Source organism: Methylobacterium sp. J-059, assembly GCF_022829485.1.
GTDB lineage: Bacteria > Pseudomonadota > Alphaproteobacteria > Rhizobiales > Beijerinckiaceae > Methylobacterium.
This window is the reverse complement of the sequence record NZ_JAKSYA010000130.1, coordinates 55,216-107,816: the sequence shown is the minus strand read 5'-3', so window position 1 is coordinate 107,816 and position 52,601 is coordinate 55,216. Positions and strand designations below refer to the sequence as shown.

Sequence of the window (52,601 nt, the reverse complement as noted above, 5' to 3'; positions counted from 1 at the left end):
GATCTCGTGCTGCGCTTCCTCGCCGAGGCGAAGCCCGACGTGCTGTGCCTGCAGGAGACCAAGTGCCCGGACGACGCCTTCCCGCTGAAGGCCCTGCGCGGCTCGGGCTACGAGAACGTCGTCTTCGCCGGGCAGAAGGGCTACAACGGCGTCGCGATCCTGTCGCGGTTTCCGCTCGTCACCCGCGCGGTGATGAGCTTCTGCGAGCGCCAGGACGCGCGCCACATCTCGGCGGAGCTCGGCCCCGAGGCCGGCGCCGCGGCGGGCATCGCGCTGCACGACTTCTACGTGCCGGCCGGCGGCGACGTGCCCGACACCGCGCTCAACCCGAAATTCGCGCACAAGCTCGACTTCCTGCGCGACCTGCGCGCCTGGGGCGGGCGGCGCGTGAAGGGCCCCGCGATCCTCGTCGGCGACCTCAACGTCGCGCCGCTGGAGCACGACGTCTGGTCGCACAAGCAGCTGCTCGACGTGGTGAGCCACACCCCCGTCGAGACCGAGGCGCTGGAACGCTTGCGCAACGAGGCCGGCTGGGTCGACACCGCGCGCCTGCTGACGCCGCCGCCGGAGAAGATCTTCACCTGGTGGAGCTACCGCTCGCCCGACTGGGCGGCGGCCGACAAGGGCCGCCGCCTCGACCATGCCTGGGTCTCGCCCGACCTCGCCGGCACCGTGCGCAAGGTCGAGGTCGCGCGCGAGGCCCGCGGCTGGGAGCGCCCGTCCGACCACGCGCCCGTGACGTTGACGCTGGAGCTTTGACCGGAACGCGAACGGGGCCGGCGCATTGCATCTTCACACGCTCGTGAAGAAGGTTCGCCGACCCCATGCGAAAGATCCTGCTCGCCTTCCTGCTGCCGAAGGTCGTCTCGTATCTCCGCCGCCGCTACGGCGGCGCCCAGACCCCGCACCGCCGCTCGTTCTGAGCGTCCGCACCCAGCCTCATGGGTCAGGCCCCATGAGGCTCGGTTCCAGCTCTAAGCCCGCGACGCGCCCGCCCTCACCCGGCGGGCGTTCCTGCGTCCGTAGCCCGCGTAGAGGGCGAGACCGAGCGTCAGCCAGACCGCGAGGCGGATCCAGGTCTGGCCCGGCAGGCCCGCCATCAGCAGCAGGCAGGACAGGATGCCGAGGCTCGCCACCAGCCCGACCGCCGGGACCCGGAACGGGCGCGGCCGCTCCGGCTCGGTCCGGCGCAGGATCAGCACGGCGGTGCAGACCAGCACGAAGGCGAAGAGCGTGCCGATGCTGACCAGCTCGCCGAGTTCCTCAATCGGCACGAGGCCGGCCACGAGCGCGGTCATCAGGCCGATCGTCGCCTGGCTCAGCATGGGCGTGCGCGTCGTTGGGCTCACCCGCGCGAACAGCCGCGGCAGCAGGCCGTCGCGGGCCATCGCGTAGAAGACCCGCGCTTGGCCGTAGAGCGCGGTCAGCGTCGAGGTCGTCAGCCCGATCAGCGCGCCGAGCTTGATCGCGACGGCGAAGCCGCCGAGCCCGATCGCGTCGATCGCCTTGGCGATCGGGTCGGCGACGTTCAGCGCCCGGTAGGGCACGAGCCCGGTGATCACCGCGGCGACCGCGACGTAGAGCACCGTGCTCACCGCCAGGGACCCGAGCAGGCCGATCGGCGCGTCGCGCTGCGGGTCGCGGGTCTCGCCGGCGGCGGTCGAGACCGTCTCGAAGCCGATGAAGGCGAAGAACACCACGCCGGCGCCGCGCAGGATGCCGCTCCAGCCGAATTCCCCGAAGGTGCCGGTGTTCTCCGGGATGAACGGGTGCCACAGCTCCGGCTTCAGGTGCGCCGCCCCGACGCCGACGAAGCCAAGGATGATCGCGACCTTCAGCGCCACCATCGCGGTGTTGACGAGCGAGGCCTCGCGGCTGCCGCGCATCAGGAGCGCCGTCAGCGCGAGCACGATCCCTGCGGCGGGCAGGTTGACGAGGGCGCCTCCGCCGGGCGCCGCGGCGAGCGCCGCCGGCAGGCGCAGGCCCGCATCCGCGAGCAGGCTCTGCGCGTAGCCCGACCAGCCCACCGCGACGGTGGCGGCGGCGAAGGCGAATTCGAGGACGAGGTCCCAGCCGATAATCCAGGCGCAGAGCTCGCCGAGCGTCGCGTAGGTGTAGGCGTAGGTCGAGCCCGGCACCGGGATCATCGCGGCCAGCTCTGCGTAGCACAGCCCGACGAAGGCGCAGGCGATCCCGCCGGCGACGAAGGACAGGACGAGGCCGGGGCCGGCATAGTCCGCCGCCGCGGTGCCGGTGAGGACGAAGATTCCCGCCCCGATCGTCGCGCCGAGGCCGATGCAGACCAGCCCGAACGCCGACAGGCTCCGCGCCAGCGCCGGCCCGTGGTCGTCCTCATACCCGGCGACGAGCGCGGCGACGGATTTCTTCGCGGCGAAGAAGCCTGTGGTCATGGCGTGGCGATGTCCGAGCCCGCGGAAGATGCAGCGAGGCTGCGGCAAGTGCCGCGCCAGCGATAGCCGAGCCACGGAAAGTTTTTCAGGGTCGTCCGCGACGGAGCGCTCAGGCACCGGCCGGACGCCGAATCGAGCACGGGTCCCTTCTCCCAGGGGGAAAAGGACAGGATGAGGGGCGTGAGCTTTCGGAGAGTCACGCCCCTCTCCCCGACACACTTTTCATGGGAGAGCGAGCGCGGCGTGCTTCGCAGGATCCATCCGGCGCCGTCACGCCGCGATGGAGACCGGATCGATCGCAGGGCGGCGTCCGCGAACGCCCCGCTCAGCGGCGCTCGTACAGCAGCCGCGCGCGGATCGTGCCCGGGATCGCGCGGATCTCGGCGAGCAGGGTCTCGGCGTCGGCGTTGGTGGCGTCGGTCTCGAGCACCACGTAACCGACCTCGCCGTCGGTCTGGTAGAACTGCCCGGCGATGTTGATGCCCGCGCTCGAGAACACCGCGTTGAGGCGGTTGAGCATGCCGGGCAGGTTCTGCTGCACGTGGATGAAGCGCGCGCCGGTCGGGCGCGGCGGGAGCTGCACCTGCGGGAAGTTCACCGCGCCGATGGTCGAGCCGATGTCGGAGTAATCCACCAGCTTGCGCGCGACCTCCGAGCCGATGCGCTCCTGCGCCTCCTCGGTCGAGCCGCCGACGTGGGGTGTGAGGATCACGTTCTCCAGGCCCTGGAGCGGCGAGACGAAGCGCTCCTGGTTCGAGCCGGGCTCGACCGGGAAGACGTCGACGGCGGCGCCGGCGAGGTGCCCGTCGCGCAGGGCCCGTGCGAGCGCGTCGAGGTCGACGACGGTGCCGCGGGCGTTGTTGATCAGGTACGCGCCCGGCTTCATCGCGCGGATCTCGGCCTCGCCGATCATGTTGGCGGTGGCGTCGGTCTCGGGCACGTGCAGCGAGACCACGTCGCTCTGGGCGAGCAGCTCGGCGAGCGAGGCGGTCGGCTCGGTGTTGCCGTGGCGGAGCTTGTCGGTGTGGTCGTAGAAGACGACCCGCATGCCCATGGCCTCGGCCAGCGTCGAGAGCTGCGTGCCGATGTTGCCGTAGCCGACGATGCCGAGCGTCTTGCCGCGCACCTCGACCGAGCCGGCCGCCGACTTGTCCCACTGGCCGGCATGCGCCCCGACCGAGCGCGGCACGATCCGGCGCAGGAGCATCACGATCTCGCCGATGACGAGCTCGGCGACCGAGCGGGTGTTCGAGAACGGCGCGTTGAACACCGGCACGCCGCGCCGCCGCGCGGCGTCGAGGTCGACCTGGTTGGTGCCCACCGAGAAGCAGCCGACCGCGAGCAGGCGGTCGGCGGCGTCGAGGGCCGCCGCGTCGAGCTGCGTGCGCGAGCGGATGCCGAGGATGTGGATGCCCTTCAGGGCCTCGTGCAGCGCATCGCGGTCGAGCGCCTTCGGCAGGCGGACGAGGTTGGTGTAGCCGGCCGCGCGCATCAGCCCGACGGCGCTGTCGTTGATGCCTTCGAGCAGCAGCACCCGGATCCTGTCCTTCGGCAGCGACAGCTTCTCGGGCAGGGCCAGGGTTTCGAGCAGCGGGAGCGGTTCGGAGTTCATGGTGCGATCGGCCGTTCGACGAGGGCGCCTCCGGGCGCCGAAGGCCGGCAGCGATAGGAGCGGTGATTTCGCGATGCAACGACGCGGGCGGATGGCTGGGATGCATCGGCTTTCCGGTGCGACCGTTCCGTCATGCGAAATGGCCGCCGCTCACCCGCGCGGGCGGGCGGCCCGCGCGGCGCCGAGTTCGGCGATCTGCCGGGTCTGCGCGCGGATCAGATCCTCCAGCTGCTCGGTCCGGATGCGGTCGAGCTTGTCGTGCAGGGACACGATCTCGATCTCGGCGCGCAGGTTGACCTCGTAGTCGAGGCCGGCGGCGATGCGGTCGCGCTCGGCCTGTCGGTTCTGCGACATCAGGATCACCGGCGCCTGCAACGCCGCGACCATCGACAGGATCAAGTTGAGAAAGATGTAGGGATAGGCGTCAAAGCCGCCCCCCGACCCTGCGAGGACGACGGTGTTCAGGACCACCCAGCCGACGAGCAGGCCGGTGAAGGCGATGATGAACCCCCACGAGCCGCCGAGCCTGGCGACCCGGTCGGCGAGGCGTTCGCCGAAATCCGGGCCCGCGCGCGACGTCGCGGCGGCGCCCGCGTCGCGGGCATGGACGCGCCCGGCGATGTGCGCGAGGACGCGCCGATCGTGCGGCGACAGGCAGCCCAAGCCCTGATCCAGGAGCTGCCGGGCGAGCCGGGCGACCGCCTCGTCTCCGCCGGCGGACATGCCGGTGCCCCTCTCCTGCTACGTCGCCATGCCCTTCACGAGGCGTTCGATGGCGTCGAGGGCATCGCCGATGCGTGCGGTCTGGGCCAGGATCTTCCCGGCTTCGACCTTGGCGTTCGCATCCGTCTGCCACCAGATGCCGCCGTCGATGTTCCGGATCATCGTCGTGAGGCGGTCGTTCTGGACACCCATCGCCTCGATCGCAGTCTGACAGATCATGATGTCGCCCCCTGATGTTCAGCGAACATATCCCAAGCGGGCGGGCAGCAGCGAAGAATTCGCATCGCGGCCCGGGAGACGCCCGGTGGCCGGGACTGGCGCCGCGAACCGTTTCGTGTATGGTCCGCGCGGCCTCGGCCCGGCGACGGGCGGGGCCGAAACCGCTTGGACCAACGACCCTGCTGGACGACATCCCGGCATCGGCCAAGGCTCGAGCATGCCTCAGGCGCCGTCCTCCCGATCCGGAGGGGCGGCCGCATGGCGCTTCTGAAAACCTCACCTGAAAGGCACTGCGATGTCGATCTCGGCAGAGCGCAAGACCGCGCTCATCAAGGAATACGCGACCGTCGCCAAGGACACCGGCTCGCCGGAGGTCCAGGTGGCGATCCTCACCGAGCGGATCACCAACCTCACCAGCCACTTCAAGACCCACGGCAAGGACAACCATTCCCGCCGCGGCCTCCTGAAGATGGTCTCGCAGCGCCGCTCGCTGCTCGACTACGTGAAGCGTCGCGACGAGGCCCGCTACCGCAGCCTCATCGAGCGCCTCGGCATCCGCCGCTAATCCAGCCCACGCGGTTCCGAGCCCGGCTCGGGACCGCTTTTTTCAAGATCTCGGGTGGCCGGAACGGGTCCGGCCCCGCGAGCAACGGGCGACTTCGAGGCGCGAACACCAGGGACAGGATCGCGGGGCACTCCTTCGGCCGGAGTGCCCCGCCGTCTTGCCCCTGGCCGCGCCGGGTTCGCCCGCCGCATGATGGCAAGGACGACAAGAATGTTCGACGTACAACGTGAAGAGCTGATGTGGGGCGACCGCCGCCTCGTTCTGGAGACCGGCAAGGTCGCCCGCCAGGCCGACGGCTCGGTGATGGCCACCTACGGCGAGACCTCGGTTCTCGCCACCGTCGTCTCCTCCAAGGAGCCGAAGGTCGGGATCGACTTCCTGCCGCTGACCGTGAACTACCAGGAGCGCGCCTACGCCGCCGGCCGCATCCCCGGCGGCTACTTCAAGCGCGAGGGCCGGCCGTCCGAGAAGGAGACGCTGGTCTCCCGCCTGATCGACCGCCCGATCCGCCCGCTCTTCGTCGAGGGCTGGCGCAACGACACCCAGGTCGTCGTGACCGTGCTCACCCACGACCTCGAGAACGATCCCGACATCCTGGCGATGGTCGCGGCCTCGGCGGCGCTCACCCTGTCCGGCGTGCCGTTCATGGGCCCGATCGGCGCCGCCCGCGTCGGCTACGCCAACGGCCAGTACGTGCTCAACCCGCCGGTCCCGGAGATGGACGGCGCGGTGCTCGACCTCGTCGTCGCCGGCACCACCGACGCGGTGCTGATGGTCGAGTCGGAGGCCAAGGAGCTGTCCGAGGAGATCATGCTCGGCGCCGTGATGTTCGGCCACAAGCACTTCCAGCCGGTGATCGAGGCGATCGTGCGCCTGGCCGAGAAGGCCGCCAAGGAGCCGCGCGCCTTCTCGCCGCCGGAGAATGCCGACGTCGAGGCCGCCGTGCTCGGCGTCTGCGAGTCCGAGTTGCGCGACGCCTACAAGATCACCGTCAAGCAGGAGCGCTACAAGGCCGTCGACGCCGTGAAGGCGAAGGTGGTCGCGGCTCTGTGCCCGGCCGAGGGCGAGCAGAAGTTCGCCCCCGAGAAGGTCAAGGCCGCGTTCAAGGAGGCCCAGTCGAAGGTGGTCCGCTGGAACATCCTCGACACCGGCTCGCGCATCGACGGCCGCGACGTGAAGACCGTCCGCCCGATCGAGAGCCAGGTCGGCGTGCTGCCGCGCGCCCACGGCTCGTCGCTGTTCACCCGCGGCGAGACCCAGGCGCTCGTGGTCGCGACGCTGGGCACCGGCGAGGACGAGCAGTACATCGACGCGCTGCAGGGGACCTACAAGGAGACCTTCCTGCTGCACTACAACTTCCCCCCCTACTCGGTGGGCGAGACCGGCCGCATGGGCTCCCCCGGCCGCCGCGAGATCGGCCACGGCAAGCTCGCCTGGCGCGCGATCCACCCGGTGCTGCCGCCGGCCCACGAGTTCCCGTACACGATCCGCGTCGTGTCCGAGATCACCGAGTCGAACGGCTCGTCCTCGATGGCCTCGGTCTGCGGCGGCTCGCTGTCGCTGATGGATGCGGGCGTCCCGCTGCGCCGTCCCGTCGCCGGCATCGCCATGGGCCTCATCCTCGAGGGCGAGCGCTACGCGGTGCTCTCCGACATCCTCGGTGACGAGGACCACCTCGGCGACATGGACTTCAAGGTGGCCGGCACGGACGAGGGCATCACCTCGCTCCAGATGGACATCAAGATCGCCGGCATCACCGAGGAGATCATGCAGGTCGCCCTCGCCCAGGCGAAGGACGGCCGCGCCCACATCCTCGTGGAGATGGCCAAGGCGCTCACCGCCGCCCGCCCCGAGCTCGGCGAGTACGCGCCGCGCATCGAGACCATGCAGATCCCCACCGACAAGATCCGGGAAGTGATCGGCACCGGCGGCAAGGTGATCCGCGAGATCGTCGAGAAGACCGGCGCCAAGATCAACATCGACGATTCCGGCACCGTGAAGATCGCCTCGGCCGACGGCAAGGCGATCAAGGCGGCCTACAACTGGATCCGCTCGATCGTCGCGGAAGCCGAGCCGGGCATGATCTACGAGGGTACCGTCGTGAAGACGATGGAGTTCGGCGCCTTCGTGAACTTCTTCGGCGCCAAGGACGGCCTCGTCCACATCTCGGAGCTCGCCGCCCAGCGGGTCGCCAAGGTGACGGACGTCGTCAGCGAGGGCCAGAAGGTCAAGGTGAAGTTCCTCGGCCAGGACGATCGCGGCAAGATCCGCCTCTCGATGAAGGTCGTCGACCAGGAGACCGGCGAGGACCTCACCGAGAAGCTCAAGGCCGAGCGCGCCGAGCGCGGCGAGCCCGAGCGCGAGGAGCGGGCCCCGCGCGAGCGGAGCGAGCGCAGCAGCCGCGGCGAGCGTCGCCAGTCGAACGACTGATCGTCCGGACCCGCGGTCCTGACGGCGAAGACGGCGCGGTCCCCTCGGGGCCGCGCCTTTTTCGTGGGCGGTTCCGGCGCGGCGGCAAGGAACGCCGGCCTTCGGAGGGCGTTCGATCCGCGACCCCAACAGGAGCGCACCCGACCCCATGGCCAACGACATGATCCACGACATCTTCAGCGGCGAGCCGAACCTCAGCACCACCGAGCGCGCGGTTTCGGTGGCGCTCGGCCTCGGCATCGCGGCGGCGGCCGCGCAGCCGCGCCCGAACAAGTGGCTGAGCCTCGCGGCCCTCGTGGTCGGCGTCGGCCTCGCATTGCGCGGCGCCACCGGCCATTGCGCAATCAAGGCGGCCTCCGACCACATCTGAGCATCGGACCCGTCGCAACGAAGAAGGGGGCGCCTCGCGGCGCCCCCTTTTCTACGTCGTCGTCCGTGTCGGCGAGCGCGACCTCAGAGCGTGGTGGTGCGGCCGCGGCTTGCGATGAAGCCGTAGATCGCGAGGACGACGATCGCGCCGACCACGGCGCCGATGAAGCCCGCGCCCTGGTTCGGGCCGTACCAGCCGAGCGCCTGGCCGAGGAAGGTGGCGACGAAGGCGCCGACGATGCCGAGGATGGTAGTCAGGATGAAGCCCGACGGCTCGTTCGAGCCGGGCATGATGAACTTGGCGACGATGCCGGCGAGGAAACCGATGACGATGGTCCAGAGAATACCCATGACGAACCCCTTGGCGACGTGACGCCTGACGATGTGACGCCGCTTTCGGATGACGCGACGCTGGAACGGTGTTGAAACGCACGGTGGCAGCGGGGGTTGCGACGGATTGGCCGTCGCCGGATCTTTTTCCGCACTGCAATGGGCCAAGGCCGCCGGCCCGGCGCCCCTTTACCTCGCCCGCGCCCGACGGCAGAAGCGATCCGAAGATCAGCCGGGGGACAGGACATGACGATCGAACGCTTCGAGCCGGGCGCGCGGATGGCGCAAGGCGTGGCCTACGGCGACACGGTGTATCTCGCCGGCCAGGTCGCCGCCGACACGGTCGGCACCGGCGTCACCGCGCAGACGCAGGCCATCCTCGGCCAGATCGAGCGCCTGCTGGCGGCTGCCGGCAGCGACAAGGAGCGGATCCTGATGGCGACGATCTACCTGGCCGACATGGGCACCTTCGCCGAGATGAACGCCGCCTGGGACGCCTGGGTGTCGAAGGACAACCCGCCCGGCCGCGCCACGGTCGAGGCCAAGCTCGCCGGGCCGGAATACCTCGTCGAGATCGTCGTCGTCGCCGCGCGGTCGGGCGCATGAGGGCCGCCGCCCTCGCCCGCGCGATCCTCCTCGCGGGCCTCACGCTCGCGAGCGGGCCGGCGCTGGCGGCGGGGCCGGAGCGGGTCGTCAACATCTACAACTGGTCGGACTACATCGATCCGAAGGTGCTCGAGGCCTTCACCCGCGAGACCGGGATCAAGGTGGTCTACGACACCTACGACAACAACGAGATCCTCGAGACCAAGCTGCTCGCCGGCAAGTCCGGCTACGACGTGGTGGTGCCGTCGGGGCCGTTCCTGCAGCGGCTGATCAGGGCCGGCGCGTTCCTGCCCCTCGACAAGGCCAAGCTGACGAACCTCGGCAACGTCTGGCCGGAGATCGCCGGGCGCCTCGCCGCCTACGATCCGGGCAACGCCTACGCCGTCGACTACATGTGGGGCACCACCGGGCTCGGGCTCAACCTCGGGCTGGTGCGCGAGCGTCTCGGCGCCGGCGCCGCGCTCAACACCTGGAACCTCGTCCTCAACCCGGCCTCAGCGAACAAGCTCAAGGATTGCGGGATCATGATGCTCGACTCGCCCGAGGACCTGATCCCGAGCATGCTGCCGACCTTCGGCCTGAAGAGCGACTCCAAGCGCTGGGACGACATTACCCAGGTCGCCGACGCGCTCTTCAAGGTGCGCGGGACGGTGCGGAAGTTCCACTCGTCGGAATACATCCAGTCGCTCGCCAACGGCGATCTCTGCGTCGCGGTCGGCTATTCCGGCGACGTGCTCCAGGCGAAGAAGCGGGCCGACGAGGCGAAGAACGGCGTCGAGATCGCCTACCTCATCCCGAAGGAGGGCACGCTGATGTGGTTCGATGCCTTCGCGATCCCCAAGGACGCCCCCCATGCGGCGGAGGCGCTGAGCTTCATCGACTACATGCTGCGCCCCGAGGTTGCGGCGGCCAACACCAACTTCGTGTCCTATGCCAGCGGCAACCTGCCCGCGAAGAAGCTCGTGAAGCCGGACATCCTGGCCAATGCCGGCATCTATCCCGACGACGCGACGATGCCGCGGCTCTCGGTCAACACCGCCTGGGACGACCGCACCCAGCGCTTCGTCACCCGGGCCTGGACGCGGGTGCGCACCGGCAAGTGAACCGTCAAGTGAGCCGTCGCCGCGGGGAGCGCGCACGAAAAAGCCCGGCGCGATGGCCGGGCTTCGATCGTCGCGGGCGACCGTGATCAGTCCTTGAGGTCGGCCGGCACCTTGCCGCCGTTCTCCTCGAGCTTCTTGATCACCTGCTTGTGCAGCCAGACGTTCATCGTGGCCGAATCGTCCTTGTCGCCGGTGTAGTGCAGCTCGTCGGCGAGCTGCTTGCGGGCGGTCAGGCTCGAATCGAGATCGAGGAGCTTCATCAGGTCCACGATCGAGGTGCGCCAGTTCAGCGTCTGGGAATTCTTCTGGGCCATGCCGTTGAGCACCGCCTCCACGTCCACGGGCTCGCCCGAGGCGGACGGCGTCGCGTCGGCCGTGGTGGTCGAGGCCGGGCTGCTGGCGCCGCCGGCATCCGCGGTCGAGGGGGCCGCCGCGGAGGAGGCGCCTCCGAACGGATGCAGGATCTTGCTGACGATGCTGCCGAGTAGGCTCATGAGATCATTCCCTCGATCGATGCCGCGGAAAAGCGCCGCAGTCGCGTGACAACGGGAGCCGGACCGGCCTGTTCCGACCGCGCCGCAACGTCAGCGGAAGAGCGGCAGGGCGGCTCCGAGCAGGGCGAGGCCGGCGAGCAGGCAGAGCCCGCTCCATCGTTCCAGCATCGGCGCCCGATCCGGGTCGCGCGTCGACATGCGGGCAAGGCCAACGCCGCAGGTCAGGCAAGCGAAGCTGAGCATCGCGACGATCATCCCCAAGGCAGACTTCTCTGGTGGAAAGGATGGATGCCTTATACAGAAATGAATGGCAATAAAATTCGACTCTGTGGATATCTCTCAGACACGCTTTCTATGAGTACAGAACCGTTTTCCAGCATCTGAAAGTTGCATTGGAATACCTAGGCGATTTTGCGCGGATTCATCCTTCGTAACCATGTGGTCGCAATCGAAGTGCTTGCCACGCGCGAGCGAGGGCGGATGGCGTTTTCCGCGCGCCGATTTGCACTTTCGCCGGCCTGTGGCATGGGAGCGGCCGAAGCCTCTCCGCTCCCGAGCCCGGAAATCCCGAGCCCATGCGTCAGTTCCCCAATCGCCGGACGATCCTCGCTGCAGGCCTGCTCGCGTTCGGGGCGGATGCCCTCGGGACGGGCTCCGCGACGGCGCAGGCCGCGCCGGTGCCCGTCCGCATCGGCGTGATCCCGGTGATCGGCGCGGCACCGATCTTCGTCGCCAACGGAGAGGGCTGGCTCGAGGCCGCCGGTCTCAAGCCGGGATTCACCACCTTCGAGTCCGGGCCGAACATGATCCAGGCGCTGGCCTCCGGCACCATCGACGTCTACGTCGCGGGCATCGCGCCGCTGGCGGTGGCGCGCACCAAGAACATCGACGTGCGCGTGGTCGCCGCGACCGCGGTCGAGGAGATGGTGTTCGTCGCCGGCCCCAAGCTCGCGCCCTACTTCGCGGCGACCGCCGACAAGGCGGAGGCCTTCCGCCGCTACCGGGAGAAGGAGGGCCGCGCCGCCCGCCTCGCGACCCAGCCGCCGGGCTCGGTGCCGAACACCACGCTGCAGCACTGGCTCTGGCAGGTGGCCAAGACCGACAAAACGAACGCCGAGGTCGTCGCCATGGGCATCGACGCGACGCAGCAGGCTCTGCTCGCCGGCGCCGTCGACGGCGCCTCGATCCGCGAGCCGGCGCTGACGATCGTCCAGCAGCGCAACCCGGCGATCGCCCTGATCGCCACCGGCGCCGAGATGTTCCCCGACCAGCCCGGCACCGTGGTCGCCGTCTCGGGCGCCTTCGCCGACAGGAACCCGGCCGCGGTGCAGGGCCTCGTCGACGCGCTGGTGAAGGCGACCGACCTGCTCAAGACCGATCCGGCCCGCGCCGCGCCGCCGGTCGAGAAGGCGCTCGGCAAGGGCATCACCGATCTCGCCACGATCCGGAAGGCGTTGTCCTCGCCGGCGGCGAAGTTCACCGCCGACCCGCGGGTGATCGTCGAGGCGACGCGGAAGATGCAGGCCTATCAGGTGAGCATCGGCACCCTCGACAAGGACGTGCCGATCGACGGCCTGTTCGTGCCGGGCTTCTACGAGAAGGCGATCGCGCGCTGACCGTCCTCCGCGCGATCCTGCTGTCAACCCTCGGGCTCGCCGCCTTCCTCCTGGTCTGGGAGGCGGCGCCCCGGCTCGGGCTGATCAACCCGGCCTTCCTGCCGCCGCCGAGCACGATCCCGGCCGCGTTCCTGCGCGAGATCGAGCTCGGGGTGTGGTTCGAGGCGGTGGCGTCGAGCCTGAGCCACTACCTCGTCGGCCTCGCCGTCGGCGCGGGCGCCGGGATCGCGCTCGGCCTCGTCGGCGGCATGTTGCGGACCTTCGAGGCCGCGACCGCCTGGGTTGTGCGCCTGCTGCGGCCGATCCCGGGCCTCGCCTGGGTGCCGTTCGCCATCATCTGGTTCGGCGTCGAGCCGTCGGCGGCCGTGTTCATCATCGCCATCGGCGTGTTCTGGATCGTCTTCTTCGCGACGCAGGGCGCCGTGCGCGGCGTCGACCGCGACCTGATTGAGGTGGCACAGGCCTTCGGCTTCCGCTCGGCCCCCGCACGTCTGACCAAGATCCTGCTGCCGGCGGCGACGCCGGGCATCCTCGTCGGCCTGCGCACGGCGCTCGGCCAAGCCTGGATGGCGGTGGTCGCGGCGGAGATCTTCGGCGTGCCGGGCGTCGGGCAGCGGATGATGCAGGCCTCGAGCCTGCTCTCCACCGACATCGTGGTCGTCTACATGCTCACCATGGCCGGGCTCTACGGATTGTTCGATTCGGCGTTCGTCGCCCTGCAGGGCTGGCTCCTGCGCTGGCGGGCCTGAGCGCATGGCGACCCAGGCCGACACCGCCATGCGCGACCCGATCATCGCCTTCCGGGCCTTGAGCCTCGCCTACGCGCGCGGGGGCACGCGCAACGTCATCCTGTCGGACCTCGACCTCACCGTCGCGCGCGGCGAGTTCCTGGTGATCGTCGGCGAATCCGGCGTCGGCAAGTCGACGCTCTTGCGGGTGCTGATCGGCCTCGCCGCGCCGAGCTCGGGCACGGTCGAGCTGGCGACGCGGCCCGGCTGCCGCACGCCGATGGCCCTGGTGTTCCAGGATGCGCGCCTGCTGCCGTGGCGGCGGGTCGTCGACAACGTCGCCTTCGGCCTGGAGAACAGCGGCCTGTCGCGTTCCCAGCGTCGGGCCAAGGCCGCCGAGATGCTGGCCCTCGTCGGGCTCGACGATCTCGCCCAGCGCTGGCCGCACCAGCTCTCGGGCGGGCAGCGCCAGCGCGTCGCCATCGCCCGTGCGCTCGCGGTCGACCCGGACGTGCTGCTCATGGACGAGCCGTTCTCGGCCCTCGACAGCTTCACCCGCGAGGGTCTCCAGGACGAGGTGCAGCGCATCCAGGCCGCCACCGGCAAGACGGTGCTGTTCGTGACCCACGACATCGACGAGGCGGTGACGCTGGCCGACCGGGTGGTGGTGCTGGCCGGCAAGCCCGGCCGCGTGTCGGCGGAGGTGCGGATCGACCTGCCCCGTCCGCGCAGGCGGCGCGATGGCGCATTGCTCGAAGCGGCACGGCGCCTGCGGAGCGAGCTCTCCCGCGATTCGGCCGAACTCTGACGCCGCGATCAGTTGCCGGAATACGCCCGCAGCATGCCGACGATGCGGTTCCGGATCTCGGGATCGCGCACCCGCAGGAACGCCGTCATCAGCAGCTCGCACTCGGCCGCCGAGGGCGTCGCGGCGCTGGAGGCTTGCACCTCGTCGCGGAAGAAATCCTGGACCGGGATCGCGAGCACGGCGGCGATCTTGCCCAGGACCTGCAGGCCGTTCGACGGATGCAGGCCGTCCTGCAGGCGGCGCGTGGTTCCCAGGTTGGTCATCGGTTTCGCCCGCCCAGATTTCCGGCTTCTGTTCGCATAGTCACACGCGAGCGCGAACGGGCCCATCGGTCGAAACCGTATTCACGGAATTCGTTGTGCACGCAACGACAAGTTTCGATGCTGCGTAGAAAATACGAAATGGCGTGAATGCCGGCGCGGCCTCGCTCCGAAGCTGCCCTGGATCAGCCGAACAATGCGGAGACCGCCAGCCCGGCCAACGCGATCACACCGAGCAGGCGGCGCCAGGGGTTCACGCCGCGCAGGATCTCGTCCGCCGCCCACCAGGCGAGCGCCGCGCCGGACGCGATCCGAAGCCACATCCCGACGTCATTCTGCCCGCCGTCAGCCTTCGGCGCGAGCAGCCATCGCGCGGCAGACAATCCCAGGAACAACCAGAGCGGCAGATTGGGCCATTGTCCAATCACGATCGCGCCGGTGTTCCGGTCGCGGAACGTCCAATCGACGGCACGGCGCAGGGCCGACATCCGGGGGTCAGACCTTGTCGCTGCCCTCGGCCTGACGGATGGGCGCGCAGATCTGCGGGCTCACCTTGTCGAGGTGCACGCAGGCGTTGTCGCGATACCAAGTGCGCAGGCCGGGCTGGGTCGGCGCGATGTACATCGCGACGAGGACGAAGCCGGCGGCGAGCACGATGAGGGTGAGGAGGAGGTTGCGCATCACGGGGCTCCGATCGGGACGGGCTGCCGCCAAGCGACCGGACGTCCATGAAAAAGGCCCGCCTGCCGGGAAAGGCGCGGGCCGAGCGGTCGTCGCGGCACCTCAACATGGAGGCAGGTTCCGCGCACCCAACGAGCGGGATGCGGCTCGGGTTCCGGCGAGCCGCCGCGGCGGGAACATGGTTGACGGCGGCCTGACGAATGTCGGAGGCCTTAACGAGGCGTGAAGCACGTCTCCGGGAAGTCCGGGACGGCCGGTTAAGAAAGCCTGAAACGATTCGCTCGAAATCGCGCGACGGCGGAGGGTGAGGAGGCCGGGCTGGTCCCGGTCTTCAGCGTTCAAGCACGTGCGGGCGGCAGCCATGACCGAGACGATCGACGACCTCAAGTTCCTGATGACGCTCGCCTTCGTGGTCTTCGGCGGCTTCGGTCTCGACGCCCTGCTGCGCTGAGGCGAGCGCGGAGCGCGCGGCGTCAACGCACCGAGGCGCCGAACGCGCTTCGAAGGGCGAGCAGCGCGTCGGAGGGATCGATCGGCTCGGGCGGCCGCATCGTCGCGCCGAGCCGGATGGCAGGCGCCGGGCGGGCGGTGGCAGCCGGCCGAGGCTTCGGCAGCCGCACGTCCGGGACCTGCCCGGACCGCAGGAAGCGGGCGAGCTCGGCGGCCTTGGCACGTTGCTCCCGGTGAAGGCGGAAAAGCGCCACGACGATCCCGATGGCTCCGGCGCCTTCCAGACAGGCGGCGATCACGTAACCGGGGGCCATGGTCGTTGCTCCTTCGAACACGGCCGGGGCGCATGGGCGAGCCCGCCGCCGTTCAGGGCCCGGTTCTCGAAGGTTATGGTTACCGGGGTGTTAACCGCCCCGGCCGCGGGGCCCAGCTCGGGGTTTCGTGATCGCGACCGCGCGCTCCGCCGGGTTCGGGCCCGGCGGACGCGGATCGCCCTGCGTCCGATCCGATCGATCGCCGTCGATCAGGCCGCGCGGATGGCCGACAGGAACGCCTCGACCTCGCGCTGCACGTTCACCGATTGCGTGGCCAGCTCGTTGGCCGCCATCGTCACCTGCTGGGCGGCGGTCCCGGTCTCCCCGGCCGAGGCCAGCACCTGCGCCACGTTCCGCGAGACGTCCTGCGTCCCGTGCGCCGCCTCGACGGCGTTGCGGGAGATCTCGTCGGTCGCGGCCGTCTGCTCGACGACGGTGGACGCGATGGTGCCGGTGATCGCGTTGACCGACACGATGGTCTGCCCGACCTGCCGGATGGTCGCGGCCGCCTGGCTGCTGGCGTTCTGGATCGCCAGGATCTGGCCGCCGATCTCGTCCGTCGCCCGCGCGGTCTGGCCCGCCAGCGCCTTGACCTCGGCGGCGACCACCGCGAAGCCGCGGCCCGCCTCCCCGGCCCGCGCCGCCTCGATCGTGGCGTTCAAGGCCAGCAGGTTGGTCTGCCCGGCGATCGCGGTGATGGTGGCCACGGCCTCGCCGATCCGTTCCGCCGCCTCCGACAGCGTCGCCATCGCGGCGTCGGTGGCGCGCGCCTCGCGGGATGCGGTGGCGGCGACCGCGTTCGATTCCTGCACCTGGCGCTCGATCTCCCGAAGCGAGGCGACCATCTCCTCGGCGGCGGCGGCGACCGTCTGGACGTTCGCCGAGGTCTCCTCCGCCGCCGCACTGGATGCCAGGGCCTGGTTGCTGGTGGCGTCGGCCACCTGGGTCATCGAGCGGGCGGTCGCGTCGAGCTCGGTCGCGGCCGAGGTGACGATGCCGATCGCGCCCGCGATCGTCCGGTCGAAATCGACCACGAGCTGGTCGACCCGGTCGGCCCGGCGCTGCCGGGCGGATTGCTCCGCGACCTTTTGGGCTTCCAGGGCGAGGCGCTCGATCCCGTTCTGGCGGAAGACGTCGACCGCCCGGGCCATCTCGCCGATCTCGTCGCGGCGCGCGATCCCCGGAATGTCCACGGCGGTCGCGCCGCGGGCGAGCCGGCTCATCGTGTCGGTGAGCCCGTAGATCGGGCGGGTGACCTGCCGCCCGATGAGGAAGGCGGCGCTGCCGACCAGCAGCGCGATGCCGCCGAGGCCGAGCGACAGCTTGATCACGAGGGCCTTGAGGTGGGCCAGCGTGTCGTCGGCGTAGACGCCCGAGCCGATGATCCAGCCCCACGGCTCGAAGCGCTTCACGAACGAGATCTTGTCGACGGGCTGCTCGGCCCCGGGTTTCGGCCACATGTAGGACACGAAGCCGGCCCCCCGTCTCCGTGCCACGTCGGCCATCTCGACGAACAGGGCCTTGCCCACCGGATCCTTCAGCGCGGCGAGATCCGTGCCGTCGAGAGCCGGCTTGATCGGATGCATCACCATCCGCACCTGGTCGTCGATGATGTAGAAGTATTCGTTCGCGCCATATCGCAGGTTCCGTACGACCTCGAGCGCCGACCGCCTGGCGGCCACTTCGGTCATCCGGCCGGACCGCGCCTCCCCCTCGAAATGCTCGAGCACGCCGGCGGCGACCTCGACCAGCTGCTGCGTCTTGACCGCCCGGCTGTTCGTCACCTCGTTGCGGAGTTCGATGACCGAGAGGGCGATGAGGCTCACCAGCCCCAGCACGCAGATCACCGTGATCGCGTGGATCTTCGTACCGATCGACAAGCTCATGATTCACCGCGGCACGAAGACGAATCCCTATCCGTAGGAGTGATGTCCGCATCCGGTTAAGGGACGGTGAATTCGAACCTAGGATGCGCGAAGCTGCGGCGTCGCGAAAGCGAAGCCCGGTTCCGTGCATGCACGTTCGAAAGCCGGACGGCGATCAGGGATGGGGACCGATCGCGCCTCTGCCCGACACCACGCGTAGGTGGAATTCGACACCGGATCGGGCGACACCGGCGTCGTCAGATGCAGGGCCTGCAGGGCGACGCCTTTCCCGATCGCGGCGTCCACCGCGACGTCGCGGAGAATGCCCGCCGCGTCGTGACCGACGCCGAGACCGCGGCATGGGCGCCCCCTGACAAGCCGTTCACGACGCTGATCGTCACCTTCGCGGCCAAGGGTAGCTGCCTCTGCGCGGCCGTTGCCGGGCACCGAAGCGCGGCCGACCGGGAGGCGCACCAGGCGATGGGGTTACACAAGGGCTGGGGGCATCTGCGCCGACCAGCGCCCGGCGCTCGCCGCCCCGTAACTTTTTCGGCCGACGTCCGGTCGATGCCGGCCGGAAAGTGATCCCGGAAACGAAAAAGGCCGCCCTCTCGGGCGGCCTTTCGCGCGAACGTCGAACCGATCACATGCGGTGGCGACGGTGATGCATCATGCGGTGGCGGCGCTGGTGGCGCATCATCGGACGCGCCATCGGACGCATGCCGGGGCGCATCGACGAGCCCATCTCCGGCGTGCCGCCCGGCGCACCCATCGCGCGCTCCATGCCGCCGCGCGGGCCGCCGGCCTGGGAGCCGGACGAGTTGTAGGGGGAGTTCCCCTGGGCGAAGGCGGTCGCGGACATGAGCGTCAGCGACGCGGCGATCAGGAACAGTTTCTTCATTGGGGAAGTCCTTGGGTCGTCTGCGGAGGCGGAGCCTCCGCCTCGAACGGCGCCGCTGCCCGATTCGGCGTCGGCGTACGCTGGTGAACCGTCGCCGTCGCGTCGGGGTTCCTCCGCCGGGAAGCGATTCCGCGGGCGCGACGATCCGATCGGCTCGCTCTACTCACGGTTAGTGATCGAACTCGGTATTCCACCCCCGTGCGGACGCGCTTCGCGCAGGCCGCCGCCGGTGCGGTTCCCCACGTCGGACGCGACATCAATCCCGTTCCGCGATGGCATCCACCAAGCGCTGGAAATGGTCTAGGGAGGCGCAGCTTCGGACCGCGGATGCGGCCGCACGAAGGGGGACGCTCATGGATCCGGTACTGATCACCGGGGCGGCCGGGTTCATCGGGTACCACGTCGCCGAGCGCTACCTCGCGGCCGGCCGGCCGGTGATCGGCATCGACAACCTCAACGCCTATTACGACGTCGGCCTGAAGCAGGCGCGGCTCGCACGGCTCGAGGCCCATCCGAACTTCCGCTTCCTGAAGCTCGACATCGCCGAGGCCGATGCCGTCGATGCGCTGTTCGCCGAGCACCGCTTCCGGCTCGTGGTCCACCTCGCGGCGCAGGCGGGCGTGCGCTACTCGCTCGAGAACCCGCCCGCCTACGCGCGCAGCAACGTCGACGGATTCCTGAACATCCTCGAAGGTTGCCGCCATCACGGCTGCGCGCACCTCGTCTACGCCTCGTCGAGCTCGGTCTACGGCGCGCTCACCAAGATGCCGTTCTCGGTCCACGACAACGTCGACCACCCGGTCAGCCTGTACGCGGCGACCAAGAAGGCGAACGAACTGTTCGCCCATTCCTACAGCCACCTCTACGGTCTGCCGACCACGGGCCTGCGCTTCTTCACGGTCTACGGCCCCTGGTACCGGCCCGACATGGCGTTGTTCCTGTTCACCCGGGCGATCCTCGCAGGCGAGCCGATCTCGGTGTTCAACAACGGGCTGATGCAGCGCGACTTCACCTACGTCGACGACGTGGTCGACGGGGTGGTGCGGATCGGCGAGCGCATCGCCGCGCCGAACCCGGGCTGGGACGGTGCACGCCCCGACCCGGGCACGAGCGCCGCGCCCTACCGGCTCTACAATATCGGCAACAACCAGCCGGTGCAGCTGCTCCACCTGATCGACGTGCTGGAAGGCTGCCTCGGCGTGAAGGCGGTCCGGCGGATGCTGCCGATGCAGGCCGGCGACGTGCCGGCGACCTTCGCCGACGTGGACGACCTCTCCGCCGCCGTCGGCTTCGCGCCGTCGACCCCGATCGAGGCCGGCGTCGAGCGGTTCGTGCGCTGGTATCGCGCGTATTACCGGGCCTGACCTTCGGACGGCTTGATCTTCAGCTGGTCGATCACCCAGCGCCACGTCCCGTCCGCCTGCTCGCGCGCGGTCTCCGCGGAGATCGTGCCGTTGGGCAGCCGCGCGAACGTCATCGCGATCGGCCCGTTGCGCAGCGGCGGCAGCACGTCCGCGGCCGGGAAGTCCGAGCGCCGGGACAGCAGGTCGGCGTAGAAGGCGCGGATCTCCGCGTGCCCGGTGGCGACGATGCGGCCCGCGGCGAGCACCGCATCGGGCTCGTAGAGTGCGACGAGCCCCTCGACGTCGCCGGCATTGGCGCGCTGGTTGAACAGGCGGGCCAACGCCTCCGGCGTCTCGGCGCCCGCCCTGTGCATGTCCGACATCGCATCTCCTCTCGTGGTGGGCGCCGCGCTTCCGCTTCGCGGGGCCGCCGTCAGGTCAACGCCGTGCCGGTGCCGTCGTGCACCGAGACGGCGATGGGAATGCCGAGCTTCACGCTCTCCGACACCGTGCAGAACCGCTGGAACTGGTCGAGCACCCGGTCGATCCGCGGCATGTCGGCGGCTGCGGCGCCGAGCGCGATCCGCACGTCGACGCCGACGATCCGAAGGCGGTCGGCCTCGTTGCGCGCGATCCGGCAGGTGGCTTCCGCGGACACGCCCTTGCCGTCCTGGCGGAACTTCCCCAGCGCGAAGACCAGGCTGGCGCACAAGCAGTTCGCCACGCCGGCGATCAGCAGCTGTTCCGGATGGGGGCCGGTCCCGCCGCCGATCGGCTCCGCCTCATCCACGCGCAAGGCCGGCAATGCTTTGCCGAAATCCACCGTGAAGACGTAATCGCCGACCTGGCTGATCGTGATGCTCGGCGCCGGCGTCATCGCATTGCTCCCTGTGCTGCCGAATGTTGCGATCGGCACCGGCGTTCCGTGGTTCGAGCCCGGTCGGCTGACAGATCCGCGATTTGAAACCGAAGCGAGGCGGCGCGGGCATCGCGTGCCTTGACGCGATTTCTGCTCTGGCATACCAAATACCAAATAAGGAATCGAGCCCTCGACGGATCGTCTCGGCGATCGCGAGCGTGGCCCGGCTCCGCCGCAGGGAGAGCTTCCATGCCCGGCCGAATTCCCGACCGCTGACCTCGATCCCGATCAGGGTCCGCGTCGTCGCGTGCTCCGCGGCCCGCGCGACCGACGACGACCCTCGCGGATCGACGATCGGCGGTGGACGACGGGTCCAGGATTGATGAGCGTCCTTCATGTCTGAGGCGATCGACTTCGAACAACTGGTCTCGAATGCCGGCGACGCGATCGTGGTCTCGGATCCCGAGGGGGCGATCGTGGTGTGGAACGCCGCCGCCGAGCGCATCTTCGGGTTCACGCCGGAGGAGGCGCTCGGGCGATCGCTCGACCTGATCACCCCCGATCGCCACCGGCACCGGCACTGGGAGGGCTACCGCAAGACCATGCGCACCGGCGTCACCCGCTACGGCGCCGAGGTGCTGCGGGTGCCGGCCCTGCACAAGGACGGCCGCGCCCTGTCGATCGCCTTCACGGTCAGCATGCTGTTCGACGCCGACGAGAACGTCACCGGCATCACCGCCGTGATCCGCGACGAGACGGAACGCTGGAACGCGGAGCGCGCGATGCGGCGCCGCCTCGCCGAGCTGGAAGCCTGACGACGGCGTTCGGCGGTCCGCCGCCGGGAACAGCCGACGTCCTCGAGATCAAGGCCGGATTTCGCAAGCAAGACGGCATCCGGCCGAAAGCAACGTGACCGCGGATCGAGGCTCCGCAGAAGAGCCCGGTCTCCGCTCGCCGAACGCGGCACCGATCGAGGGTCGGCGTCGCCACCCATCCACGCAAGAGAGGAAAAGCCGACGATGAGCAAGCCACTCGAGGGGATCAAGATCATCGACTTCACCCACGTCCAGGCCGGGCCGGCCTGCACGCAGCTGCTGGCCTGGTTCGGCGCCGACGTGATCAAGGTCGAGCGCCCCGGCTCCGGCGACGTCACCCGCAACCAGCTGCGGCACGTCGAGGGCGCGGATGCGCTCTACTTCACGATGCTAAACTCCAACAAGCGCTCGCTGACCCTCGACACCAAGACGCCCGAGGGCAAGCAGGTGCTGGAAAAGCTGATCGCCGAATCCGACGTGCTCGTCGAGAATTTCGGCCCCGGCGCCCTCGACCGGATGGGCTTCTCCTGGCCGCGGATCAACGAGCTCAACCCGGGCATGATCGTCGCCTCGGTGAAGGGCTTCTCCGACGGCCACCACTACGAGGACCTCAAGGTCTACGAGAACGTCGCCCAGTGCGCCGGCGGCGCCGCCTCGACCACCGGATTCTGGGATGGGCCGCCGACGGTCAGCGCGGCGGCGCTAGGCGATTCCAACACCGGCATGCACCTCGCCATCGGCATCCTCACCGCACTCCACCAGAAGAACAAGACCGGCAAGGGCCAGAAGGTCGCCGTGTCGATGCAGGATTCGGTGCTGAACCTCTGCCGCGTGAAGCTGCGCGACCAGCAGCGGCTCGATGCGCTCGGCTACCTCGAGGAGTACCCGCAATACCCGCACGGTACGTTCACGGACGTGGTGCCGCGCGGCGGCAATGCCGGCGGCGGCGGCCAGCCCGGATGGGTGCTCAAGTGCAAGGGCTGGGAGACCGACCCGAACGCCTACATCTACTTCACGATCCAGGGCCATGCCTGGGCCCCGATCTGCCGGGCGATCGGCAAGGAGGAGTGGATCGACGATCCGGCCTACAAGACCGCGTCCGCCCGCCAGGACAAGATCATGGACATCTTCGGCACGATCGAGGAGTGGCTTGCCGACAAGACCAAGTTCGAGGCGGTCGACATCCTGCGCAAGTTCGACATCCCCTGCGCCCCGGTGATGTCGATGAAGGAGATCTCGGTCGATCCGTCCTTGCGCGCCAGCGGCACGGTCGTCGAGGTGCCGCATCCGCATCTCGGCTCGTACCTGACGGTCGGAAGCCCGATCAAGTTCTCGGACATGACGGTCGAGATCAAGTCCTCGCCGCTGCTCGGCGAGCACACCGACGAGGTGCTGGTCGACCTCGGCTACACCCAGCAGCAGATCGAGGAGCTGCATCAGGCCCGCGCGGTCTGAGCAGTCCAACGCTCTGCAAAGCCGCTTCCGGTCCCACAGGACGCGGGGGCGGCTTCCGCCGTTTTCGCGTGAGAACGACTGGATGGGTCGCGCGAAGCACCAGACGGCCCCCTCTCCCAAGGGGAGAGGGTTGGGGTGAGGGGCGTGACCTCTCCGGAAAGCTCACGCCCCTCATCCTGTCCTTCTCCCCATGGGAGAAGGGACCCGTGCCTCGTCCCGTCGGCCGTGCGAAGACGACGGCCTCGGTGGGTGTAGGCGTGACGCGGCGCTGAAACATGCAAAGGCTCGGATCCATGCAGGCCCTGTGGCGCCGGTTCGTTCCGGCCGCGACGCCGCTCAGCGTCCGCGAGCGCATCCGGTCGGCCCTCGGCGCGATGCTCGGCATTCTCGTCACCGGGGTGCTCGGCGCTTGGGCGCTGGGACCGACCACCGCCCTGCCCTTCTTGATCGCGCCGATGGGCGCCTCGGCGGTGCTCCTCTTCGCCGTGCCCGCGAGCCCTCTGGCGCAGCCGTGGTCGATCATCGGGGGAAACCTCGTCGCGGCCCTGGTCGGCGTCAGCGTCGCGACCTTCGTGCCCGATCCGGTCTCCGCGGCGGCGCTGGCCATCGCCGGCACTGTCGGCCTGATGATGGCGCTGCGCTGCGTCCACCCGCCGAGCGGCGCGGTCGCGCTCACCGCGGTCCTCGGCGGCCCGGCGATCCACGACCTCGGCTACGGCTTCGTGCTCTGGCCGGTCGCCGCGAACTCGCTGCTGCTGCTGGCCTCGGCGCTGCTGTTCAACAACCTGACGGGCCGGCCCTATCCGCATCACGCGGTCGCCGCCTCGCCCGGCCGGATCGGCGCCGAGCGCGCCACCGCACCGCTCGGCTTCACCTCCGCCGACCTCGACGCGGCGCTCGAGGACTTCGACCAGCTCCTCGACGTCGGCCGGAGCGACCTCGAGGCGATCCTGCGCCAGGCGCAGATCCGCTCCTACCGCCGGCGCTCGGGGCAGACCGACTGCGCCGCGATCATGACCCGCGACGTCGTCGCCATCGCGCCCGGCGCCCCGCTGATGGACGCCCTCGCCTTGCTCCGACGCCACCACATCAAGGTCCTGCCCGTCACCGACGAGAGCGCCCGCGTGGTCGGCATCGTCACGCAGACCGACCTCCTCGACAAGGCGGCCTGGGACCGGCGCGGCCCGCGACTCGGGCTCGGACGCCGCCTGCGCCTGACCGCATCGCGCGGGCGTGCCCCCCACGGATGCGTCGAGGACATCATGACCAGCCCGGTCGTCACCCTGCGGCCGGAAAGCCCGATCGGCGAGGTGGTTCTGCAGATGTCGGGCCTCGGCCTGCATCACCTGCCGGTGGTCGGGCCGGACGACCGCCTCGTCGGGATCGTCTCGCAGGGCGATCTCGTGGCGGCGCTGCTCACCGACGCGGAACGGCCGAGGGCCGACGCGCCGGCGCCTCGCGCACTCGCCGTCGCGCCGGCCTGATCCGCCGCGACGTCAGGGCGGGCTCGGCTCGCCGAGGAAGAACGCCACTGCCTGCGCAACCACGGCCGGATCGTAGGCGTGGGGGCCGTCGTACTCGACGTAGGTGACGTCGTAGCCGGCCCGCTCCAGCTGGGCGGCGTGGCTGCGCCCGCCATGGCCGACCGCGATCTGCGCGTCCCGGGTGCCGTGCGAGACGAAGATCCGCGGCGCGCCGGCCTGGACCTGCACGCTGAGGAAGCCGGCGGACGAGGCGATGACGTGGGTGACGACGTCGCCGTTGGTCAGGCCCGATGAGAGGGCGTAGCTGCCGCCGTCCGAATGCCCCGCGAAGGCCAGCCGCGCCGGATCGAGCAGGAACCGCGAACCGACCTCGGCGAGCGCGGCTTCGAGGCGCTCGCGGTCGGGCCCGTGGCCGGCGATGACCAGGTCCCAGGTCGGGAACAGCGATTGCGGCGCCAGCAGCAGGAAGCGGCGCGTCTCCGCATGCGCCTCCAGCATCGGCAGGATCTTCTCGGCGCTGCCCCCGCCGCCGTGAAACAGCACCACGAGCGGCGTCGGCCTGCGCGGGTCGATGCCACGCGGCACCTGCAGGATCGCGTCCCGCTCCGCAAACAGCCCGAGCGCGTGCCGCCCCGGCGCCAGCGGCGGCCGCGTCGGCAGCCGGTGCGCGAAGGCGATCCGGCCGATGAGGCGAGGGTCGATCATCGTGTTCTCGCCGAAGAACCCGGAAGGCCGTTGACGCCGAGCCCGTCATTCCAGGGCTGCGAAGCCGAGCCCGGAATGACGGGCTCGGCGTCGATCGACGGGTTACGAGCCCCGATCTGTTCGCCTCACTTCCGCTTCACGGTGCTCTGCGGGTTGAGGCTGCCGATGTTGCCGCTCTCCGTGCCGGCGGCGGGGTCGATGACCGCGTTGATCAGGGTCGGCCGCCCCGAATCCATCGCCGTGTTGACGGCCTCGCGCAGCGCGTCCGGCGTCGTGACGTGGACCCCGACGCCGCCGAAGGCCTCCATCATCTTGTCGTAGCGCGCGTCCTTCACGAACACGGTCGGCGCCACGTCGGCGGCGCCCGAGGGGTTCACGTCGGTGCCGCGGTAGATGCCGTTGTTGTTGAACACCACGATGCAGACCGGCAGCTCGTAACGGCAGATCGTCTCGACCTCCATGCCCGAGAAGCCGAAGGCCGAGTCGCCCTCGACCGCGAGCACCGGCTTGCCGGTCTCGACAGCCGCCGCCACGGCGAAGCCCATGCCGATGCCCATGATGCCCCAGGTGCCGACGTCGAGGCGCTTGCGCGGCTGGTACATGTCGATGACGCCGCGGGCGAGGTCGAGGGTGTTGGCGCCCTCGTTGACGAGGATCGCATCCGGCCGCTCCCTGATGATGGTGCGCAGCACGCCGAGCGCGCCGTGGAAGTCCATCGGCGTGGAGTTCTTCAGGAGGCGCTGGCCCATCTTGGCGATGTTGGCGTCCTTCTTCGCCTTGATCGTGTCGGTCCAGGCGGCGGGCGGCGCCGGCCAGCCGCCCTTCATCCCGTCGAGCAGCGCCGCGACGCAGGAGCCGATGTCGCCGACCACCGGCGCCACGATCTCGACGTTCGAGTCCATCTCGCGCGGCTCGATGTCGATCTGGATGAACTTCTTCGAGCCCGGCGCGCCCCAGGTCTTGCCCTTGCCGTGCGAGAGCAGCCAGTTCAGGCGGGCGCCGATCAGGAGCACCACGTCGGCCTCCTTGAGCACCGTCGAGCGCGCCGCGCCGGCCGACTGGGGATGGGTGTCGGGCAGGAGGCCCTTGGCCATGCTCATCGGCACGTAGGGAATGCCGCTGCTCTCGACGAGATCGCGGATCGCTGCGTCGGCCTGCGCGTAGGCGGCGCCCTTGCCCAGAATGATCAGGGGGCGCTCGGCGCCTTTCAGCACCGCGAGCGCGCGCGCGATCGCCTCCGGCGCCGGGATCTGGGCGGGAGCCGGGTCGATCACCTGCACTAGCGACTTTGCGCCGGCTTCCGCGTCCATCACCTGCGCGAACAGCTTGGCCGGCAGGTCGAGGTAGACGCCGCCGGGCCTGCCCGAGCAGGCGGCGCGGATCGCGCGCGCGACGCCGATGCCGATGTCGGCGGCGTGCAGCACGCGGAAGGCGGCCTTGCACAGGGGCTTGGCGATGGCGAGCTGGTCCATCTCCTCGTAGTCGCCCTGCTGCAGGTCGACGATCTCGCGCTCGGAGGAGCCCGAGATCAGGATCATCGGGAAGCAATTGGTGGTGGCGTTGGCGAGCGCCGTCAGGCCGTTGAGGAAGCCCGGCGCCGAGACCGTGAGGCAGATGCCCGGCTTCTTCGTCAGGAAGCCGGCGATCGCGGCCGCGTTGCCGGCATGCTGCTCGTGCCGGAACGAGATCACCCGGATGCCCTCGGCCTGGGCGAGGCGCCCGAGATCGGTGATCGGGATGCCGGGCACCCCGTAGATCGTGGTGATGCCGTTGAGCTTGAGCGCGTCGATGACGAGGTGGAAGCCGTCGGTCAGCGCCGGCTGCGTGTCGGCCTCGGCCATGTTGACGTCGGCGGTGTGCATATCGATGACTTGGGCGCGTGCGGACATCTCGGCCTCCCGAATGGATGAATGTTGGGCCGCTCCGGGGCCTCGGCCCCGGATGGCTGGTCGCAGGATCCGCGCCGCGCGCGGGTCGTTCGAGCGATCGTCGAAGGGGGCGGGCCCTGAATCGACGGACCCGCCGCCTCAGGCGATCCGGACGGGCTCGGCCTTCGGCACCGGCAGCGTGGCGTCGAGGGCGAGGTAGCGGCTCCGCATCGGCTTCAGGACGAAGATCGCCAGCGCCGCCGCGGCGAGGTTGAGGGCGACGATCATGCCGAACACCGCATACCAGCCGTACGCCGCGGCGATCAGGCTGCCGAACGGCACCAGGAACGAGGCGGTGCCCTTCGCGGTGTAGAGCAGCCCGGCATTGCTGGTGGCGAACTTCGAGCCGAACGTGTCGCCGCAGGTGGCGGGGAACAGCGAGTAGATCTCGCCGAACACGCCGAAGTAGAGGGCGGTCGCCAGCACGAATATCGCCGGGGTGGTGCCGTAGCTCAGGAGCAGCAGCACCGCGACCGCGGCGGTCGAGAAGGCGATGAACATCGTGTTCTCGCGCCCGATCTGGTCCGAGACCCAGCCGAAGAACGGCCGGCCGAACCCGTCGAAGATCCGGTCGAGCGAGATCGCCAGGGTGAGCGTCGCCATGGTCAGGCCGAGCATGCTCACCGGCACGTCGGCGACGTGGAAGTCGTGGGCGATCGGGGCGATCTGCGCCGCCGCCATCAGGCCGCCGGCCGCGACCATCACGAACATCGCGTACATCACCCAGAACACCGGGGTGCGCACGGTCTCGCTCGGGGTGCGGTCGACCTGGCTCTGCGGCAGGTTGTGGCGCCGGCGCTGGATCGGCCCGGCATGCCTCGGCTTGCGCAGGAAGATCGAGAGGAACACCACCACCGCGCCTTGGATCAGGCCGAAGGTGAGGAACGCGCTCTGGTAGCCGCTCGAGGCGATCATCTTCGCGATCGGCACGACGGTGATCGCGGCGCCCGCGCCGAACCCGGCGGCGGTGGCGCCGGCGGCCAAGCCCCGGCGATCCGGGAACCACTTCAGCGCGTTGCCGACGCAGGTGCCGTAGACCGACCCGGCGCCGATGCCGCCGACCACCGCGCCGAGATACAGCACCGGCAGCGATCCCGCGTAGGCGTTGATCACCCAGGCCAGGGCGATCATCACGCCGCCGAAGGCGACGACGACCTTGGGGCCGTAATTGTCGACGAACCAGGCCTCGACCGGCACGAGCCAGGTCTCGGTGGCGACGAAGACGGTGAAGGCGAGCTGGATCGAGGCCCGGCCCCAATGGTGGTCCGCGTCGATCGGGTCGACGAACAGCGTCCAGCCGTATTGAAGGTTGGCGATCATCGCCATGCAGAGCACGCCGAAGGCGAGCTGCCACCATTTCGCCGCAGGGGCGTCCTGACGTTCCATCCCGGTCTCCTCCGCCTGCGACTCTCTGTTCGCGTGTCTGCATCATGCATCGATTCAGCAGGTATGCAATATACCAGACCTGAAGTGGCCTGCGAAACGTATTATCCTGCCGCTTTCTGTCATTCGGCCCCGACGCCGCTCCGCGCAAGGCGGTTGAAACGCCAGGCGCGATTGCGCCTTGGCGATGTAGGGGCCGCACACGGCCGGCTCACGCGGAGACCGCTTTGCGGCCGTCTCCCGCGGACGCTCCGGCCGGCCGTCGTTCGATCGTGATCGGATCGCGCCTGCGCCGCCGCGATGCGCGCTGGCTCGACCGGCCCGCCGCGTGCGAGAGCATGCGGCGACGCCTTCCGAGATGCCGATGCCCTGCGCCCTCCTCCGATTGTCCGCGTGACCGATCCCGCACCTGCGTCGCGCAAGCGCGACCCGCGCGTTGACGTCCTGCGCGGCCTCGCCCTGCTGATCATCTTCATCGACCACATCCCGAACAACGCGCCGGCGCTGATCACGCCGCACAATCTCGGCTTCTCGGATGCCGCGGAGCTGTTCGTTCTGTTTGCGGGCTACTCGGCGACGGTGGCCTATGGCGGCCTGTTCCGGCGGGCGGGCGTGCCGGAGACCCTGAAGCGGATCGCGATGCGGTGCCTGCGCATCTACGTGTTCCAGGCCGGCCTGCTGCTCGCCACCCTGCTGATCGTGCGCGCCTGGATGGACGCGACCGGCCTCGTCCCGCGCTTCGGGGTCGCGCCGCTGCTGCAGATGGGGTTGTGGTCCGGCCTGTGGCGCGGGCTCCTGCTCAACGCCCTGCCGAACTACCTCGACATCCTGCCGCTCTACATCGTGCTGCTGGCGGCGTTTCCACTCTACTATGCCGGCATCCGCCGCAGCGTCTGGGCGGTGCTGAGCCTGTCGGGCCTGGTCTGGGTGCTGGCCAACCTCGACCCGGCCCTCAACCTGCCGAACGCGGCGGCCGACGACGGCTGGTACTTCAACCCGTTCGCCTGGCAGTTCCTGTTCGCGATCGGGATGGCGCTCGCCGTGATGGTCGCGGCCGGCGACGGACTGCTGCCGCGCCGCGCCTGGCTCACGGCGGCGTGCTGGGCCTATCTCGCCGTCTCGCTGTTCCAGGCCGTCCCCTGGGACGTCTTCGGCCTGCCGGATATGAGGCCGTTCGAAATGGCGGTGCCGGACAAGGCCCGGGTCTCGCCGCTGCGGCTCCTGCACATCCTCGCGCTGATCTACCTCCTGTTCGGCTCTCCCGTGCTCCACCGCCTCGCGACGAGCCCGCGCCTGCGGCCGCTCGAATGGTGCGGGCGCCATTCGCTCGAAGTGTTCGCGCTGGGCTGCCTCGCGGCGCTGATCGGGCGGATCAGCTACCGCACCTTCGGGCCGAGCTGGCCGCTGCAGGTGGGCGTCAACCTCGGCGGCCTCGCGGCGATGATCGCGCTGGCGTGGTTCCTCGACCGCCGGGCGCGCCTCAGCGCCGCCCCATGACCACCCGCAGCTTGTCGGCCAGATCCTCGCGGCCGTAGGGCTTGTTGAGCAGGGGCAGGTCGGCCGGCAGGTCGTCCTCGCCGAACGCGGACGCCGTGTAGCCGGAGGCGAGCAACACGCGCAGGTCCGGCCGGAGGCGACGCGCTGCGACGGAGAGCTGTACCCCGTTCATGCCGCCCGGCATCACCACGTCGGAGAACAGGATGTCGACCCGCTCCGGCCCCTGCAGGCGGGCGAGCGCTTCGGCGGCACGGGTCGCGGTCAGGGTGCGGTAGCCGAGCTCGCTCAGGCTCTCGACCGCCATGTCGAGCACCGCCGGCTCGTCCTCGACCACGAGGATCACCTCGCCGTCGGTCGCTCGGCGCAGCGGCATCGGGCCCTCGGGGCGGGCCGCTGCGGGCTGCTCCTTCGAATGCGGCAGGTAGATCGACACGGTCGTGCCCGTGCCGACCTCGCTCTGCAGCACGACCTGCCCGCCGCCCTGGCGTGCGAACCCGTAGACCTGGCTCAGCCCGAGGCCGGTGCCCTTGCCGACTTCCTTCGTGGTGAAGAACGGCTCGAAGGCGCGCGAAGCGGTGCCGGCCTCCATGCCCAGGCCGGTGTCGCTGACCGCGACGTGGACGTAGTGCCCGGGCGCGAGTTCCGGCGGCGCGGCACCCGGCTCGCCCGTCGCGGTCAGGTTCTCGGTCCGGATCAGAAGGCGGCCGCCGGACGGCATCGCATCGCGGGCGTTGACCGCGAGGTTGAGGATCGCGCTCTCGAACTGGCCGGGGTCAAGCCGCACCGGATCGAGCGCGGGGTCGAGGTCGAATTCGACGGCGACGGTCTCGCCGACGGCGCGCTGCAGCAGGGTGTGGAAATCCTTCAGCAGGCGGTTCGGGTTGACCGTCTCGGGCCGCAGCACCTGCCGGCGCGAGAAGGACAGCAGCTTCTCGGTCACCTCGGCACCGCGCCGCGCCGCGGTCATCGCCGAGCCGGCGAGGCGCTCGACCCGCTGCGCGTCGCCCGGGCGCCGGACGATCATGTCGAGGTTGCCGATGACGATGGTCAGCAGGTTGTTGAAGTCGTGCGCGATGCCGCCGGTGAGCTGGCCGATCGCCTCCATCTTCTGAGCCTGATACAGGCGTTCGTCCGCGTCCTGGCGGGCGGTGACGTCGACGACGATTCCGGCGAGGCCGGTCGCCCGGCCGGCCTCGTCCCGCGCCGCCCGGCCCTTGAGCTCGATCCAGCGCGTCGCGCCGTCGCCGGCGCGCAGGATGCGGCATTGCAGGTCGAGCGATCCGGTGGCGGCGACGGCGGCGAAGGCCGCCTCCGCGACGTCGCGATCCTCGCGGACGACGTGGGCGAGGGTCGTCGCGACGTCCCAGCGCGGCTGCAGGGCGTCGTATCCGAAGATCGCATCATGGCGCAGGCTCCGGCGGGAGGCGCCGGCGGCGAGGTCGAACTCCCAGTCGCCCATGTCGGCGGCGTCCAGCGCGATGGCAAGGTGGTCGCGTGCGGCCTGGAGGTCGGCGCGCTGGCGCTCGCGCGCCTCGGCGATGCGCTCGGCGTGGCCGTAGAGCAGATCGACCTTGCGCAGGTAGGCACACAGGACGACGACGCCCGATATCAGCGCCTCGATCCGCCCGGCGAACCAACCGACGGTGCCGCGCGCCGCGCCCGTCTGCGTCACGAGGTTGTCGAGGAGCAGCAGGAACAGCGAGACCGCGAGCCAGAGCTGGAGCAGGCTGCGCAGGCGCGTCGTCCAGCAGAGGATCGCCAGCGAGGCCAGGGTGAGCGCGACGACCGCCGGCCCGACGCCGGAGGTGGTCAGCGCCCAGTAGTCGTCGCCGACGACCGTCGTCGGCAGCCGATCGACATGGGCGACCACGAGGTAGCTCAGGCCGGCTACCGCCGCCGCGACGCCGATCGCCGTGGCGATCCCGGCACGCGCGGATCGGTCGGGTGCGATCAGCCTCGTATGGCCGTCGCCCTCCATGATCGCGTAGGGGAGCGCGAACAGCGGCGGCCCGAGATGCCACAGGGTCCAGAGCCACGTCGTCGTCGCCGGGCTCGAGCCGAGGATGCGGTCGGCACCGAACACGTTCGGAAAGCTGAGAAGCTGAACCGCGACGATCAGCGTCACGTAGAGGCTGCCTGCCGAGAGCACCAGCAGCGGCACCGAGCGGGTGCGGCCGTACTGCGCGAAGAACAGCACGGTGGTCACCGCGTAGACGACGACGAGCGCGGACTGATAGCTCGCCACGAAGCCCGGCATCGGGGCCATCGGGCGGCCTGCGACGGGGAGCAGCGCGAAGGTCAGCGCGGTGAAGGCTGCGCAGGCGAGGCCGGCGAACCGGCGCTGCCCCGCCCCCGGTGCCGCTGTGGCGAGGGTCCTCAGGTCGGTGGGGCGCGGTGCGTCGTTCACGATGGTCTCCGACCGCGCGACACCAGTGGTGATGCCGAGCGGTCAAGGTTGTGGCAGATTTCCACAACCTAAGATACCCGCCTTGAAGCTCGGCGAAGTCGTTCGGCGTCGAACGATGCGGCGACGTCAGTGCTTCGGGCGTCGAAGAGCGAGAAGGATCTTACGCGTCGCGCGCCGCTCGGCCTGAATCTGCGCGACCAGGGTCTCGGCACTTGGGACGCCCATCGCCGTGGCCATGCGGGCCAGCGCGCCGCGCGACGGCGCCGACCCGTCCGCGCCGACCAGCCGCTGCCAATGATGCACCGTGTCGAACAGCCGATAGGCGTCGGCGAGCCGGGTTGCGGTGTCGATGGGGAGGATCCCGCGGGCGCCGGCCCGCTCCAGCACCGCGTCGGCGGTGGCGCCGACCAGATCGGGATCGGCCTGCGCGTGGCCGAGCACGAGGGCCTGGGCCAGGAACTCGAGATCGAGCAGGGCGCCCGGCGCCAGCTTCAGGTCGAGCGGCCCGCGATGGCCCTTCTCGCGGGCGACCAGCCCGCGCATGTCGCGCACCGCCGCGCACACCGCGGTCGCGTCGCGCGGCCGCGCCACGGTCTCGCGGATGCGCGCCGCGATCTCGCCGCCGAGGCCGGCATCGCCCGCGATCACGCGCGCCCGGGTCAGCACCATGTGCTCCCAGACCTCGGCTTCGTCCTGGTGATAGGCGACGAAGCCCCGCACCTGCACCGCGGTCGGGCTGTGCTCGCCGCCCGGCCGAAGGCGCAGGTCGACGGCGTAGAGGCCGCCGCGCCGGGTCTGGACGGTCAGCGCCGCGTAGAGCCGCTGGGCGAGGCGGTTGTAGGCCACCACCGCGTCGATCGCCTTCGGGCCCGTGGTGGTGCGGTCCTCGGGGTCGAAATCGTAGACGACGATGAGGTCGAGGTCGGATTCCGCCGTGAGCTGGCGCGAGCCGAGGCGGCCGACGGCGAGGATCGCGCAGCGCCCCTGCGGCACCGTGCCGTATTCCGCCGCGAACCCGCGCTCGACCGCCGCGAGGCTGGCGGCGACCGCGGCTTCGGCGATCCCGGAATAGGCCTCGCCGGCCTGGGCCGCCGACAGGATGCCCGAGAGCAGCCGCGCTCCGGTGACGAAGCGCAGCTGCCGGGCCGCGTCACGGCTGCGGTCGAGGAAGGTCTCGTGGTCCCCCGGGCTGCCGACCAGCGCCTGGTACTGCGCGGCGATCGCCCCCGCATCGGTGGTCGGCAGGACGAAGTCGGGATCGAGCACCGCGTCGAGCACGTGCGGGCCGCTCCCGACGGTCGCCGCGAGGCGCGGCGCGGTGCCGAGGATGTCGGCGAACAGCAGGCGCAGGCGTTCGTGCGCGAGCAGGATCGTCAGCAGCTCGGCCGCGTCCGGCATCCGGCCGAAGGCGTGGTCGAGGGTGTTCAGCGCCGCGTCCGGCTCCGCCGTGCCGCCGAGCGCCTGGAGCAGGCTCGGCAGCAGCTCGGTCAGGACGGCGCGCGCGCGCGCGGTGCGCACCGCAGGGCGCCGGCCGAAATGCCAGCCGCGCACGGTCTCGATCGTGCGCGCCGGCTCGGCGAAGCCGAGCGCCGAAAGCGTGACCAGCGTCGCGGGATCGTCCTCGCTGCCGCTGAAGACGAGGTCGCCGACCTCGGCCGAGAGGCTCGGCGCGGTCTCGAACAGCAGCACGTAATGGGCCTGGACACGGCCGGCATGGTGCAGGAGCGCCGCCTCGAACGCCGCACGCGTGGCGAAGCCGCAGAAGCGTGCGAAGGCGGTGAGATCGTCCGGCTCGAGCGGCAGGCGCTGCGTCTGCTCGTCGCGACGCATCTGCAGGCGATGCTCAATCGTGCGCAGGAACGCGTAGGCCGCGTGCAATTCGTCCCGTGCGGCCCCGGTGATCCAGCCGGCGTCGGTGAGGCGGCTCAGCATCGGCACCGTCCGGCTGCCGCGCAGCTCCGGGCGCCGCCCGCCGAAGACCAGCTGCTGCGTCTGGACGAAGAACTCGATCTCGCGAATGCCGCCGCGGCCGAGCTTGATGTCGTGGCCGCCGACGGCGAGGGCCTCGTGCCCGCGCACCACGTGGATCTGGCGCTTCATCGCGTGGATGTCGGCGATGGCGGCGAAGTCGAAGTATTTGCGCCAGATGAACGGCCTCAGCTCGGCCAGGAAGCGCGCGCCGGCCTCGCGATCGCCGGCGATCGGCCGAGCCTTGATGAAGGCGGCCCGTTCCCAGTTCTGGCCGAGCGACTGATAGTAGTCGAAGGCGAAATCGGTGGAGAGCGCCACCGCGGTCGAGCCGGGATCGGGCCGCAGCCGGTAATCGACCCGGTGGACGTAGCCCTCGGCGGTGCGCTCCTCCAACAGCTTGGCGATGCCCTGCGCGACCTTGGCGAAGAAGGGCTTCGCCTCGACGCCGTCGGCGAGCGGCGCGCGGGCGGCGTCGAAGAACACGATCAGGTCGATGTCGCTGGAATAGTTGAGTTCGCCCCCGCCGAGCTTGCCCAAGCCGAGGACGACGAGCCCCGAACCGGCCTGCGGGTCGCCCGGGTCGGGCGGATGCAGCTTCCCCGCCCCGGCCGCCTGGAGCAGGAGCGCGTCGGCCGCGGCGCCGACGGACGCGTCGGCGAAGTCCGACAGGGCCTTCGTCACCGTCGGGAGGTCCCAGAGCCCGCCGAGATCGGCCAGCGCGACGAGCAGCGCATGCTCCGCCCGGTTCCACCGGAGCGCTCGCCCGATCGCGACGAGGTCCGGCTTCGTGCCGCCCGCGCGCCCGGCGGCGCGCTGGCGCGCCGTGATCGCCGCGTCGGACGCTTCCGGGGCCTTCTCGACCAGGGCGGCGAAGCGCTCCGGCGCCTGTGCGATCAGCCGCCACAGGAACGGGGAATGGTCGGCGATCCCGAGGAGCAGCGCCCGCAGGGGCGGCGTGAGGAACCCCGCCGGGAATGCGGCTTCGACGTCGCCGAGCCGGGCGGCGGCGGTGTCCGGATCGTGGAGCGCCGGGGCCGCCCCGAGGCGGTCGCGCAACGGGCCGAGGGCTGGCATGGGGTTCGACCCGTCCGTGGCCGGGATGGGGGAGGTTGCCGGGAGGTCCTCCGATCGGGCGACACGCTACCCGATCGCCGCGCCTTTGGGGATGCGGTTGCCGCGTCTCGGCGCACCGGCAACGGCGGCTTTCCCGGGCCGACGCCCTAATCCATCAGCGCGAGGGTGCGCAGCACCGCCATGCCGACGAGCTCGGCATCGATCTCGCCGGCTTCCGTCCGGGGCAGGACCGCGACGGCCTCGACGATGTTTCCCGAAAGCGGCCCGACCACGACCTTGAGCACGGCGCCGGCCGGCGCGTCAGGATCCTCGACCAGGGCGACGACGTGGCCGGCGGCCTCGCCGTAGACCCGAAGCGGCTGATAGGCCGCCTCGTCGGACTCCGCGTCGACGGGATGCGGCTGGCGGCCGAAGGTGGGACGAATCACGTTGCTCATGCGTCGAGTCCCTCGCACGCGGTGGGGCCGGGCATCCGCTCCGTCGGACCGAGGTTCGGGTCGTAGCTTCGGCCGGACGAGGATAACGCCGTCCGCCGGATCGCGCATCAGCGTGCTTGCCAGAACGTGTCGTCCCCGGTCGACGCGACGGCCCCGACAGAAAAAAGGCCGCCCCGAAAGGAGCGGCCCGAAGCCTAGGGAGGAAACGCCCAAGATGGGCAGCAGGACTGCGACGCCATCGCTATCCCGCAATGCACCAATAGTGCGTTGCGACGCACCATGCAAGCGTCGGACGTTCCGTACCGATGACGGAGCGCAGCGTTCCCCCCGCTTCGGAACGCGGCGTCAGGAACCGCCCTGTCGATCGTCGTCGAGCTGCCGCATCAATTCGGCCAGGCGTGGATCGAGCGCTTCGTCGATCACCGGCTCGTAGAGCGCCTGGAGATGGCGCCCGAGGCGCTGGCGCGTCAGCGCGTCGAGGGTCGGCGGCGCGTCCGGCTTGGCGACGATGGTCTGGGCTTGGCGGTTCGTTTCGAGCATGAGCCTTACATTGGCGCCGGGGCGGACATGGCAACCGTCCTGCGGTCGAACCCTGTCGTCCTGCCCGGGGATGCGGCGACGACGACGCCCGAAAGCGGAACGGCGCGGACCCTTGGGGGGCCGCGCCGTTCCTGTCTCGCAAATCGAAGGGTCATGGGCCTTAGCGGTCGCCGACGCCCGACAGCAGCTTCTCGATCTGGCCGAGGCCGCTCTCGCGGGCCTTCGCCTCGCTCGGCAGGCTCCGGTCGGAGCGCTGGGTCAGCTTGCCATTCTTGCGGATGGCCCACTGATACGAGCCGCCGTCGGCCTTCGGGGGAATGATCTCCAGGGAGTACGGATGGATGTTCGTTGATGTATCGCTCATGCGCCGATTATGCCACGGACAGGGAGCCAGACCAAGTCCGGTCTGAAACATCGGCTCGAGATGCCGCATTGGGCGATCCGCCGCGCGACGTGTCCGCCGCGCCGATGCCGCCGGCGGGCATCGGCGAGGGACGCCCGCGGGGAGCGCAAGACGTCTGCGACGACGCTCGCGAGAGCGGCCCTCAACGCCGTGGCCCGAGCCGAAGCCGGGCCTGAACGGTCGTCATCGGTGCGGCCTACTGCGCCTTCTCGTGCTCGCCGAGGCCGACGGCCCTGTAATCGTAGGTCGGGTAGAACTCGGTCCGGTAGGCGCCCCAGGCGGTATCCTCCAGCACGCGGTTGATCTCGCGGATCCGGTTCGCCGGCAGGCGCAGGACGATGACCTGGCCGATGCCCATCACGACGCTCCAGGACACCACCTCGATGCCGGGCGGCGGGAAGGCCTTGTAGAACCCCTGCCGGGTGAGCTGCGCGTTCAGCTCGGCCAGCGGACGCGACTGGTCGTGCTTCAGGAAGACCGTGAGCAGGGTCGCGTTGTCGGGCGTCGCCGCCGCGGAGCCGGACGGCGGCGCCGCGACGGTCTGAGCCTGGGCGCGGGGCATGCCCGCGACCGGGAGGACGCTCATCGCCAGGGCCGCGAGCGATCGGATCGCAAAGGTTGGGCCTCGCATCGCATCGTCCTCCTGCGGCCTTTGCCCGACGTTCGAGGCGCCGGGTCCGAACATGGGCCGCGATGCCGAAAGCGCCGAGCCGGCCTCATGGATCCGCGTCGGCGGGCTTGGCCGGCGCGGTATTCCAGCTCGTCGCCTCGATGCGCGCCGTGCCCCAGCCGGTGCCCACGGCGATCGAGAGCGGCAGCAGCAGCCTGGCTTCCGTGATCGGGGCCAGGCGCACGCGCATGTCGTCGTTCTCCGACATCCGGCGCACGGACGAGCCCTTGGCGCGGTGGCCCGCCACCGGGATCCAGCGGATCCGGCACTCGAGCGCGGGCCCGCGGTAGGGCCCGGCGGCGACCTGGACCACCGTGCCGCGCGACAGCGCGATGTCGGCGCGGGCGGCGCCGTCGAAGACCGGGATGCTCCGATCGCACATGGCGGGGACCAGCGGGCCGGGGCCGACCTGCACCGCCAGCATGCCGATCGATCGGTGACGTTGGTCGTGTCGGCGGCGGTGACCGGGACGCGATCGGGTTTCGGCTGTGGCTCGGACTCGACCTCCGCCTTGCGGACGGTGCCGGCATCGAACGTCACCAGCACGCGCACCGGTGCGGTGCCGTAGCGGCTGTCGATCCGAAAGGTGCTCGGCACCGCGCCGGCCGGCGACAGGCGCCCGCTCGACCGCGCCGTGCCGTCGCCCTGGAAGAACCAGCCGGCGAGACCGGTGAGGCGCCCGGTGAGGCCGATCGCGTAGCGCTCGGGGGTGAGGTCGGCCGTGAGATCCGCGGTGCCGACGCCGAGATTGAGGAAGCTGAGGCCGTACTTCACGACGACGTGCCGAGATCCGTCCCCGCGCGGCGCCGCGGACGCCGCCGGCACGAGGGCGACCATCGCCACGAGCACCGCAGAGAACGTGGCCGGCCGGTACGACGGACGTGATCGCTCCGGGAAACGCACGCTCCTCACCCCGTGCCCTCGCATGCCGGACATCCTCGTGTCGCCGAAGCCTAGGGCAACCCCGTCGACCGGTCGAGAAGCGGTGCCAGCCATCGAAGAGCGACTTGAGCGACCTCGCAGCGATGCCGCCGAGGCTAGGCAGGTGGTCGACCTGCCGAATCCCCCGGGTTTCGGATGAACCGCGACTGCATCCGTCCGTTGCCGTGCGACCCCTCATGAAATGGACGGCCCGATGACACGCTCGACGATCGCACTCGCCTCCGCGCTCGGAGTTCTCCTAAGCGGTCCCGCCTCGGCGCAGATCGTCACGGGCGGCGCCGGCAATACCGGCGTCACCGCGCCTCCCGGCACCGGCGGTGTTGGCGGCGGAGCGCGCGACCTCGGCCCGAGCCCGATCACCCGCGGCAACGAGGCCAACCCGAGCAACTCGTCCGTGCCCGGCACCACCCCGAGCGTGAACATCGGCGGGACGCCGACCAGCGGACCGCCCGGCACCGGCGGTGCGGCCGGCGGCCCGTCCCTCGGCCGGTAAGGCCGGCGACCTGCAAGAGTCGCATGGCTTCGTTGTCCGCGCCGCACACACCGCCTATCTCTTTGGTGTTGCGGCGCACACGACGCGGCGCGATGATCACCGTCGTTCGCCGCCATCCCGGTCGGCGAGCACCGCGCGACGCGGCCCCGGCGAGACTCCGGCGTGCCCTCCGCCCACGGTGACGGCCTCAGGCCATCTGGGGCATCTCACGTCTCGCTGCAGACCCCCATCCATGAGCACCACGCTTCGTATCGCGTTGACGACGCTCGTCGTCGGCACGGATGTCTTCGTCCTGCGTGCAGGGCCAGGCGACCGGCTCGGCGCCGCGGAGGCCGGGCGCATCGCGGCCCGCCAGTTCCAGGATGCCGACTGGCCGGCGGCCGAGACCGCCTGGGCCGCGACGGCCCTGAACGGCGCTGGCCCGTTCGCGGCAATCCTGTCCCTGGCCCTGATCGCCGCGATCTGGTGCGTCGGACGGCGCGGGGCCGTATATGCCGGGCTCGCGGTCGCGGGCTTGCTGGTCGAGGCGCAGCCCGAGCCGGCACAGGCCTACTACGACACCCGCGACTACCCGGAATTCGTCGAGGTCCTGCCGAACCAGACCGCCTTCCTCATCCCCGAGGTCGGCGAATCGAAGTCCGGCCAGGCGGCCTTCATGTCCGAGCAGTTCCTGAACGAGCGTAAGGTCGCGATGAAGCGGGTCCAAATCCCGCACACGCTGATCCGCAATCCCGGCTGGGCCTACGATTACTACGTGCCCGCCGCGCGGCTGATGCTCGTCGACCGGTCGCCGGTCTCGCGCGAATGGGTGAGCTCGACCGATCGCGGCACCTCGGCCAAGGACCAGGGCATCCGCTTCGAGACCGCAGAATCGGTGACCCTGCGCACCGGCGTCGTCGTCTCGGCCTTCGTGAAGGAGGAGGATGCGAGCAAGTTCGTCTACTGGTTCGGCGCGCGCGCCACCGGCGGCAACGCGAGCGACCCGCAGGTGAACTTCGCGAGCGTGATCCAGGGCAAGTCGCTGGCCGAGGTGGTCGACGGGAACGTCCACCGCACCGTCCAGGCGGCGATGGCCAAGGAGTTCGGCCGCCGCACCACCGACGAGGCGATCCACGGCAAGGCGGCGATCATCGAGGCCGTCGAGAAGGAGGTCCGGCGCGTCTACGAGCCGATGGGGATCACGGTGACGACGCTCGGCTACGCCGAGGGTCTGACCTTCGACAACCCCGAGATCCAGAAGGCGATCGACCTGACCTTCGTGGCGATGAAGAACGCCCAGTCGGCTCAGGCGCAGATGCAGACGCTGCCGATCCAGGAAAAGATCCTCGACCTGAAGATCCGCGAGATGGATGCGGAAAGCCGCCAGACCCTCGTCGGCCGCTGGAACGGCTCGGCCGCCAACGTCCTGCCCGCCCTGCCGAGCTGGGTCGTGCTGCCTGCCGGCTGGCTCGACGCGCTGAAGACCTGGCTCCAGCCGGGTCAGCCGGCGCCGGCCGGGCACTGACCGTCGGCCGCCGGTGCGTGGATGCGGCGCTCCGGCGGACTGTTCGCGAACGGCGTGGATCGGTGCGGAAGGCCTAGACGTCGGCCCCTTGCGCCTCACGGATCATGCGGTCGACCAGCGCTTCGCGCTTCCCCTGACGGATCAGGATGCGCGCGGCGGCTCGGGCGTTGGCCGCCCGCACCTCCGCATTCGGCGCGCCGTCGCGAAGCGCGCACGCGGCGAGCTTTCGGAACCAGCGCACGTTGGCGATGACCGTCGATCGGCGGCTCAAGGGGCCGCCGACATCGAGGAGCCGTTCCGTCGTTGATGAGGACATCGTTTCGATCCCGGATCGCGGGCCCCCGCTTGTCCGTGAGTGAGACAAGAAATGGCGAACGCACCAAGTTTCGGCAAGAGCGATGCCGTCGATGATGTGCCGAATTTAGACATCGGAGCTTCGGACAACCGGAAGCGACTGCGGCGGCCGACCCGGCGTCAGAATTCGGCCGCGGTCCGCCAAGGCTTCCGAAGCACAGTGCGGGACGTCGCCGAGCCGGAATGGCCCTCTCCGAAGGTCGTTGCGCGACGTCGGGCCAAGCACGTTCGGGCGCGTCGACGATACTGTTTTACGGTTTCGGAAGACCCGAGCCTCAAGCGATCGACCCGCTCGCAGGGGCGCGGCACGACGGAACGAAGCGGTGCGACCGCACTTCTCCGAGGGACTTCCCGCTGCTTGAGGTGAATGCCATGGACGACGACCGGGTCTGGTCTTTCGAGAAGAGCCTCTGGGACGGCAGTCCCGACCATTATCGCGAGCTCGTCGACGAGGAATGCCTCATGGTGCTGCCGCACCCGCCCTTCGTGCTCAGCGGCACCCAGGCGATCGAGGCCGTCGCTCATACGCCACGATGGACCGAGGTCGCGTTCTCGAAGGGCCAGATCGCCCGGCCGCAGGAGGGCATCATCGTGGTCGCCTACCACGTCGAGGCCGCGCGCGACGACGAGGCGTATCAGGCGAACTGCACCTCGACCTATCGACGCGTGTCGCACGAGGTCTGGCGCGTGATCCAGCACCAGCAGACGCCGCCGCTCGTCCTGCCGAGCGCCGTCGAGAAGACCGGCTGATCGGGTCCGTCTCGCCGATAGCGCCGATGCCGTCACGCTGCCGGAGGCCTCGCGGCCTCGACGCGACCGCGTGGCGGCGTCGCTTCGCCGATCGAACCCTATGGCATGGCGAACCCAGCGGCTCGCGCCGATCCGGGTTCGGGACAGGGTGCGAGTTCGCGTCGTCGGGTCCAGCCGCGCATGGCGGCCTACGGACGGCGAGCCTCGTCCTCGGCCTCCGTTCCCGGCCGGTCCATCGGGCCCGCGCCCGGCTTGGTCTCCCCGGTGACGGTGTCCTGGGGCGTGATCGCCGCGCCGTCCGGCTTCGGTTTTCCCTGCGGCATCCGCTGGGCCTGGGTGTCGGTGGTGTCGTCGGTCATGCGGGCGGTCCTTCAGATCTCGGTTTCGCGGCGGACGACCGCGGCCTCGCCGGTGCCCTTCTGGGCCAGGCCGACCTCGGCATCCTCTCCCGGCACCGGGAGCGGCTCGGAACTGGTCGCGTCGGTCAGGCCTTCCTCCGGCTTCCGGGCGGCTGGCGCATCACGCGTTTCCCCAGCGTCGGCGGGACGGCCGGCGTCGTAGGTGGTGTTCGCGAGATCTTCGGTGTTGGCGACCTGATCGGGCATGGGGGACTCTCCGGTTCGGAAGAGCAACGTCCTGTGATCGGTCGCGGTTCTCGCAAGCGCGTCGCGATGTTCCGAGCGGCGCCGGCGGCATGATCCGCGGTGCCGTTCGCGTCCGAGCCGGGGAGCCTCGATGGGTCGTCCTCGGTCAGGTCACCTCGTCCGCCGCATTGGCCCGCGAGCCCGGCGCGGCAAAATCCGCAGCACCGATCCGAACGCGGTCGCTCGGCTCGGACAGGCGCTCATAGGTCTGCTTCGCGGTTCCCTCGATCACGGCACGATGCGACTCGAAGAAGTCGACCGGCCCGAGCTTGGTCGCGCCGAACTCGGCATGCATCACGTCGACCGGGATCTCGACGTGGATCACCCGCCCACCCTCGATCATGGCGAAGGCCACAATGTTCGGATCGGTGGCGGAAAGGTGCGCATCCTGATCGGAATGCTTTTCCAAGGCCATGGGACGGTATCCGGCTCGCGCCGGCGGATCGCCGTCGCTCAAGCACACGCACCTAGCGTTCGATCACCGCCGAACCAGGGCCCTGAATGCGTGGGTCCGATCCAGCATGGGACGCGCGCGGCGGGACCTTGCCCCGTCGCGCGCGTCCCAAGTCCTTCGGTCAGAAGCCGACAATCACGCTGGCCGTCCCGATGACGGTCGCAACAAGGCCGAAAGCGAAGGCCCCGATCATCGCGTAGCTGAACAGCTTCAGTTTCATGCTTGGCATCCTTACCGGTTGTGGCGAAGCGATCCGCCGGCGGTGCAGCCGCACCGCGATCTGCGTCGATCCGGAGATGGCGATCCGACCTCGGCCGTGACGTGCCGGTGCGCACGCTACGTCGCAACACGTCGCGGTGCACCATCCGGAGCAAGGTCGGTGCCAGGATGATCGCAGGAGACGCCGCCGGTGGATCGTTGCCCGCCGTGATCCAGCGTGACCGGGGTGCAACAGCCTTCCGAAAAACGGCGAGGCCGAAGCCTGCGCGCTGTAAGCCGCGGTCATGCCTTGCGGATGAGTACGCACACACGGCACGATTGAATGTTTGGCAATGTTAACAAACTATGATTTACGTGCCCAGGTTGGGAGGCAAGCATGCAACCGTCGGAATGCTGCATCTTTCGGATCGTGCTGGCGTCGGCCGTCGGGCTCGCGATCACGACTCTGCTGCTCTGGAAATACTCGCCGGTCCTGGCCATCGTATCGGCACCGGTCGGTGGGTCGATGGCGGCCATCATGGCGATGATCGTGTTCCAGGCGGCCCGGCCCTTCGTCTCGTCCGAGCCGATGGGCGTCAATCCGCACAGCGACTATTTCGCCCGGAAGATCGACTTCCTGTAGCGTCGCCCTCGCGAGGAAGACGCGTCGAGGTCGACGCGAATGAGCCCCTTCATCGGATCGCCTGCCGTGCCGCCCGGTGCCGGACGTGGCCGTGTGCGGCCGCTGACCGCTTGCCGATCCGACGCGCGCGGACGATGCGTTGCGATGCCGTCGCGAACCGCTCGCCGGGCTCTGTACGGACCTGCCGAATGCCGCCGACGTTCTGCACGTCGTCGTAGGGCCCGCGGCCCGTGCGCGCCCGATAGGCCGCGCCCGCGAAATCGCCGGGCGTCGGCGGCGTGCCGGGTTGCGAGAAGCTCGTCTCCGGCCTGTAGGCCGGCCCCCACCCGATCTCGTCGTCGCCGGCCGGATCCTTGCCCGGAAAGCCGGTGACGTAGCCCGTGCTCTGCGCCGCGGCAGGCCATGCCGGCCCCAGCAGGCAGGCGACGCAGCCGAGGACGCAGATCGCCTTGTTCGGTGAAAACGGCACCCGGAACCTCCTTCGTCGCGACATGCCGGGCAGGCCGGCCCATGCCACCCATGGTCGCGAGGCCAACCGTCCGTTCGCCACCCGGTTCGGAGCCTGTGGTCAGGTGCCGCGGAGGTCGCGGTCGCGAGCCTGACCTCACTCAGGCGGCCAACCCGACGGTCGCGACCGCTCAATCGGCCGGGCCGTCGCCCGTCACCGGGTGCGACCGACCTTTCGTGGTCATGCCGGGGCTCACGCCGCGATCGCCTGCTCGACGGCATCGCAGGTCGCGCCGAGCCCGTCTTCGTGCGCGACCCGCTGCGCGGCCTCGCGGCAGGCGTGCGCCACGGTCGGGGAGGTCAGGAGCCGATCCATGACGCGCGCGCCGCGTGACGGCGTAAACCGGCGACGGCTCAGCGTCGCCCCCACGCCGAGCTTCCTCAGGCGGGCGGCTTCGTCGAAGTGATCGAACGCCACCGGAACGACGAGCTGCGGGATGCCGGCGGTGAGCGCCTGCGCCACGGTGCCGATGCCGCCGTGATGGACCAGGGCGGCACAGTGCGGCAGCAGCGCGCTGAACGGCGCGTAGGCCACGTGCCGGATCTCCGGCGGCAGGGTGTCGGAGACCTGATCGGCCTGCGGCGCCAGCAGGATGCCGCGGCGGCCCATGCGCCGGCACAGGGCGGTCGCTGTGCGGAAGAACGCCCGACCCTGGCGCATTCCCGAGCCGTAGGTGAAGGCGATGGGCGGCGCGCCCGCGTCGAGGAAGGCCGCCACCTCCGGGTCGAGCCCGTCCCGGTCACCGAAGCGATCCGAGAGCGGAAAGCCGACTTGCACGGCCTGCTCGGGCCAATCGGGCTGCGGCTCGGCGAACCAGTCCGGGCAGGTGAGCACCATCCGCGTCGGGCTGTTCCACCAGTGGCGCAGCCGGCGGACCGGCGGCAGGCCGAGGGTCGCCCGAAACGCGTTCAGGCCGGGCAGCACCGCCGGGTCGACGACGTAGCGATCCCCGCCCCGCCCGAGCCAATGCCGCGTGCGCGACGGCAGGAGGTGCGCCAGCGGCAGGCCCGGAAGAACGGGGGCGTCGCGGCGGCTCTCGATCAGGAACGGCGCGACGTGGAGCGTCACCAGGGGCAGGCCGAGCTTGTCCTGCGCGACGCGGGCGCCGAGGCTGTTGGGGGAGGCCACGACGACACCGCCTTCGGCCGACCACCGTGTGCGCAGCCAGTCGAACACCGGCTCGGTCGCCGAGGACAGGGTCTGCAGAAGCGGTGCGACCCCGCGCCGCGGATGCCAGAGATCCGGGTGCCGGATGGTGCGCTCGTAATCCGCCTGCGTGCCGAGAGCGTGGAAATCGACCCCGGCCCGCTTCGCCAGCCCGCCGAACGGCGCCGGCGCCGCCAGGGCGACGGCGTGACCGCGCCGCTTGAGGGCGGAGGCGAGCGCAAGGAACGGCAGAACGTCGCCGTGTGAGCCGAGCGTAACGAGATGCACCTGCATTGCGCTCTATTACGATAAATTCCGTCCTTTGACTTCAACAAACTTAAGAACGCGCATATGACATAAATCATAGGCCGGATTTCCTAGTATAATGTGTTCGTACTAGTTGCTGCGGTCAAGCTTCTTCTCGCCTGCACGATCGGGCCGTGGCACCCCAACCCGGCAAACGCCTATGTCGTAAGGGTCGCGCGCAGGACGCGAACCTGGACCTGCTCGCCTCGCGAAGCACGTCGCGACGGAGCGCGAGCATGTCCAAACTCAAATGGTGACCGTCGTCCTGACCGGCGCATCGAGCGGTATCGCCCATGCGGCCGCTGGGGCGTTCATGGCGCGCGCGGGCTGCGTCGTTCCGGCCGCGCGCCGTATCGGTAGGCCCGATGCCACGCGGTCGTGAGTTCCGGGTCGGCAACGACGAGGTGGTCGCGACCCCGACCGACGCAACCGATCCCGAGGCGGTGGCGGCCATCGCTGCCGAGCCCCTTGCGGCCGTTCCGTCGGATCGACGTCCGGGTCGGCAAGGTCGGCGCGGGCGCGTTCGGGCCGCTTCTCGACACGGCGGTCGACCTGCAGAGGCGGGTTGTTGCGATCGACCCGATCGACGCGATCCACGGCGCCTGCGCGGTGCCGCACGTCCTGAAGTTTCGCGCTGCACCCGCGCTGCAAGGTGCCGGTCGGCTGGCGGACGCGCCGGCACTCCCAAAGCAAGAAATCAAGTGCGGGTTTTGGTCCTCGCGCTTGCCGGGGCCGGACCTCGGCGGGTTATGCGACGGCGCCGCTTACGCGCCGAGGCCGACGGCACCGGCATGAACAGCGGCCGACGCGCGAGGATGCGTTCTCCACCGGCCGCATCGGTCCGCGGCTGGCGGTGCCGGCCGCCTGCGGCACCGCCCGCCTCGAAGGCGGCCCTGTGGGACATCGAACCCGAGAGGTCGCGGGCGGCCGTGCGGCTGCTAGCTCTCGGCGTGCAGGCTCTTGATGAAGCGCCGCGCGATCTCGCGCACCGCCTCGTCGTCGCGGGCCTCTCCGTGGGCCTTGTCCCACAGGTGGTCGAGGCTGCCGTCGAGCTCGTCGAGGAGCTCCGGATGGCGCTGCGCGACGAAGCGGATCGTGCCGAACAGCAGGTGCTCGACCGCCATCTCGCGGCGGCGGGCGTCGATGATCGCGTCGGACGCTGGGGCGGATGTCGGATCGGTCATGGCGCATCAACGGTCGCAATCCGGGTTCGGTTCGCACGCTCGCGCTGCTTCGAGTGCCGCAGCCCGATCACGGTCCGGCGTGCGGCCGGCCGGCGGCTCAGGTGAGCCAGCGCTCGTCGATGTCGGTCGCGTTCCACGCCGCCATCGGCTGGCTCGCATCGCCCTCGGCGAACACGACCACGTCGTCGGGCCCGACATCGTGGACCGCGAACCAATCCCAGCGGCGGTGGATCACGCGGGGACCGCCGAAGATCCGGACGGCGTTCCAGTAGCGGTCGTCCTTGAAGCCGACGTAGTGGACGCAGCGCGGCGATCGGTCCGACGTCTCAGGCATCCGGACGATCGCGCGGCAGGCCGCATTGGACGTGGTGACGGCTGGCTTCGGGAAAGCGCATCGGTGGAGGATAAGCGCCGGCATCGCCTTGTCGAGGCAACCGGTTGTCGCGCGAAGGCGCTCGTGCGTGATGACGCTTCGCCTCGTCGGCCCCGATCCGGTTCGGCTCGACGGCACGGAGCGACCTGTAGATGACCGTCGACGCCGGCGGCACACGGCCTACGGCGTCGCGGCTCCGTCAGCCGCCCCGCAGGTGTGATCCATCAGGTCCTCGGCGCTCGCCCGCGGCGCCCGGTAGGCCAGCACGTAGTAGCCGGGATCCGGATCGCCGGCCGGGGTCGCGACCGCCGCGAGGCTGGTCTGCCGCAGGTCCCGACGCCCCGGCAGGCGGACGAGCGCCGCGAACGGGTTGAAGCGCTCCGCCTCGGCAGCCGTCACCCGCAGGGCTAGGTAGCGGTCGCCCGCGAGGGGAACTGGGAACGGCGCCCAGGTGGCGCGGATGCCGTGGCCGTGCGTCCGCAGGGCGGCCAGCACCCGCGGCTTGATGCAGGCGAGATGGATGTGGAGCTGGTCCTGGCTTCGGCCCCGGGCCGAGTTCACCGCGAGGCCGACCTCCTCCACCGGCACGCGGCCCTTCAGCGGGGCGGATGCGAAGCGCCGGGCCGCGAGGGCGGCGCGCCAGTAGGCGATCCCCCGCGCCCCGCGCAGCACCGGCGCCTCGAGCCCGGCGACCGTGTCCGTCGGCATCACGACGACGTGGGTCGGCTCGCCCGGCGCGCGCAGCACCGCCGTCCCAGGCCGGTCCTTGTCGCCGAGATCGACGTCCAAGCAGGGAAAGGTCCGGTCGGCGAGCGTCTTGGCGAGGACGCAGGTCTTCAGCGCCGCCCAGAGCACGTCCCGGCTCGGATCGCCGGCGGCGCGGGCGGGCGCGGGAAGCGCGGCGAGAACGATCGCGGTCGGCACGATCCAGCGCATGTCGTCTTTCCCGGATCCCCGACGCGTCGTCCGCCCGAGGCGGCCGCGATAACCCCCGCCGCGTCGCATCGGCGATCGCGCCTTGCAGCACGGCTTCGGAGTGCCCTGCAGGCATGAAAAAACCCGCCACGTCGAGACTGGGCGGGTTGAAGAAATGGTAGCGGGAGAGGGACTCGAACCCCCGACACGAGGATTATGATTCCAAGTGTCTAGCATCCGCCGCCCCCGTTTTCGAGACCAGGGAGCCCCGCTAAGGCACTGGCGCTACAGCGCTCCCCTTAACCAAGGCTTAAACTGCCCCTTGCGGAGGGGTCCCGAACCGCCCCAGGGTCCCGCCCCAGTTCCGCCCCAGTTCGTAGGACGCCCGCCTTGGCCACCCGTCTCACCCAACAGATCGTCGACAAGCACGTCCTCAAGGCCAAGCCCGGGACAGTGCCCTACGACGTCATCGACGCCGGCTGCCCGGGTCTCATCCTCCGGATCAAGCCGCGCGGCGCGAGTTGGGGCACGAAGTTCGAGCGCGGCGGCCAGACGCTCCGGCTCAAGATCGGCACCCCTGGCGTCCTCGACCTTGAGCAGGCGCGGTACATCGCCGGCAAGGCTCGGGCGCTGGTGCACTCGTCGGCCGCTGCCCCGGGCGAGGACTGGCTCAGGGACCGCTTCGTCGAGCTCGGCCTGGCGCAGCCCCGGCCACCCCGGGACGAGCGGATCGTGGCCGAGTTCTTGGCGACCGCCCCGCATCTGATGCAGTGGCGGTGGGAGGAGGCCCGAGACGCCTACCTTTCCGAGGTCCAGCGCATCCGCCGGGTCGATACCTACAAGGACTACCGGACGATGCTGGGCCTCGCCGAGATGGCGCGATTCGCTGGCCGGCCGGTACGGCTGATCACCAGGCAGGAACTCGCAGTCGTGGTCTCCGAGATCCACACCTCGGGCCGTGAGCGGCATGCCGAACACCTCGCAAGCGTGCTGCGCCCGTTCTGGTCGTTCATGGCCCAGGACCGGAACCAGGCCGCATCCGGCGTGACCGAGCCGATGCCGTTGCTCAAGGCCCCGGAACGGAGCTCGGGCGTCAAGCCGAGGCCCAACGGCAAGGTGCCCGGCGGCTACACCGCCACCACCGACGAGATCTCCCACATCGTCGCCGTCGCCCGGGTGGGCGTCCTCGATAGGTCTCAGTCCGTCGCCCTGGAACTCCTGGTCACGACCGGCCAGCGACGTCGGCCGGTGGCGGGCGCGCTTGCCGTGGACTTCGTGCCGTGGGCCGAGCAGCCGGGCTGGGGAATCTGGAGCATGGGACCGGCTCACAGAAAGACCGCCGCTAAGCGCCAGGACCGCCATCGCCACGTCGTGCCGCTCCCGCCGCCGCTCTGGGACCGCATCCGGGCCCAGATGGAACGCGCGGCTTCGACCGGGTCCGAGTACCTGTTCCCCCAGGTCCGGGCCCGACGGCTCGGGGACCGGACGGACGGCCACCTCTCCGACGCCTCGATCAACCACCGCCTGCTCGACCTGGGCATGCGCGCGAGCCCGCACGATCTCCGCCGCGGCCTGTCGACGACGTGCCAGCACCGGCTCCGGCAGTCCCGCGAGGCGGTAAAGCTCATCCTCGACCACAACGAGGGATTCCGGAGCGACGACGTCCTGGAGGCGCACTACACCGAGGACGACCGCCTCGACCTGAAGGGGCCGGTGATGACGGCGTGGTCCACGTGGCTGGAGGCCCAAGTCGCCTCGACGGAGCTCCCGGACCTGGCGACCCTGCGGGGCGAGATCGCCCGCCGGCGCCGGGAGCGCGAGGCCGCCGGCAAGGCCAAGACGGCTGCGGCCGCCGCGGCGAAGGGGGCCAAGGAGAAGCCCGGCTGGGGCTCGGGTAACGTTTTCCAGGACCTCGGCCTGCCCGAGCCTGAAAAGCTCCTGGCCGCTGCAGATGGCCGTGTGGCCTGATGCGTCGCATTTGAGCGACCGGATTCAATCAAAGGCGACGCGTCGCTGGCATGCTTCCCCCATCATCAGGGGAGGCAGGCATGGCCGAAGACATCTTTCTCGTCGACAAGTCGCGCTGGAAGGGCCGGGAGCTCAAGGCGTTCGCTGACGAGGCGAACCGCTTCACGGATGCGGTGCTCAAGAACGAGCAGTGGGACGACTTCATGCGACGGGCTTCCCGTCAGTATGACGTCATGCGAGCGATTTGGCGGGACCCGGCTGCGCCGCTTGGGTACTCCATCGGCGTCCTGAAGGGCGCTGACAAGGCGATGCGCCAAGCCAACGGGAAGGTCGGGTCGGCGGTTAAGGCGATGTCGTTCCGCCTACGCAACCGCGAAATCGCCGATGCCATTTATCTGCTCTACGGGGATGGCCGAGCCGATTTTCCCCAGGGCCCCCATCTCCTCGATCTCTTCGTGAAGCGGCCCCCTATGCCGACGACGCACTAGGCCGAGACCCCCATCGCGACCTCGACGACCTCGGCCCGGGTCGCCTCCCACAGGGCGCGCTCCTCCTTCGCGAGGGCGACCCGGACGAGGCGCCCGGCGGACCCAGCCGGGTGCTCCATCGCGTGCCCGGGATTCCTCCGCTCCAGGCGTGCGTGATCCCGCCAGGCAGCCTTCGTCGCCGGCGACCGCAACCGCCAGTGCGGGCCGCACAGGAACTCGCCGTCGCGGAATCCCTCGTCCACCGAGGCCGTCCGCCGGCAGAACGGGACGGCGCAGCGGGCGCGGTCGGTCATTCATCGTCCTTGATCTGCTGGGCGTCGACCCGCTCTCTCAGGCTGTCCAGCCAACCGAAATCCGGCACCTCGGCATCACGCCAGCGCAGGCCGTTCCAGAGCGTCATGAACTCGTCGCGGGTGATGACGACCGGGTCCGGAGTTAGCCCGGAATCCACGCGCGGTACGATGTAGCCCGGCAGTTCTACGAGCTCGCCGGCGACGTAGCTGCTCTCGTAGTAGTCGTCCGACCTGCGCAACTCCGCGGCACGCTGCTGGATGACGGCGAAGACCCTGTTGAGGAGTTGGTTGCGCTCGCCCTCAGTCATGATGCTGCTTCCTCACCGCGACCGCGAGTTGCTTGCCGAACGCCGCGGCCTCCATCCAGCGCTGCGGGTCCGAGGTCTCGACGGCGATCCAGTAGGCGTCCTCGAACGTCTTGAGGCGGGCATCGACCGCCGCGGCGCGCCCGGCCGGGAGCACCCGCTCGATCAGGCGCACCTGATCGGGCCAAAGGCCGCGCTCGTCACCCAGCCGCAGCACTTCCTCGACCTGATGGGCGTCCTTGAACCAGACCTGCGCGACCTCCGGCTCGGCCTCGGTCCCATCCGGCTGTTTAACCGCTACCCACCAGGTCTGCCTGCTCGACATCGTCATGGCGCCCTCAGCCGTAGTACCGGGAGAACTTGAGCTCGCGGCTCTTGAGGGCGGCCGCCGCGATTCCCGCGGCGTCCCGGTGCCCGTCGACGACCGCCTGCAGAGCCGCCCGGTGCAGCCAATCCTCGACGATGTGGTCCGCGCAGCCCCAGTAGATGCCTCGCTGGTCGGCCAGGGCGGCCACTATGGCGTCGACCGCCTCGACGGAGAGCGCCGGGCACTCCTCAACGTCGATCCAGCAGACGATCTTGCCGTACCGGTCCCAGTCGCGGACCCTCTCGTGCTGGACGGTGAATACCTCACCGCCCTCGTCCGAGATGCCGTGCAGCAGCATGACGTCCTCGTCCTCGCCGCTGCCGCTCTCGTAGAAGTACGCCCACACCGGCCGGTCGGGCGGGATGCCCCTGTGCCCGCTCTGCCAGGTCGGCCGGTTGCGGTAAGCCTCCAGGGACTTGATCGCGCAGGGACGGCAGCGCCGGCACCGCTTGTCACCAACGAAGACCTCCACGCAGTCCTGGCAGTGGCCCAAGTAACCGCCCGGCGCCCACCCGTGCCCGCGCAGATCCTCGATGGAGTAGCCGTCGTCGGGGTTGTCCAGCCGCAGAGGCAGGTTCCCGAGAGTGTGGAAGGTGTGCTCGGTCATGCCAGGTCCTCCACCTTCATCAGAACATGGGGCTCGTCGTTCATCTCGGCGCACGCCTTCACCGGATCGAGGAGCCAGCCGGCGAGCCGTTCGCGGTCGGCCTGCTCCCACACCAGCCAGCGCCTCTTGTCGCCGGGGCCCCAGTCCCGGCCGAACCCGAACGGCTGGTAGACGATGGGCTCGCCCTCCCGCCGGATGCTGTGCGCCTCCTTCTGCGCGTCGGTCAGGCTGAGGACCTCGGAGCCGCACGCGACTGGGAGTGGCCTCGCCGAGATAAGGTGGACGCCGTCCCAGACTCCGCCGAGGACCTCAAGGTCGCCGGTGTCGTAGGGTCTGATGCCCTGGAAGAATGTGCCAGCCGGCATCTTGGATAGCTCGGCCCAGTCGACGATCTTCATGCTTCCCCCCTCACCATCTTCCCGATCAGCGAGGCCAGCAGGAACGTGCTGACGTTGCCCCGGCCTGCCGCGCGCTCGGCCGCCCGGATCAGCGGCAGGTAGTCCCCGAGCCTGCGGGCGCGCTTGGCGAGCTCGGGGTTCGCCGCCACGGCCTCGCGGGCGACCCGGTCATGGCCGGCCTCGTCGAGGAATCCCGGAGGCGGCGGCTCGTCGCGACGCTTGGCGACGATGGCCCGGAAACGCTCGCGGTCGGCTTCGGAGGCGGGCATCAGCTAAAGCTCCCCACCGCCGGCAAGCCGGCGTTG

At 70.2% G+C, this 52,601-nt stretch carries 63 protein-coding genes, 1 tRNA gene and 1 pseudogene (2 of these 65 only partly in view); 22 read left to right on the top strand and 43 right to left on the bottom strand.

The features are described from left to right. Window positions 1-759, top strand: the 3' portion of a protein-coding gene (gene xth / locus MKK55_RS19030) for an exodeoxyribonuclease III (protein ID WP_243937136.1). It extends 51 nt beyond the left edge of the window; 759 of the gene's 810 nt are visible here — the last part of the coding sequence; the start codon falls outside the window, past its left edge; it ends in the stop codon at window positions 757-759. A gap of 215 nt (window positions 760-974) precedes the next feature. Here xth and MKK55_RS19025 read toward each other — a convergent pair whose 3' ends face one another. The 4 genes from MKK55_RS19025 to MKK55_RS19010 form a co-directional block, all read right to left on the bottom strand. Continuing rightward, entirely contained in the window at window positions 975-2,411 is a 1,437-nt protein-coding gene (locus MKK55_RS19025; RefSeq protein WP_243937134.1) for an amino acid permease, read from the bottom strand. Between the two features lie 325 nt (window positions 2,412-2,736). Continuing rightward, window positions 2,737-4,023: a phosphoglycerate dehydrogenase gene (serA, locus tag MKK55_RS19020; protein WP_187275348.1), complete on the bottom strand. Its 1,287-nt coding sequence runs from the start codon at window positions 4,021-4,023 to the stop codon at window positions 2,737-2,739. Between the two features lie 150 nt (window positions 4,024-4,173). Next, window positions 4,174-4,746 (bottom strand): DUF1003 domain-containing protein, encoded by a 573-nt coding sequence (locus MKK55_RS19015; RefSeq protein ID WP_243937132.1) that lies wholly within the window; start codon window positions 4,744-4,746, stop codon window positions 4,174-4,176. Window positions 4,747-4,764: 18 nt separating this feature from the next. Beyond that, on the bottom strand, window positions 4,765-4,965 hold the full coding sequence (locus tag MKK55_RS19010) for a hypothetical protein (RefSeq protein ID WP_147840989.1): 201 nt from the start codon (window positions 4,963-4,965) through the stop codon (window positions 4,765-4,767). A 295-nt stretch (window positions 4,966-5,260) separates the two neighbouring features. On the opposite strand from MKK55_RS19010, the gene rpsO reads away from it, so the two are divergent. The 3 genes from rpsO to MKK55_RS18995 all read left to right on the top strand — a co-directional run bounded on the left by rpsO (window position 5,261) and on the right by MKK55_RS18995 (window position 8,330). Further along, the gene (gene rpsO / locus MKK55_RS19005; RefSeq protein WP_147726935.1) at window positions 5,261-5,530 is read left to right on the top strand and encodes a 30S ribosomal protein S15; all 270 of its coding nucleotides are present in this window, start codon (window positions 5,261-5,263) and stop codon (window positions 5,528-5,530) included. A 210-nt stretch (window positions 5,531-5,740) separates the two neighbouring features. Beyond that, a complete protein-coding gene (gene pnp / locus MKK55_RS19000) occupies window positions 5,741-7,960 on the top strand; it encodes a polyribonucleotide nucleotidyltransferase (protein ID WP_147840990.1) in 2,220 nt (739 codons plus the stop codon). Between the two features lie 148 nt (window positions 7,961-8,108). After that, window positions 8,109-8,330, top strand: a complete 222-nt coding sequence (locus MKK55_RS18995) for a YgaP-like transmembrane domain (protein ID WP_147726933.1) — start codon at window positions 8,109-8,111, stop codon at window positions 8,328-8,330. Window positions 8,331-8,413: 83 nt separating this feature from the next. Here the strand turns inward: MKK55_RS18995 and MKK55_RS18990 are convergent, their stop codons facing one another. Further along, the gene (locus tag MKK55_RS18990) at window positions 8,414-8,680 is read right to left on the bottom strand and encodes a GlsB/YeaQ/YmgE family stress response membrane protein (RefSeq protein WP_147726932.1); all 267 of its coding nucleotides are present in this window, start codon (window positions 8,678-8,680) and stop codon (window positions 8,414-8,416) included. Between the two features lie 225 nt (window positions 8,681-8,905). On the opposite strand from MKK55_RS18990, the gene MKK55_RS18985 reads away from it, so the two are divergent. Together MKK55_RS18985 and MKK55_RS18980 are read left to right on the top strand one after the other, a co-directional pair. Further along, a complete protein-coding gene (locus tag MKK55_RS18985) occupies window positions 8,906-9,265 on the top strand; it encodes a RidA family protein (protein ID WP_147726931.1) in 360 nt (119 codons plus the stop codon). Further along, the gene (locus tag MKK55_RS18980) at window positions 9,262-10,368 is read left to right on the top strand and encodes a polyamine ABC transporter substrate-binding protein (RefSeq protein ID WP_243937131.1); all 1,107 of its coding nucleotides are present in this window, start codon (window positions 9,262-9,264) and stop codon (window positions 10,366-10,368) included. The genes MKK55_RS18985 and MKK55_RS18980 overlap by 4 nt, the downstream gene beginning before the upstream one ends. 86 nt (window positions 10,369-10,454) lie before the next feature. Here the strand turns inward: MKK55_RS18980 and MKK55_RS18975 are convergent, their stop codons facing one another. Next, entirely contained in the window at window positions 10,455-10,862 is a 408-nt protein-coding gene (locus tag MKK55_RS18975) for a DUF3597 domain-containing protein (RefSeq protein WP_147726929.1), read from the bottom strand. Between the two features lie 90 nt (window positions 10,863-10,952). Continuing rightward, window positions 10,953-11,105 carry a hypothetical protein gene (locus tag MKK55_RS18970; protein ID WP_187275349.1) on the bottom strand — a complete coding sequence of 51 codons (153 nt, stop codon included), beginning with the start codon at window positions 11,103-11,105 and terminating at the stop codon, window positions 10,953-10,955. 332 nt (window positions 11,106-11,437) lie between these two features. Between MKK55_RS18970 and MKK55_RS18965 the strand changes: the two genes are divergently transcribed. Genes MKK55_RS18965 through MKK55_RS18955 form a run of 3 tightly spaced genes read left to right on the top strand, consistent with a single transcriptional unit; the run spans window position 11,438 to window position 14,014 of the window. Next, the gene (locus tag MKK55_RS18965) at window positions 11,438-12,478 is read left to right on the top strand and encodes an ABC transporter substrate-binding protein (protein ID WP_243937129.1); all 1,041 of its coding nucleotides are present in this window, start codon (window positions 11,438-11,440) and stop codon (window positions 12,476-12,478) included. After that, window positions 12,475-13,227: an ABC transporter permease gene (locus MKK55_RS18960; RefSeq protein WP_243937146.1), complete on the top strand. Its 753-nt coding sequence runs from the start codon at window positions 12,475-12,477 to the stop codon at window positions 13,225-13,227. The genes MKK55_RS18965 and MKK55_RS18960 overlap by 4 nt, the downstream gene beginning before the upstream one ends. Before the next feature lie 28 nt (window positions 13,228-13,255). Then, complete coding sequence (locus MKK55_RS18955; RefSeq protein ID WP_147841028.1) at window positions 13,256-14,014, top strand: ABC transporter ATP-binding protein; 759 nt, start codon at window positions 13,256-13,258, stop codon at window positions 14,012-14,014. 8 nt (window positions 14,015-14,022) lie between these two features. Here MKK55_RS18955 and MKK55_RS18950 read toward each other — a convergent pair whose 3' ends face one another. From MKK55_RS18950 to MKK55_RS18930, 5 genes are all read right to left on the bottom strand, one after another. Beyond that, window positions 14,023-14,277 carry a hypothetical protein gene (locus MKK55_RS18950; protein WP_243937127.1) on the bottom strand — a complete coding sequence of 85 codons (255 nt, stop codon included), beginning with the start codon at window positions 14,275-14,277 and terminating at the stop codon, window positions 14,023-14,025. Between the two features lie 182 nt (window positions 14,278-14,459). Next, a complete protein-coding gene (locus MKK55_RS18945) occupies window positions 14,460-14,753 on the bottom strand; it encodes a hypothetical protein (RefSeq protein ID WP_147841029.1) in 294 nt (97 codons plus the stop codon). A 16-nt stretch (window positions 14,754-14,769) separates the two neighbouring features. Beyond that, window positions 14,770-14,955 (bottom strand): hypothetical protein, encoded by a 186-nt coding sequence (locus MKK55_RS18940; protein WP_147726923.1) that lies wholly within the window; start codon window positions 14,953-14,955, stop codon window positions 14,770-14,772. 473 nt (window positions 14,956-15,428) lie between these two features. Then, window positions 15,429-15,719, bottom strand: coding sequence for a hypothetical protein (locus MKK55_RS18935; protein ID WP_243937126.1), 291 nt, complete (start codon window positions 15,717-15,719; stop codon window positions 15,429-15,431). A 209-nt stretch (window positions 15,720-15,928) separates the two neighbouring features. Next, window positions 15,929-17,605: a methyl-accepting chemotaxis protein gene (locus tag MKK55_RS18930; RefSeq protein WP_243937125.1), complete on the bottom strand. Its 1,677-nt coding sequence runs from the start codon at window positions 17,603-17,605 to the stop codon at window positions 15,929-15,931. 240 nt (window positions 17,606-17,845) lie between these two features. On the opposite strand from MKK55_RS18930, the gene MKK55_RS18925 reads away from it, so the two are divergent. Then, complete coding sequence (locus tag MKK55_RS18925) at window positions 17,846-18,169, top strand: hypothetical protein (RefSeq protein ID WP_243937124.1); 324 nt, start codon at window positions 17,846-17,848, stop codon at window positions 18,167-18,169. A gap of 58 nt (window positions 18,170-18,227) precedes the next feature. On the opposite strand, the gene MKK55_RS18920 is transcribed toward MKK55_RS18925, so the two are convergent. Next, window positions 18,228-18,485 (bottom strand): hypothetical protein, encoded by a 258-nt coding sequence (locus tag MKK55_RS18920; RefSeq protein WP_147726234.1) that lies wholly within the window; start codon window positions 18,483-18,485, stop codon window positions 18,228-18,230. 353 nt (window positions 18,486-18,838) lie between these two features. Here MKK55_RS18920 and MKK55_RS18915 point away from each other — a divergent pair, with 353 nt between their 5' ends. After that, complete coding sequence (locus MKK55_RS18915; RefSeq protein ID WP_243937123.1) at window positions 18,839-19,849, top strand: NAD-dependent epimerase; 1,011 nt, start codon at window positions 18,839-18,841, stop codon at window positions 19,847-19,849. Here MKK55_RS18915 and MKK55_RS18910 read toward each other — a convergent pair. Both MKK55_RS18910 and MKK55_RS18905 read right to left on the bottom strand, forming a co-directional pair. Beyond that, window positions 19,837-20,211 (bottom strand): YybH family protein, encoded by a 375-nt coding sequence (locus tag MKK55_RS18910; RefSeq protein WP_409566089.1) that lies wholly within the window; start codon window positions 20,209-20,211, stop codon window positions 19,837-19,839. The genes MKK55_RS18915 and MKK55_RS18910 overlap by 13 nt on opposite strands. A 50-nt stretch (window positions 20,212-20,261) precedes the next feature. Further along, the gene (locus MKK55_RS18905) at window positions 20,262-20,705 is read right to left on the bottom strand and encodes an OsmC family protein (RefSeq protein WP_243937122.1); all 444 of its coding nucleotides are present in this window, start codon (window positions 20,703-20,705) and stop codon (window positions 20,262-20,264) included. Between the two features lie 377 nt (window positions 20,706-21,082). On the opposite strand from MKK55_RS18905, the gene MKK55_RS18900 reads away from it, so the two are divergent. From MKK55_RS18900 to MKK55_RS18890, 3 genes are all read left to right on the top strand, one after another. Then, the gene (locus MKK55_RS18900; RefSeq protein WP_243937121.1) at window positions 21,083-21,502 is read left to right on the top strand and encodes a PAS domain-containing protein; all 420 of its coding nucleotides are present in this window, start codon (window positions 21,083-21,085) and stop codon (window positions 21,500-21,502) included. 204 nt (window positions 21,503-21,706) lie between these two features. Continuing rightward, complete coding sequence (gene frc / locus MKK55_RS18895; RefSeq protein ID WP_147841001.1) at window positions 21,707-22,957, top strand: formyl-CoA transferase; 1,251 nt, start codon at window positions 21,707-21,709, stop codon at window positions 22,955-22,957. 293 nt (window positions 22,958-23,250) lie between these two features. Then, window positions 23,251-24,441 (top strand): HPP family protein, encoded by a 1,191-nt coding sequence (locus MKK55_RS18890; RefSeq protein ID WP_243937119.1) that lies wholly within the window; start codon window positions 23,251-23,253, stop codon window positions 24,439-24,441. Window positions 24,442-24,453: 12 nt separating this feature from the next. Here MKK55_RS18890 and MKK55_RS18885 read toward each other — a convergent pair whose 3' ends face one another. The 3 genes from MKK55_RS18885 to oxlT all read right to left on the bottom strand — a co-directional run bounded on the left by MKK55_RS18885 (window position 24,454) and on the right by oxlT (window position 28,460). After that, window positions 24,454-25,146, bottom strand: coding sequence for an alpha/beta hydrolase (locus MKK55_RS18885; RefSeq protein ID WP_243937118.1), 693 nt, complete (start codon window positions 25,144-25,146; stop codon window positions 24,454-24,456). A gap of 125 nt (window positions 25,147-25,271) precedes the next feature. Then, on the bottom strand, window positions 25,272-27,035 hold the full coding sequence (gene oxc, locus MKK55_RS18880; protein WP_243937117.1) for an oxalyl-CoA decarboxylase: 1,764 nt from the start codon (window positions 27,033-27,035) through the stop codon (window positions 25,272-25,274). 138 nt (window positions 27,036-27,173) lie between these two features. Beyond that, entirely contained in the window at window positions 27,174-28,460 is a 1,287-nt protein-coding gene (oxlT, locus tag MKK55_RS18875) for an oxalate/formate MFS antiporter (protein ID WP_243937116.1), read from the bottom strand. A 390-nt stretch (window positions 28,461-28,850) separates the two neighbouring features. Here oxlT and MKK55_RS18870 point away from each other — a divergent pair, with 390 nt between their 5' ends. Beyond that, window positions 28,851-29,954, top strand: coding sequence for an OpgC family protein (locus MKK55_RS18870; protein ID WP_243937115.1), 1,104 nt, complete (start codon window positions 28,851-28,853; stop codon window positions 29,952-29,954). On the opposite strand, the gene MKK55_RS18865 is transcribed toward MKK55_RS18870, so the two are convergent. From MKK55_RS18865 to MKK55_RS29380, 8 genes and pseudogenes are all read right to left on the bottom strand, one after another. Further along, window positions 29,938-32,361 carry an MASE4 domain-containing protein gene (locus MKK55_RS18865; protein WP_243937114.1) on the bottom strand — a complete coding sequence of 808 codons (2,424 nt, stop codon included), beginning with the start codon at window positions 32,359-32,361 and terminating at the stop codon, window positions 29,938-29,940. The genes MKK55_RS18870 and MKK55_RS18865 overlap by 17 nt on opposite strands. Window positions 32,362-32,487: 126 nt before the next feature. Continuing rightward, window positions 32,488-35,406 carry a bifunctional [glutamine synthetase] adenylyltransferase/[glutamine synthetase]-adenylyl-L-tyrosine phosphorylase gene (locus MKK55_RS18860; RefSeq protein ID WP_243937113.1) on the bottom strand — a complete coding sequence of 973 codons (2,919 nt, stop codon included), beginning with the start codon at window positions 35,404-35,406 and terminating at the stop codon, window positions 32,488-32,490. 146 nt (window positions 35,407-35,552) lie between these two features. Continuing rightward, complete coding sequence (locus tag MKK55_RS18855) at window positions 35,553-35,843, bottom strand: hypothetical protein (RefSeq protein ID WP_147726733.1); 291 nt, start codon at window positions 35,841-35,843, stop codon at window positions 35,553-35,555. A gap of 345 nt (window positions 35,844-36,188) precedes the next feature. Then, entirely contained in the window at window positions 36,189-36,383 is a 195-nt protein-coding gene (locus MKK55_RS18850) for a hypothetical protein (protein ID WP_147726735.1), read from the bottom strand. Between the two features lie 160 nt (window positions 36,384-36,543). After that, on the bottom strand, window positions 36,544-36,747 hold the full coding sequence (locus MKK55_RS18845; RefSeq protein ID WP_147726737.1) for a hypothetical protein: 204 nt from the start codon (window positions 36,745-36,747) through the stop codon (window positions 36,544-36,546). A 235-nt stretch (window positions 36,748-36,982) separates the two neighbouring features. Further along, complete coding sequence (locus MKK55_RS18840) at window positions 36,983-37,372, bottom strand: hypothetical protein (RefSeq protein ID WP_243937111.1); 390 nt, start codon at window positions 37,370-37,372, stop codon at window positions 36,983-36,985. A gap of 130 nt (window positions 37,373-37,502) precedes the next feature. Further along, window positions 37,503-37,880 carry a DUF3108 domain-containing protein gene (locus MKK55_RS18835; RefSeq protein WP_243937109.1) on the bottom strand — a complete coding sequence of 126 codons (378 nt, stop codon included), beginning with the start codon at window positions 37,878-37,880 and terminating at the stop codon, window positions 37,503-37,505. Window positions 37,881-37,924: 44 nt separating this feature from the next. Next, window positions 37,925-38,293 (bottom strand): annotated as a pseudogene (locus MKK55_RS29380) (DUF3108 domain-containing protein); the annotation flags it as partial. Window positions 38,294-38,591: 298 nt separating this feature from the next. On the opposite strand from MKK55_RS29380, the gene MKK55_RS18830 reads away from it, so the two are divergent. After that, window positions 38,592-38,891 carry a hypothetical protein gene (locus MKK55_RS18830; protein ID WP_147726742.1) on the top strand — a complete coding sequence of 100 codons (300 nt, stop codon included), beginning with the start codon at window positions 38,592-38,594 and terminating at the stop codon, window positions 38,889-38,891. 232 nt (window positions 38,892-39,123) lie between these two features. After that, on the top strand, window positions 39,124-40,395 hold the full coding sequence (locus tag MKK55_RS18825) for a hypothetical protein (protein WP_243937107.1): 1,272 nt from the start codon (window positions 39,124-39,126) through the stop codon (window positions 40,393-40,395). 73 nt (window positions 40,396-40,468) lie between these two features. Here the strand turns inward: MKK55_RS18825 and MKK55_RS18820 are convergent, their stop codons facing one another. Next, complete coding sequence (locus MKK55_RS18820) at window positions 40,469-40,711, bottom strand: hypothetical protein (RefSeq protein WP_243937105.1); 243 nt, start codon at window positions 40,709-40,711, stop codon at window positions 40,469-40,471. 410 nt (window positions 40,712-41,121) lie between these two features. Between MKK55_RS18820 and MKK55_RS18815 the strand changes: the two genes are divergently transcribed. Further along, window positions 41,122-41,499, top strand: coding sequence for a DUF4440 domain-containing protein (locus MKK55_RS18815; protein ID WP_147841012.1), 378 nt, complete (start codon window positions 41,122-41,124; stop codon window positions 41,497-41,499). 188 nt (window positions 41,500-41,687) lie between these two features. On the opposite strand, the gene MKK55_RS18810 is transcribed toward MKK55_RS18815, so the two are convergent. The 3 genes from MKK55_RS18810 to MKK55_RS18800 all read right to left on the bottom strand — a co-directional run bounded on the left by MKK55_RS18810 (window position 41,688) and on the right by MKK55_RS18800 (window position 42,558). Further along, on the bottom strand, window positions 41,688-41,858 hold the full coding sequence (locus MKK55_RS18810) for a hypothetical protein (protein ID WP_243937104.1): 171 nt from the start codon (window positions 41,856-41,858) through the stop codon (window positions 41,688-41,690). Between the two features lie 12 nt (window positions 41,859-41,870). After that, a complete protein-coding gene (locus tag MKK55_RS18805) occupies window positions 41,871-42,104 on the bottom strand; it encodes a hypothetical protein (RefSeq protein ID WP_147841013.1) in 234 nt (77 codons plus the stop codon). A gap of 145 nt (window positions 42,105-42,249) precedes the next feature. Continuing rightward, window positions 42,250-42,558, bottom strand: a complete 309-nt coding sequence (locus tag MKK55_RS18800; protein WP_147841014.1) for a DUF1488 family protein — start codon at window positions 42,556-42,558, stop codon at window positions 42,250-42,252. Window positions 42,559-43,192: 634 nt separating this feature from the next. Here MKK55_RS18800 and MKK55_RS18795 point away from each other — a divergent pair. Beyond that, window positions 43,193-43,438: a hypothetical protein gene (locus MKK55_RS18795; protein WP_147726754.1), complete on the top strand. Its 246-nt coding sequence runs from the start codon at window positions 43,193-43,195 to the stop codon at window positions 43,436-43,438. Window positions 43,439-43,487: 49 nt separating this feature from the next. On the opposite strand, the gene MKK55_RS18790 is transcribed toward MKK55_RS18795, so the two are convergent. Continuing rightward, the gene (locus tag MKK55_RS18790; RefSeq protein ID WP_243937103.1) at window positions 43,488-43,907 is read right to left on the bottom strand and encodes a hypothetical protein; all 420 of its coding nucleotides are present in this window, start codon (window positions 43,905-43,907) and stop codon (window positions 43,488-43,490) included. Window positions 43,908-44,138: 231 nt separating this feature from the next. Further along, window positions 44,139-45,386: a glycosyltransferase gene (locus tag MKK55_RS18785; RefSeq protein ID WP_243937102.1), complete on the bottom strand. Its 1,248-nt coding sequence runs from the start codon at window positions 45,384-45,386 to the stop codon at window positions 44,139-44,141. Window positions 45,387-45,866: 480 nt separating this feature from the next. On the opposite strand from MKK55_RS18785, the gene MKK55_RS18780 reads away from it, so the two are divergent. Further along, window positions 45,867-46,193 carry a hypothetical protein gene (locus MKK55_RS18780; RefSeq protein WP_243937101.1) on the top strand — a complete coding sequence of 109 codons (327 nt, stop codon included), beginning with the start codon at window positions 45,867-45,869 and terminating at the stop codon, window positions 46,191-46,193. A gap of 143 nt (window positions 46,194-46,336) precedes the next feature. Here the strand turns inward: MKK55_RS18780 and MKK55_RS18775 are convergent, their stop codons facing one another. The 4 genes from MKK55_RS18775 to MKK55_RS18760 form a co-directional block, all read right to left on the bottom strand. After that, window positions 46,337-46,582: a hypothetical protein gene (locus MKK55_RS18775; RefSeq protein WP_187274660.1), complete on the bottom strand. Its 246-nt coding sequence runs from the start codon at window positions 46,580-46,582 to the stop codon at window positions 46,337-46,339. Window positions 46,583-46,679: 97 nt separating this feature from the next. Continuing rightward, window positions 46,680-46,916, bottom strand: coding sequence for a hypothetical protein (locus tag MKK55_RS18770; RefSeq protein WP_147726758.1), 237 nt, complete (start codon window positions 46,914-46,916; stop codon window positions 46,680-46,682). Window positions 46,917-47,135: 219 nt separating this feature from the next. Further along, complete coding sequence (locus tag MKK55_RS18765; protein ID WP_243937100.1) at window positions 47,136-47,891, bottom strand: CDP-diacylglycerol diphosphatase; 756 nt, start codon at window positions 47,889-47,891, stop codon at window positions 47,136-47,138. Window positions 47,892-48,046: 155 nt separating this feature from the next. Then, a tRNA-Met gene (locus MKK55_RS18760) sits at window positions 48,047-48,143 on the bottom strand. 117 nt (window positions 48,144-48,260) lie between these two features. Here MKK55_RS18760 and MKK55_RS18755 point away from each other — a divergent pair. Both MKK55_RS18755 and MKK55_RS18750 read left to right on the top strand, forming a co-directional pair. Beyond that, window positions 48,261-49,838: an integrase family protein gene (locus MKK55_RS18755; protein WP_243937099.1), complete on the top strand. Its 1,578-nt coding sequence runs from the start codon at window positions 48,261-48,263 to the stop codon at window positions 49,836-49,838. 80 nt (window positions 49,839-49,918) lie between these two features. Continuing rightward, window positions 49,919-50,326, top strand: a complete 408-nt coding sequence (locus tag MKK55_RS18750; RefSeq protein ID WP_243937097.1) for a hypothetical protein — start codon at window positions 49,919-49,921, stop codon at window positions 50,324-50,326. On the opposite strand, the gene MKK55_RS18745 is transcribed toward MKK55_RS18750, so the two are convergent. The 7 genes in view from MKK55_RS18745 to MKK55_RS18715 are tightly spaced (at most 7 nt apart) and all read right to left on the bottom strand, a layout consistent with a single transcriptional unit that may run on beyond the window. After that, the gene (locus tag MKK55_RS18745) at window positions 50,323-50,619 is read right to left on the bottom strand and encodes a hypothetical protein (protein ID WP_243937096.1); all 297 of its coding nucleotides are present in this window, start codon (window positions 50,617-50,619) and stop codon (window positions 50,323-50,325) included. The genes MKK55_RS18750 and MKK55_RS18745 overlap by 4 nt on opposite strands. Then, on the bottom strand, window positions 50,616-50,927 hold the full coding sequence (locus MKK55_RS18740) for a hypothetical protein (RefSeq protein WP_243937095.1): 312 nt from the start codon (window positions 50,925-50,927) through the stop codon (window positions 50,616-50,618). Before MKK55_RS18740 ends, MKK55_RS18745 begins: the two co-directional genes overlap by 4 nt. Next, window positions 50,920-51,255, bottom strand: coding sequence for a hypothetical protein (locus tag MKK55_RS18735; RefSeq protein WP_243937094.1), 336 nt, complete (start codon window positions 51,253-51,255; stop codon window positions 50,920-50,922). The genes MKK55_RS18740 and MKK55_RS18735 overlap by 8 nt, the downstream gene beginning before the upstream one ends. A gap of 7 nt (window positions 51,256-51,262) precedes the next feature. Beyond that, entirely contained in the window at window positions 51,263-51,898 is a 636-nt protein-coding gene (locus MKK55_RS18730) for a hypothetical protein (protein ID WP_243937093.1), read from the bottom strand. Further along, entirely contained in the window at window positions 51,895-52,296 is a 402-nt protein-coding gene (locus tag MKK55_RS18725) for a hypothetical protein (RefSeq protein WP_243937092.1), read from the bottom strand. The genes MKK55_RS18730 and MKK55_RS18725 overlap by 4 nt, the downstream gene beginning before the upstream one ends. After that, complete coding sequence (locus MKK55_RS18720; protein ID WP_243937091.1) at window positions 52,293-52,565, bottom strand: hypothetical protein; 273 nt, start codon at window positions 52,563-52,565, stop codon at window positions 52,293-52,295. Before MKK55_RS18720 ends, MKK55_RS18725 begins: the two co-directional genes overlap by 4 nt. Continuing rightward, window positions 52,565-52,601, bottom strand: the 3' end of a protein-coding gene (locus tag MKK55_RS18715) for a hypothetical protein (protein ID WP_243937089.1). It continues 170 nt past the right edge of the window; only the last 37 of its 207 coding nucleotides appear in the window; its start codon lies beyond the right edge, outside the window; it ends in the stop codon at window positions 52,565-52,567. Before MKK55_RS18715 ends, MKK55_RS18720 begins: the two co-directional genes overlap by 1 nt.

Bases quoted from the DNA above. Each gene is read 5' to 3' on its own strand.
- MKK55_RS19025 (WP_243937134.1), bottom strand. From the start codon at position 2,411: ATGACCACAGGCTTCTTCGCCGCGAAGAAATCCGTCGCCGCGCTCGTC.
- serA (WP_187275348.1), bottom strand. From the start codon at position 4,023: ATGAACTCCGAACCGCTCCCGCTGCTCGAAACCCTGGCCCTGCCCGAG.
- MKK55_RS19015 (WP_243937132.1), bottom strand. From the start codon at position 4,746: ATGTCCGCCGGCGGAGACGAGGCGGTCGCCCGGCTCGCCCGGCAGCTC.
- MKK55_RS19010 (WP_147840989.1), bottom strand. From the start codon at position 4,965: ATGATCTGTCAGACTGCGATCGAGGCGATGGGTGTCCAGAACGACCGC.
- rpsO (WP_147726935.1), top strand. From the start codon at position 5,261: ATGTCGATCTCGGCAGAGCGCAAGACCGCGCTCATCAAGGAATACGCG.
- pnp (WP_147840990.1), top strand. From the start codon at position 5,741: ATGTTCGACGTACAACGTGAAGAGCTGATGTGGGGCGACCGCCGCCTC.
- MKK55_RS18995 (WP_147726933.1), top strand. From the start codon at position 8,109: ATGGCCAACGACATGATCCACGACATCTTCAGCGGCGAGCCGAACCTC.
- MKK55_RS18990 (WP_147726932.1), bottom strand. From the start codon at position 8,680: ATGGGTATTCTCTGGACCATCGTCATCGGTTTCCTCGCCGGCATCGTC.
- MKK55_RS18985 (WP_147726931.1), top strand. From the start codon at position 8,906: ATGACGATCGAACGCTTCGAGCCGGGCGCGCGGATGGCGCAAGGCGTG.
- MKK55_RS18980 (WP_243937131.1), top strand. From the start codon at position 9,262: ATGAGGGCCGCCGCCCTCGCCCGCGCGATCCTCCTCGCGGGCCTCACG.
- MKK55_RS18975 (WP_147726929.1), bottom strand. From the start codon at position 10,862: ATGAGCCTACTCGGCAGCATCGTCAGCAAGATCCTGCATCCGTTCGGA.
- MKK55_RS18970 (WP_187275349.1), bottom strand. From the start codon at position 11,105: ATGCTCAGCTTCGCTTGCCTGACCTGCGGCGTTGGCCTTGCCCGCATG.
- MKK55_RS18965 (WP_243937129.1), top strand. From the start codon at position 11,438: ATGCGTCAGTTCCCCAATCGCCGGACGATCCTCGCTGCAGGCCTGCTC.
- MKK55_RS18955 (WP_147841028.1), top strand. From the start codon at position 13,256: ATGCGCGACCCGATCATCGCCTTCCGGGCCTTGAGCCTCGCCTACGCG.
- MKK55_RS18950 (WP_243937127.1), bottom strand. From the start codon at position 14,277: ATGACCAACCTGGGAACCACGCGCCGCCTGCAGGACGGCCTGCATCCG.
- MKK55_RS18940 (WP_147726923.1), bottom strand. From the start codon at position 14,955: ATGCGCAACCTCCTCCTCACCCTCATCGTGCTCGCCGCCGGCTTCGTC.
- MKK55_RS18935 (WP_243937126.1), bottom strand. From the start codon at position 15,719: ATGGCCCCCGGTTACGTGATCGCCGCCTGTCTGGAAGGCGCCGGAGCC.
- MKK55_RS18930 (WP_243937125.1), bottom strand. From the start codon at position 17,605: ATGAGCTTGTCGATCGGTACGAAGATCCACGCGATCACGGTGATCTGC.
- MKK55_RS18925 (WP_243937124.1), top strand. From the start codon at position 17,846: ATGCAGGGCCTGCAGGGCGACGCCTTTCCCGATCGCGGCGTCCACCGC.
- MKK55_RS18920 (WP_147726234.1), bottom strand. From the start codon at position 18,485: ATGAAGAAACTGTTCCTGATCGCCGCGTCGCTGACGCTCATGTCCGCG.
- MKK55_RS18915 (WP_243937123.1), top strand. From the start codon at position 18,839: ATGGATCCGGTACTGATCACCGGGGCGGCCGGGTTCATCGGGTACCAC.
- MKK55_RS18910 (WP_409566089.1), bottom strand. From the start codon at position 20,211: ATGTCGGACATGCACAGGGCGGGCGCCGAGACGCCGGAGGCGTTGGCC.
- MKK55_RS18905 (WP_243937122.1), bottom strand. From the start codon at position 20,705: ATGACGCCGGCGCCGAGCATCACGATCAGCCAGGTCGGCGATTACGTC.
- MKK55_RS18900 (WP_243937121.1), top strand. From the start codon at position 21,083: ATGTCTGAGGCGATCGACTTCGAACAACTGGTCTCGAATGCCGGCGAC.
- frc (WP_147841001.1), top strand. From the start codon at position 21,707: ATGAGCAAGCCACTCGAGGGGATCAAGATCATCGACTTCACCCACGTC.
- MKK55_RS18890 (WP_243937119.1), top strand. From the start codon at position 23,251: ATGCAGGCCCTGTGGCGCCGGTTCGTTCCGGCCGCGACGCCGCTCAGC.
- MKK55_RS18885 (WP_243937118.1), bottom strand. From the start codon at position 25,146: ATGATCGACCCTCGCCTCATCGGCCGGATCGCCTTCGCGCACCGGCTG.
- oxc (WP_243937117.1), bottom strand. From the start codon at position 27,035: ATGTCCGCACGCGCCCAAGTCATCGATATGCACACCGCCGACGTCAAC.
- oxlT (WP_243937116.1), bottom strand. From the start codon at position 28,460: ATGGAACGTCAGGACGCCCCTGCGGCGAAATGGTGGCAGCTCGCCTTC.
- MKK55_RS18860 (WP_243937113.1), bottom strand. From the start codon at position 35,406: ATGCCAGCCCTCGGCCCGTTGCGCGACCGCCTCGGGGCGGCCCCGGCG.
- MKK55_RS18855 (WP_147726733.1), bottom strand. From the start codon at position 35,843: ATGAGCAACGTGATTCGTCCCACCTTCGGCCGCCAGCCGCATCCCGTC.
- MKK55_RS18850 (WP_147726735.1), bottom strand. From the start codon at position 36,383: ATGCTCGAAACGAACCGCCAAGCCCAGACCATCGTCGCCAAGCCGGAC.
- MKK55_RS18845 (WP_147726737.1), bottom strand. From the start codon at position 36,747: ATGAGCGATACATCAACGAACATCCATCCGTACTCCCTGGAGATCATT.
- MKK55_RS18840 (WP_243937111.1), bottom strand. From the start codon at position 37,372: ATGAGCGTCCTCCCGGTCGCGGGCATGCCCCGCGCCCAGGCTCAGACC.
- MKK55_RS18835 (WP_243937109.1), bottom strand. From the start codon at position 37,880: ATGCTGGCGGTGCAGGTCGGCCCCGGCCCGCTGGTCCCCGCCATGTGC.
- MKK55_RS18830 (WP_147726742.1), top strand. From the start codon at position 38,592: ATGACACGCTCGACGATCGCACTCGCCTCCGCGCTCGGAGTTCTCCTA.
- MKK55_RS18825 (WP_243937107.1), top strand. From the start codon at position 39,124: ATGAGCACCACGCTTCGTATCGCGTTGACGACGCTCGTCGTCGGCACG.
- MKK55_RS18820 (WP_243937105.1), bottom strand. From the start codon at position 40,711: ATGTCCTCATCAACGACGGAACGGCTCCTCGATGTCGGCGGCCCCTTG.
- MKK55_RS18815 (WP_147841012.1), top strand. From the start codon at position 41,122: ATGGACGACGACCGGGTCTGGTCTTTCGAGAAGAGCCTCTGGGACGGC.
- MKK55_RS18810 (WP_243937104.1), bottom strand. From the start codon at position 41,858: ATGACCGACGACACCACCGACACCCAGGCCCAGCGGATGCCGCAGGGA.
- MKK55_RS18805 (WP_147841013.1), bottom strand. From the start codon at position 42,104: ATGCCCGATCAGGTCGCCAACACCGAAGATCTCGCGAACACCACCTAC.
- MKK55_RS18800 (WP_147841014.1), bottom strand. From the start codon at position 42,558: ATGGCCTTGGAAAAGCATTCCGATCAGGATGCGCACCTTTCCGCCACC.
- MKK55_RS18795 (WP_147726754.1), top strand. From the start codon at position 43,193: ATGCAACCGTCGGAATGCTGCATCTTTCGGATCGTGCTGGCGTCGGCC.
- MKK55_RS18785 (WP_243937102.1), bottom strand. From the start codon at position 45,386: ATGCAGGTGCATCTCGTTACGCTCGGCTCACACGGCGACGTTCTGCCG.
- MKK55_RS18775 (WP_187274660.1), bottom strand. From the start codon at position 46,582: ATGACCGATCCGACATCCGCCCCAGCGTCCGACGCGATCATCGACGCC.
- MKK55_RS18770 (WP_147726758.1), bottom strand. From the start codon at position 46,916: ATGCCTGAGACGTCGGACCGATCGCCGCGCTGCGTCCACTACGTCGGC.
- MKK55_RS18765 (WP_243937100.1), bottom strand. From the start codon at position 47,891: ATGCGCTGGATCGTGCCGACCGCGATCGTTCTCGCCGCGCTTCCCGCG.
- MKK55_RS18750 (WP_243937097.1), top strand. From the start codon at position 49,919: ATGGCCGAAGACATCTTTCTCGTCGACAAGTCGCGCTGGAAGGGCCGG.
- MKK55_RS18745 (WP_243937096.1), bottom strand. From the start codon at position 50,619: ATGACCGACCGCGCCCGCTGCGCCGTCCCGTTCTGCCGGCGGACGGCC.
- MKK55_RS18740 (WP_243937095.1), bottom strand. From the start codon at position 50,927: ATGACTGAGGGCGAGCGCAACCAACTCCTCAACAGGGTCTTCGCCGTC.
- MKK55_RS18735 (WP_243937094.1), bottom strand. From the start codon at position 51,255: ATGACGATGTCGAGCAGGCAGACCTGGTGGGTAGCGGTTAAACAGCCG.
- MKK55_RS18730 (WP_243937093.1), bottom strand. From the start codon at position 51,898: ATGACCGAGCACACCTTCCACACTCTCGGGAACCTGCCTCTGCGGCTG.
- MKK55_RS18725 (WP_243937092.1), bottom strand. From the start codon at position 52,296: ATGAAGATCGTCGACTGGGCCGAGCTATCCAAGATGCCGGCTGGCACA.
- MKK55_RS18720 (WP_243937091.1), bottom strand. From the start codon at position 52,565: ATGCCCGCCTCCGAAGCCGACCGCGAGCGTTTCCGGGCCATCGTCGCC.